The following is a 57,671-nucleotide window of genomic DNA, read 5'->3' as shown; positions in this document are numbered from 1 at the left end:
TAAAAGCTATTTTCATATGTTTTTATTAATTCTGGTAAGAAAATTGCTGTAACTGTAGCTATACCAATAACTATAGCTAGAAGAATAATTGTTTTTATTGAAATGCCTTTGTAAGTGGCATGTGATGTCTCATCTAAATAAGATTCACTTGTCTTTACATAAGAATAATAACCAGTATTATTCATACACAAACACCTCCTTAACCAATAACTATTATATTATTTTTATATATAAAAAAAAGACGTTTACTAATATTTACACAATATCACATAAACGTCTAAGTTTTTATAATAGGGCGAATAATCCCTCTTCTTTTTCAGGATCCTCTTCAGGTAAATCATCAAAATAATGCATTACATCAAATTCATCATATAATGTTTGAGATAAACGAGTTCTCTTTAATACATCCTTTTTCGATGTAAATGCTCTTTCTTCTCTTTTTTCTACGATATCAATTGCAATGGCCTCACCTAAAGAATCTACTGCACTAAATGGAATTCTTAAATTACCATCCTCAGGATCAAAGTTTGTAGCTGAAGATTTTAATACAGAAACAGGTAAGAAATTAATTTTTCTTGCAACACATTCTAGTGCTACCTGAAGTGCTGTATATTTATCATCATCTGTTGCAGTTCTACCACTCTTATTCATAATTTCTTCCATTGCTGCACGAATGGCAATCTTACCACCTAAATAAGCATGAACTACATGGTTTTTCGCACGCTTAGAAAACCAAGCACTATAGAATAGGGTTGGAGCATATACCTTAAACCATGCAATTCTTAATGACATCATACAGTATGCTGTCGCATGAGCCTTAGGGAACATGTATTCAATCTTATCACAGCTCCAAATATACCATTCTGGTACATTATGCTCACGCATATATTTTTGGAAATCTAACCATCCATTCATATCCTTAACCTTTTTATTCTTACGGACGAATTCCATAATCTTGAAGGATTTAAGTGGATCTAGACCCATTCTCATTAAATCAACCATGATATCGTCACGACAACCAATGATATCTTTAAATTTTATTTCTCCAAATTCTGTAGTGCCCTTTACAAGCTCTTGGGCATTATTATTCCATACATTTGTACCATGGGATAGACCTGAAATTTTTACAAGCTGGGCAAATGTTCTTGGTAATGTTTCAATTAGCATACCTCTTACGAAGTTTGTTCCAAGCTCAGGTACAGCATAGGATGCTACCTTAGAATCAATATCCTCAGGTGTTACACCAATTACACTTGGATCATAGAATAATCGATATAGGTTTTTATCATCAATTGGAATATCCTGTGGCTTTTCAAATGGGAATTCCTCTTGATGAAGATGAACATAATCCATAAAATACTTAATTAAGGTAGGATCATCGTGTCCTAGAATATCAAACTTAAGTAGGTTTTGTTCAAAGGAATGATAATCGAAATGTGTAGTTCTCCATGGGTTTTCAATATTATCTGCAGGATATTGTACTGGAGTTACATCATAAATATCTACATGATGTGGTACAACAACAATACCACCTGGGTGTTGTCCTGTAGAACGCTTAATACCAATTAAATAAGAAGCTATACGATCCATTTCACAAGATCTCATAGTAATATTTTGTCTTTCACAGAATCCTTTAACATAACCGAAGGCATTCTTATCTGCAATTGTAGCTACAGTACCTGCACGGAAGGCATTTTCAGGACCAAATACAGTTCTTACATATTCATGAGCTCTAGGCTGATATTCACCTGAGAAGTTTAAATCGATATCTGGTGTCTTATCACCATTAAAGCCTAAGAAGGTTTCAAATGGTATATCATGACCATCCTTAGCGAGTGGTGCACCACATACAGGGCATATTGCATCATCTAAGTCATAACCAGAATCCACATTTTGTAAAGCCTCCTGGAATGGCTTTTCTAAATCTGTTAAGCCATATTCTTCTATTTCATCCTTTCTCATTCTAAATGTATGGAAGTGACACTTCTTACATCTATAATGAGGAGCAAGTGGATTAATTTCAGAAATATTCATCATGGTTGCAACCAAGGATGATCCAACAGAACCTCTAGAGCCTACTAGATATCCATCCTCTAGTGATTTTTTAACCATTAAATGACAAATGTAATAAATCGATGCATATCCATTAGAAATGATACAATGAAGCTCATGGTCTAATCTTTTCTTTACAATTGGATGAGGATTATCACCGTATAATTCCTTACATGTTTGTCCAACAATTCTTCTTGTTTCTTCCTCAATGGATTCAATATGTAAGAAATTATTCTTAAATTCATCATCTCTTGGGGCATACATATCTGGATGGAATGCTGGCCATTTTTCAATGGAATCTGCAATTAAATTTGTATTTGTTACAACAATTTCATAAGCTAAATCCTTACCCAAGAATTCAAATTCTGAAAGCATTTCATTTGTTGTACGTAAGTGCATATCTGGAGTAGAATTAGCCATAAATGCTCTTTTTAAAGGATGTGTTCCACCACCAATTTGTGGAACCTCAATTAAAATATCTCTATATTTCTTTAATCTAGGTCTAGCATAATGACAGTCAGATGTTGCAACAACTATCTTCCCCATTTCCTTAGATATACGAATAATCTTTTTAATTACCTCTTGAATTCTTTCTTCTGCATTAGGGAATTCAACATAATATTGCTTATAAGCTAGAGGTGGCTGTACTTCTATATAATCATAATAAGAAATAGCATCCCTTAGTTCCTCATCACTTCTATTTAAAGCCATTTCAAATACTTTACCATTTGCACAAGCACTAGATAATAATATACCTTCTCTATGTTTTTCAATTACGCTCTTTAAGGCTCTAGCTTCAGATTCCCACATATGATAAGTCATCGCATCCGATAGAATCTTAAACATATTCTTATAGCCTACAGGGTTTTTAGCAATTAAAATAATATGATATGGGATAACATATCTAAAATGAACACTTGGATCAATTAAGGAATTGATATCCTTATAATTTTCTATCTTTTTATTATATAAATCCTGTAGCATCTGAATAAAGCATAGTGCTGTTACTCTTGTATCGTCTGTTGCACGGTGATGATGCTCCTGCTTAATCTTAAAGTATTTAGATAATACCTTTAGGTTGAAGGCCTTTACCTCTTTATAATAGCCTGCTCTAAATAAATTAAGTGTATCAATTACAGGGAATTCAACCATTGGTAAGCCAAGTAGCTTCATGTCTCTATAAATCATACCAACGTCGAATTTTGCATTATGAGCAACTAAAATACAATCCTTACAGAATTCTAAGAATTCCGGTAATACCTCTTTAATTGTTTTGGCATCCTTTACCATATCATCCGTAATGGATGTAATTCCTGTAATCTTTTCAGGAATATGCATCTTTGGGTTAACAAATACCTCAAATGCATCAACAATAGTTCCGCCTCTAACCTTATGGGCTGCAATTTCAATAATTCTATCATAGGTTTGAGATAAACCTGTTGTTTCAATATCGAATACAACATATGTAGCATCTCTTAAAGGAATATCCCTCTCATTAAAGGTAATAAAATATTCATCATCCTCAACTAAGGATAATTCTGTACCATAAATAGGTTTAAATTCAGGGAATTTAGCTAGCGCATGGTCAACATCTGGAATAGCATAGCATCCATTATGATCTGTAAATGCCATAGATTTCCATCCCCATTTAGATACAAGCTTAACATAATCTGCCGCATCCGTTAGGCCATCCATATTACTCATCTTCGTGTGGCAATGAAGCTCAACTCTCTTTACTGGGGCATCATCCATTACCTCTTCAATCTTATGAATACCAACCATTTGAATATTGGTTGAATTCAAAATAATTCTATCGGAATACTGGTCATAAGTGGCATTACCTGCTACATCAACGATCGTATCTACTTTAATACCACCATCACCTAAATATAATTCCTTTTCCTTATCTCCTCTTAGCCACTTTTGAACTACAATAGAATCTGTTTCATCGGTAACCTTCATTAACAATATAGAGGATTTCGCAAAGTCCTTTACCTCAAGACCAAAAACATATCCTTTAATTCTAAAAATAGCCTCACCCTTTGTATGCAAGTATTCACTTAATCCACTTTGGGTTGCAGGAATATTTTTAATAGAAGTATATGAATCAGGAATTAAAGATTTCCTATACTTCTTTTGTTCTTGAACCTCTTTATTAAATTTCTTTGCCTGCATAGCCTCTTGGCGCTGCTTCTGTAGAGTTTCTTCAATTTCAGAATCAAGTGCATCAATTTGTGCTTGAATAGATTTTTCTTGATCCCTTATCGCCTTAACATGAACAGATAAACCATATTTTTCAAATTCCTTTTCTACCTTAGGACATAATTCATCAATACCTAAAGCATCATAGGCAACTACAAATTCTATTTCATTTCCAACAAATGTTGCATCGCCTATTTGTAAGCTTTTAAAGTTAGAGGACTCTTTATATAATTCATCTAAAATAGCCTTTAAATACCCTTTCAATTCTTCTACAGTTAATGTTTCATCCTCATAACCAAAGGAATAATCTAGGGTTAAATTTAGAGGACCTAATAAATTAGATACATGGGCCTCTAATGCTTTATATGTCTCATAATCAATCGCGTAGGTAAGGACAAAGGAAATATTTAATTTTTTGGAATTTCTTTTAAATATGGCCTCATCAATTCGGATAGTATTATCTTCCTTTAATAGATTTGAAGCCATAATTGATTCAATTATTGTCATTTATTTTTTCCTCCTTCCTACTCTTACTAAGCGAATATGAGTAAATGTAAAAACTGTATAAACTAAAGAAAAGAATATACCAATATATAAAAGTGCATCCATACTAAAGGATAGCTTGCACCAAATAAACAAATAATAAATCAAAGATGAATAGCCAATAAGCTTTATTCTAAATCTTCTTTCTACCATTGGGTTTATTATCCATGCTAAAAAATAACAAACAACTAAGGTTAAAAGATAATACATAATAATTCCAAATAAATCATTGAAAAAACAAATAGCTCTATAATTAGCTTCCCCTGAGGATAAGCCCTTTTCTATAAAGCTTTCAAAAGCGATACGCATTTCAATATTACCACTCTTTATATCCTTAATATTAAAATCTTTAATCTTTAAATCACTATAATTTAATCTACCTAAATGGAATGTAGAAAAAAACACATTCGCATTTTCCTTCCCAAAAACTACAATTAATCCACTAGATACATGATTATTCATAAATGCATTATCATTAAATGAAATAATACAATATTCTGTTTCTATTACCTTATATGAACCAGTAAGTGTATTATTTTCATATTTGGCATCATCAATGACATGATTATATGCTAGGGCATCACTTATTCTTCTTGCTACATTGCTATCTAATCTAGGCTTAGTTAAATCTACAATAGATAAAAATACACAGGTAATACAAAAAAATAAAAACCACCAGCCAACTACCGTATACCAATGATCCATAAAATATAGCCCAAGTAAAGAAGGGTGTGATACAATATTCTTAAATTTTTTAAACATCATCATCCCTCCTTTTTGTGAACAAGCCCATTATACCAAAAAAAGTATTTTTTTTGTAGTGGTATAAAATATCTTTTACTTTTCACTTTCATTCATAAAAACTTTAAAATATAATTATCTAAAGAAGGTATACTATGAACTATTTTACAAAAGATAAGCCCTATAACACATTAACTGAATATTATAAAGCATTATATGGCAAAAAAATAGCCAAAATATCTTTAAATGCAAACTTCACCTGTCCAAATAAGGATGGTAAAAAGGGGTATGGTGGATGCATCTTCTGTTCTAAGCTGGGTAGTGGAGATTTTGCTGGAGACAAAAATAAGCCGCTTAAAGAACAATACCAAGACGTTAAAGAGGTTATGATTAAAAAGTGGCCTAACGCAGGCTTTATTGCATACTTACAAGCAAATTCAAATACTTACTCAAATTTAGATGAATTAAAAAGAATTTATGAAGAGGTATTATCTATCGATAAGGATATCATAGGCTTAGATATTGCAACTAGAGCGGATTGTATCACAAAAGAAATTGCAGCCTATTTAGGAAAATTAAATAAACGAAAAAAAATCACTGTAGAATTAGGATTACAATCCGCAAGCGATGAAACAAAAAGATTCATCAATCAGCTAGAATGCAATAGTGAATTCACTAAAGCAATAAGCTTACTTAGAAAAGAAAATATAGAAATTGTATTACATATCATTAATGGACTACCTAATGAAACTAAGGAAGATATGATAAATACAATTAAATTCATTAATACTCTAGATATTCAAGGAATTAAGTTTCATTCTCTATTAATTTTAGAGCATACAAAGCTTGGACAGCTATATAAAGAAAAACCATTTAAAATCTTATCCTTAGAAGAATATGTAGATATCGTTACAACACAAATTACATACCTAAGAGATGATATCATCATCCATAGGCTAGCTGCAGATGGAGTTTATTCTGATTTAATTGAACCAAAATGGACAAGAAAAAAGATGGTTGTTATGAATGAAATAGATAAAAAATTAAGAAAAGAGCATCTATACCAGGGGATGAAAAAAGAGCAATGACACCATTGCTCTTTTAATTTGGCCATCCTTCATTAATTAAAGAATACTTACCATTAAATAAACTACTATATACCTCTTCAGCTAAGGAAGGGAATATAGGATAAATAACTCTTATATAATCGAATGCTTGGCTTTTGGATATATTTTCTTTAAATAATACATTATCATTAAATGCTTTTAATATTTCAACATATTTTAAAATATTACCATTATCAAGTGCTTCTCTTGTACTATCAATAAGCTTATGAAAATAATAATCTAGGCTTAATACATCATCACTTTTGGCCCCGAGTAATGTTCTTTTAATATCTTGAATATAGCTTGTTAAATCCTCTAAATGATATGTATCATAAATCATTTCCATATCCGGATTACTCTCACCTACAAGTAATCTTATAGAATCACATCCAAATTTTTGAATATAGCGGTCCATATCCATTAAATTATTATTACTTCTTCTTATTCTATTATGATGAATATCTAAGGACTTATCTACAAATGTAACATCTAAAAACAAATCCGGTAGGGCATAGCTTACCTCTTTTTTTATGATGTTATAAAAAATAATAGGCATTAATAAAGAGGTTATCATTTTATCCTTCTCAATATAAGCCTTTTTAATTGGTAAGAAGGATTCATATAATTCCTTTGTGTCTATAGAAAATATGGATTCTATAGAACCAATTTCATCATATATTAAAGAAAGTGTAGGACATAAGCCTTCTGTTATAAAGGAACTCATCGTACCTGTTATAGGAGTACCTGATACTTCTACATCCTCACCTAATACAGGTCTAAACTGACTAGAAAATAAATAGGGTAGGTATTCACTTAAGGAATTTAGCTTATCTTTATCCTCTAAAAAAGGAAATAACGCTCCAAAGGGCTCTAGACTAGATAATAATATTTCATGATTTTTATATTCATGAGATACACTACCTATTAATGCCTCTGTGAAGGCTTCGATAATCTTTTCTCTTGCCTCTATAGGAGTATAGCCATCTAATAAATCCGAATTCATTAAAAGTCCATCTTCACTTAAAATATCTATAGAATCAAAGCCTTCATTTAATACGAATAAGGCATCCTCACTATCTACAGATGGGATTCCTAAATAAATACTTTTAGAATACATTTTGGAAATGAATATAGGAATATCCGTACCAGTTAGTGGATTTTTCGCAGATAATCCACTATATGCATAAAGCATATTATCACTATTTATATATTCTTCTACACTTTCCCTTTCATCCATAGATACATATCCAGCTATATCCATATAATTTGGATTTATGAATATATAGGATATTCCACCCATATATTCTGGATTTTCCATTTCAATTTCTAAGGCTTTACCATTACTCATAAAGAATTCAACCTTTAAAACCTTACATGGTTCAAATTTAGATATGAGATATTCTTTATCCTCATTACTTATATTTATTTTTTCTATATCCGCTACAATCTGAGGAATCATACCATCAATATCTAAAATAAAGCATTTTAAAGAGCCCTTAGGTAAATTAACGCCTAAAAAGGAATCATATATTTCATTGGTATCCTTATCGTAATAAGGATTCCACATTTTATATTTAATATAGCCCTTTTCATAAAGCTCAATAAAGGCATTTTGTAGAATAGATATATATTCTACTCCTCTCATAGAGATAGATTTTTCATTAGAAATACCTATTCCTAAATCACTCATTTGATTATAAAAGATTTCTTCTGTTTTAGAATCTAAAACCTTATAAAGCTTTTTACTTTCTAAGAAGGATTTTGAAGTAATAGAATTAAAGCCAGTAGGATATAATACATTTTCATTTTCCATTCTTAAAAATCTAGCTATGATATCAGAATAAATAATACTTCTAATCTCTCCATCTTGAAATCCATGCTTATCTATTTCTGGAAATGGTGCATAAACAAAAGACTTCTTTTTAAATCTATCATTATCTAGTGAATAGCACTTTTCTTTTATAAATCTAGAATTCCAGTTATTCATTTATGCAACACCTCCTTTTAAAGAAAAAAAGGACTACACCGTAGTCCCTTTACTATTACTTATTAGCCTCAATATATTTAACTACGTCATTAACTGTTACAAATGCGCCAGCATCATCTGCATCAATTTCGATGCCATATACTTCCTCTAAATCCATAATAATCTGTACTGCATCGATAGAATCTGCACCTAAATCCTTAATGCTAGCCTCAGGTGTAACGTCATCTGGATTACAGCTAATTGTATCTACAATTGTTTTCTTTACTGTCTCAAAAACGTCCATGTTAATTATCTCCTTTGTAAATCTAAAATAATTATAACAAAATAACCTTTTAATGTAAATAATTTATTCTACAGCTAAAAGTGTTGCGTCTAAAATATTCTTTAAGTTCTTTAGCTCTTGAATAAACTCCTGAATAGAAATCTCCATCTTCATAATATCTGCAGTAATATTAACGAATGCAATATTATGAATAGGTACTTCCTGGTTGATTGCTAAAACATTCGCATTTCTAGATGCAATCTCATTTAAAATATGAGATAGGGCACCAGGTTCATCCTCTAGCTTGAAGGATAATAATACTCTTTTTCCAACCTTAGTGGATGGACGGTTTACATAATCCTTATATTTATAGAAGGTACTTCTAGATAAGCCAACCTTTTTACAAGCATCACTAATATTTACACCTGAAGATATTATTTCCTTAATTTCAATAACCTTTTCAAAATAGTCTGGTAATACAGATCTATGAATTACGTAATATTCATCATCCTTCATATAATTCCTCCACCTTTACACCACTTCCTACTTCTAGTGTTAAAACAGGATAGTCAATTTGTTTTAACTCATCCATGAATGATAAATCCTTTGAAACGATTAACATCGTTGATCCAGACCCTGAAATAGCAAATGCAGCATTATATTTATTTATTATACTTTTTATATCACTATAAGCTGGAATAAGCTTAGAACGATATGGTTCATGTAATTTATCACTAAATAAATCCTTTAATAATTCTATATTACCTTCCATAAAGGCTTTAGGTAAATTTACAATTCTAGATAAATTCCAAACAATATCCTTATATGGTAATTCCTTAGGTAATACCCCTCTTGCATCATGGGTAGATACCTTAACATTAGGAATAACTACACTAAATTTTAAATCCTTATGAATAGGATAAATATTTGGATAATATTTACCATCCTTTTGATAGCTTGCGACTAAACCACCATAAATGGCTGGAGCGACATTATCTGGATGTCCCTCTATAGCAGTTGCAATATCAAATAATTCTCTTTTAGAATATTTATTCTTTAAATAATAATTTGCAGCAAATATTCCTGCAACAATTAGGCTTGAGGAAGACCCAAGTCCCCTAGATACAGGGATATCACCAATAAATCCAATCTCTACAGGAACTATTACTTCCTTAGCTAAATCAAATACATATTTATAGGCTTCATAAACCAAATTCGTTTCACAAGAGGAAAATTCTTCTTCAAAGCCAACAAACTTAAATTCACTACTTTTCTTGAATGTGAATTCATTATATAGATTTAATGCTATACCAAGCACATCAAAGCCAACACATACATTAGCGGATGTAGCTTCTACTTTGATTTTAAGCATTTTACCACTTCCTCAACATAAGAAACAGAATCTTTTAAGGATACAATCTTTCTTTTTACAGCTGGATAATTTAATACCTTAGGTATTTCTAGATTAAACTTCTTATTTAAGGTATTTACTGCTTTCATTGCATCCTCTTCTATAATTCCAAATGCTTCCAAGACAGACTGAGGGAATTTATATGGAGATGCTGTAGATATAACTACACAAATATTATTATCCTTAGTTTCTTCTTCATATTCCTTATATGCATTATATGCAACTGCAGTATGAGGATCTATTAAATAATTATATTTATCATATACTTCCTTAATAACCTTTAATGTCTTTTCCTCATCTGTAGAATATGCATAGAATTCCTTAAATGGATTCTTAAAATCATATGTTCCCTTAGTTACTAATTGCTCCATTAAGCCTTTAGTTTTTTCTGTTGATTCATTATTTCCATAATATAAAAATCTTTCTAAATTAGAAGAAATTAAAATATCCATAGATGGAGAATTTGTCTTAAAGAATGGTCTATTCTTATTATATGTACCATTTAAGAAAAAGTCTGTTAATACACAATTCTTATTTGAAGCACAAATTAAATTACCAACAGGTAAACCCATCTTCTTTGCATAAAAGCCTGCAAAAATATTACCAAAGTTACCTGTAGGTACATCAAAGTTTACCTTATCATTTTCTTTAATATAGCCATTTCTTAATAAATATACATAAGAATAGAAATAATAAACTACCTGTGGTGCTAATCTTGCAATATTAATAGAGTTCGCACTAGATAGGCTTAAATCCTTATGGTTCTTAAAGAATTCTTTAACGAAATTCTGGCAATCATCAAAATTACCCTCTAGGGCTAATACCTCTGCGTTCTTACTTCTAAAAGAGCACATTTGTGCTTCCTGTACAGGAGATACTCCTCCATTAGGATATAAAACAACAATAGATACACCATCTACATTTTGGAATCCATTTAATGCAGCTCCACCAGTATCACCACTTGTTGCAGTTAATATAGTAATATTCTTTTCATATCCAAGCTTTTCCTTAGAAAGCTTCATTAATCTTGGAAGTACAACTAATGCCTGATCTTTAAAAGCTAGAGTTGGACCATGATATAGCTCTAAGAAGAATGCATTATCTGCCTTCTTCATCCCTACTACCTCTTTAATATCAAAAGTAGAATAGGCAATATCTAATTCTTTTTTAATCTCATCATAAGTAAATTCAGGAAAGAATTTATTTAAAACTTTAGCCGCAATCGTTTGGTAATCATCATTTAATAAATCATGATAATCTAGGCTTGGTATTTTATCTATAACATATAAGCCACCATCATCTGCAAGGCCATTTAAAATGGCTTCTGGTGATGATACAAGCTTTTCTCCTCTAGTACTATGAAACATATAATAATCCTCCAAAAAAACTTTTGTTATTATTATAGTATGTTTTAAAATCAAAAACAAGTGTTTATCAAATGAAAACACTTGCTGAAATTATATATTTTATATATAAAAATAAAAAACCGCATTTGCGGTTTTCTTATGCTTCTACCTTATAATACTCAAATGTATATACAGCAAGTGCATTGTAGCTTATTGAACCACTAATCTTAAATCTATCATAATGGTCTGTATATGTAGATGATGTATCAAAGAATACATCACCAGAGTGATAGCATACTGCAACTAAATTAGATGAGTCAATTTCTACAACTCCAAGCTTTTGTGTTGCTTCCTTCTTTAAGGAAATAGAAGCTAGGATATCCTTTGTATTAACAAAATATACCTTGCCAGTATAATCTAGGTTATCGGCAGCTGCTTGAATTTCTGATACTGCAGAAACTGCACCACTCTTTAAGGATGAACCAGCAAAGATTACAAAGCTTTCCTTTGCTTCTCTTTTAGCTACAACCTCATCTACAGTTAACAAAGAGAATACATTCTCTTCTTCAATTTCTGCGCCAGCCTCTTTCCATTCAGAATAGAAAGATGAACTAGAACAGGATGCTAGTGCACCAAATGCTATTGAAACCGCTAAAGCGGAGATGATTTTCTTAAATTTATTCACGATAGTAACCTCCAAAATAAAGTCTTTTATATTATATTCTATTCATATTTAATTTTCAAGAAATATCTATAGTATGGTAAAAATATCACTAACAGAAGGTATAACCTTACAGCCTGATTTTTCTAATATATCTTCTGCTTGATGTCCACAAGAAACTAAAACACAATTAACTCCTATAGCATCAGCCACCTCTTTATCATGTAAGGTATCTCCAACAAACAATGTTTCTTTAGGATTAATTCCATTATCCTTCATAAAATTAATTGCTCTATCTACCTTACTTGCAGCATGAATATTATTAATTCCTAATACTGCATCAAAATATTGAGTAATACCATAGGTATTTGTTTGTTCTAATAAATTATTTTGCTCACTTGCAGATAATATATATACTCGTATTCCCATTTCTTTTAATTTCTTAACTGTATCTACTAAATGAGGGAATAATCCACAGTGCATACTTCTTGGCTGATATTCTTTAATAAATCTTATAGCTAAGGATTCATAGGATTCAATATTAAAATCAATTCCTGCATCTATATAATATTGCTTAATAGGGAATTTAAATACATGCTTATATTCGTCAACAGATAATTCTTTCTTCCCTTGCTCTTTTAAAAATACATTTAATAATTCAACACATAAATCTAGATCATCAATAATGGTTCCATTGAAATCTAGGAATATATCCTTATACATCTTATTCCTCCATATACTGATTTAAGGCATCCTCATAATTCTTCTTTACCTTATCCTTTAGCCATAAAGGAGATATGACCTTACAATTTTTACCAAATGACATTACGAATGATGCAATCATATCCTTATTTTGCATTTCAGCTTGGAATCTCGTATGTGTAGAATCAATCTCAGTTACCTGCTGATGGCGTCCATATACTCTTTCGGAAATAGCCATATTTAAGTTTGTAAATTCTAATACAACCTCATAATACTCACCATTTTTAGTCATACCAAAATCATCTAAATAATCCTTTTCATCAAAGCCTCTTAATATTGTAAAATGATTTCTTGTTTTAAATATATCTACTAATCGATTTAATTTAAAATAACCAAAATCATGGATAGATTCATTATATGCTAAAACAAACCAAGTTCCATTATAAACAAATAGCTTATATGGATGAATTGTATGAATTCTTTCTTTATTTTTAGCAGAACGATATGTAACCTCACATTTCATTTGAGATTCAATACATTCCTGTAAAACCTGATATCTATTTTCAAGCTCTTTTTTATCCATTGCAAGAGGGAATCTATCAATCATAGTAATTGGAGTTACCTCATTACTTCTTTCTACAGATGCCGTAATTCTTCCCATTACCTCTTGGAAGGAATTAAAATCAATAAAATCACTTTTATTTTCTAAATAAGATATTGCATTACCAATGATTTTTTTATCTTCCCCATTTAACTTCAAAGATGGAAGCATACAACTCTTATCTAATCTATAGCCACCATATAAACCCTTCATAGATTCAAGTGTATATCCACATACCTCTAATTCTTTAATATATTCACGTACATTTCTAGGATTTGTTTCTAATAAATCCGCAAGCTCTTCTGTGTTTATATAATCGTTTCTTACACTCAAAATTTGAATCAATTTAATACATGCAGCAGCCTTGTTCATTGCACAATCCTCCCAAATAAAACTTCTTTCCTATTTTAACATTATTTATGTCAAAATTCAATGTTGAATAGTGTTTTAAAAATGATTATAATATAATAAAATCTGGTACCTTTAAAGTGTATAAAAAAGATAAAGGAGATGGTATCATGAAGATTGAGTTTTCCAATCAAAAGCCAAAATATATTGAGATATTTGATAAAATAGCTAAAGACATTAATGATGGTATTTTAAAGGGTGGAGATAAGCTCCCATCGAAAAGAGTATTAGCTATGGATTTAAATGTTTCTGTTAATACCATCATGAATGCTTATGACTTATTACTTGAAGAAGGATATATATCTTCTTCTTTAAAAAAGGGGTATTATGTAGAAAAACAGCTACTAGTAAATAAAAAGGTAGAAATCAAAAAAGAGAATTTAATAAAAAAAGATAAGCCTTTATATGATTTTACTACTCAAAGCATTGAAGGATTTACCAATACAAGCTTTAGAAAAATATTAAGAGCAAAAATATCTGATGATGAATTCATCAATAAAACAGAGGGCTTCGGAGATATTGAATTAAGAAGAGTAATTGCAGCTCACCTAAAAGAAAATAGAGGTATTATTGCGGATGCATCTCATATAGTTATAGGTAATGGACTTGAGATGCTAGAGCGCATATTAAATGCAGCCAATATTAAAAGCTTAACACTAGAAAACCCAGGATATCATAAGCTTGCCTTAATCGCAAAGAATTTAGGATTTGAAGTTAATTATCAAGAATTAGATGATTTTGGTGTTAGTATTCCTAAATATAAAACCATTCTTTATACAACTCCATTTAATCAATTCCCAACAGGAGTTAAAATGTCTATTACTAGAAAAAAAGAATTATTATCCTATGCAGAGGAATATAATACTTATATTATAGAAGATGATTTTGATGCTGAATTTAGAATTAATTCAAGCCCAACAACATCTTTATATACGATTAATCCATCTTATGTAATCTTCTTTTCTACATTTACTGAAAACATATATCCAGGCTTAAGAATTGCCTATATTATTCTTCCAGATTCCTTATATGATACATATTTATCTTTATATAAGGGATATTCTCAAAGTGTATCTACTTTAGAGCAATTAGCATTAAAGGATTTTATATTAGAAGGATATTATGAATCCCATATCAATAAAACTAAAAGAAGATATATTGAAAAAAGAAATCTAATAATATCTTTATTTAAAAACGATAATAGATTTCTTCTAGAAGAAAAGAAAAACTATTTATCCATATTAGTTCATATAAAGACAAATAAAAAAGATAAAGAAATAAAGGATATACTTAAAGAAAAAGGTATTCATATACAATTATTATCTGATTTTGATATAAATCATAAGGATAGTAAAACATTAATCTTGGGATATACAGCAATATCAAAAGAAAATATTATAAAAGGAATACAAATAATAAAAGATGCAATATAAAAAAATCCCAATTCGCATTTGAATCGGGATAATTTATTATTCAGTTGCTTCTTCAGTTGCTTTTTCAGTTTCTACTGTTTCTTCTGTTTTAACTTCTTCAGTTTCTACTGTTTCTTCTGTTTGAACTTCTTCAGCTTCTACTGTTTCTTCAGCCTTAGCCTCTTCAGCTGGTTTAGCCTCTTCAACTACTTGAGCTTCCTCTACTTCTTCTGCCTTAGTTTCTACTGCAGCAGGAGTTGGAGCCACTTCCCTTTTTACCTGATCAGGACTAGGCTCTCTTTTTACCTTAGACTTAGAAATTACAACATTTGTCTGAGGGCGATTAGGAACAACTCTTTCTGGTTCTGCCTTCTTAGAGAATCTACGAACAAATTTCTTAATAGATTTGAAGTGGAATAACAAGATATATAATAATCCAACAGCAACTACGAATAATGCTGTAATACCAATACACTTCATTACCATAGGAGTTCCAGTATATACAGCCTCATGTGGATAACCCTGAATATACTTTGAATTGAAATCCGCTACCTTAGATGTTGGGTCTTGCATAAATGCTTCAATATATACAGATGCAGCTGTAACTGTTTCTTCATCATAATTACCTACACCATTCTTATTATCTGTATAGATATTATAATAACGAACGAAATCTGCCATATCATAATAGAATGTACCAGCAGTCTTTGGATAATCAAATGCAAATGGAACTTCAGTAGAATTCTTATATACATTATTTCCTTCATTATCAGCAATATTAAATCCTGTAATAGCGCCACCTAATTCTTCTTTAATATAACCAATAGTAGTTTCTGTCATAGGGAAGAAAATTAAATCATAATTTTCTCTATAAGTATCTAATAATGTACGGCTTCCATATAATACTGCTTCTTTTTCTGTTGTAGGCTTTTCTTTAAATATTGCAGGATTACAATCCGCATTTAAATTAAAGTAATAATCAAAAGTTTGTGTTCCATTATAGAATCTAAATGCAGATGGATTTGTTTTATCTGAGTTAGTTTTATAATAGAAGTTTGGACTTAAAATAACTACTAAATATACATTTTCAATATGATTAACATCAACAGTCTTACCATCTTGTGTATAAGATGCATTATGCTGATTTACTGATTCATAGATGAATGTAATATTTTTACCATTTTCTTCTGCATATAATACATCAGGTGCATCCTCAAGTGGAGTTGCAAAAATACTAAATGAACGTACTATGTCATTATAATCGGCATCCTGATAGTTTTCTACTGCCTCAGCCTTTGTAACAGCATTAGTTAATAAAGCGGAATAATTGTCAGATGCGAAGCTTGTATACATACCTAGTGCAATGATAACAGCAAGTATTAAGCTGAACGCTATATATATAATTTTAATTATTGTTTTCATTTATAAAAACCCTTTCTTTAAGCATATAAAATCATTGTATCATTTTTTCATATTTTTTCAATATTTTACTTTACAAATTAATTAAATTATGTATAATATTTATTGCGCGTACAAAAACGCGTTTTATCTTATACATGGCGCATATGGTGAAGTGGTTAACACGGCGGATTGTGGCTCCGTTATGCGCAGGTTCGATCCCTGTTATGCGCCCCATGTATTCTATAGGGGCATATTGTCAATGGTAGCAAGCCGGTCTCCAAAACCGTTAGTGAGGGTTCGAATCCTTCTGCCCCTGCCATTAATGACTTAGGTCATTTTTTTATTTTATAGACATATTAAAATGCGAAGCCAAATTCAAAAGCTTCGCATTTTCTTTTTATATATAAAACATTTAATTTTTTATTAAACTTATCGGCGCATCCTTTCGTTAATAAGTTTGATATGATTTTTTTAATATTTCTTTTATTCTAAGATTTTTGTCAAAAAAATCTTCATTTTTTCCTTTGATTTCAAGAATTCTACTTATTACCCATTCTTCACTTTGGGTATGGTATACATAATAATGTTCTACTAACTCTTTTGGACTAATTAAATTAAATGCTTTTTTTGTACTGATTTCTCTTGTATATGATATATATCTATAAATATATCCAAGCCAATACAAAGCATCAGCACTGTATTTCTGATTACCATATGCACTTTTACCATATTGCTTATCGATCTCAGAAAATGCGTATTCAACATCAATCAAAGTATTAAATCTTGATGAATCCAAATATGACGCGTAACTTGAATTCTTAAATCTTCTTAAAAACACAAGAGATGAGCATTCATATCTACTTATTGATTTTTCAAATATTTCTCCTTGAAATTGGGCTAATTCAAGTCCGAGTGAATCAAAGTTTCTCATTTAAATAATTCGTCAATGTATTGACCCTTTCCTCTAAACTCTCGTTTAGATAATTTTAATTTTGTGTCAATTTCTCTCCCTCTATCTTCCATCAAGGTAGATATTGCTTTTCTTTCACTAGAGGACAAAAATAATCGTTCCACCTGTGTCAAATGCGAAATTGCCTTTGTGGTTTTAAGAACAAATTGCTTACCCAACCCTGAAGTGGCAAGAGAATGAATAGCTTGAACAGTTGTAATATCACCATCTCCAAATTGACGCATTATATTAAACATTTTATTGTCTGCAATTGGTGCAATTATTACATCTACATCTTTAATTCTATTAAGCAATTCTACAACCATGGTATTATTAGCATACTCATTTATCATTTTTCTAAAGTAGCAAACTAGTAGCATCCATTCTATATCCGTTTCAAATTCAATGACTTTTAACCCATTTAAATCAATCGTAAAAGCGTAAACGGAACTAAATGGAACATCATAAACAAAGCTTGAGGCTTGAGAGTATGTTTCGCCTAAATAAAAACCATTTCCGAAATCGCAATTATCTCTAGAACCATCATGCCTTATTTCATTAATCATTTTACTTGCTCCATGAAATAATACTTTTTCATTATAGGTTTCTTTATAAATCTCCTCCTTGATCTTATTAAACCTATAACCATCATCGTATGCGCATGAATATATTTTATCAACTATATCATTATTAGGAGTAACATTACCAGATAAAATATTATCAATCGTCCTACTCGATACACCTGCTCTTTTGGCGATATCATCAATAGAATCTTCACTTTCTTCAATTAATACTTTCAAATCTTTTAAAATTAAATACTTATTATCCATATCCATATTATAACACACTAAACTTGTTGGCGCAACCTTTCGTTATAAAGTTTCCGTTCAACCCCTGCCATGAATGACTTAGGGTCATTTTTTTATTTTATAGACATATTAAAATGCGAAGCTAAATTTGAAAGCTTCGCATCTTCTTTTATGGATCTAACATTTTACTAATCTAATTCTATTATTCTCTTCAAAATACTCATATTCATCTGAAATACCATTAGAATAAACATAAACATTATGAAGTCCATCCTTATACCAAACAGAAAAATAAAAGTTATCTATTCCATATATCTTGTTTAATTCTTCTTCTATTCTTATATTTCTTTGATCATACATTTCTTCATCACTAGCCATATCAAAATCTACTAACTTATTATGATTAGTTAATCTTTTTAGTATTTTCCAACCTAATTCATCATCTTTATTTAATGGAATAAATCCTAAATCTAAATACAATTTAGCTGATAAAGGTGTTGTTGTTTGAGTGTGAAGAATTATTTTATCATGTCCTAGTTTATTTGCTAAACTAATAAACTTGCTTATAAATGGTTTAGATAATTTCTTTCCTTGATGCTCCTTTTTAATTGCAAACCAATCCACTGAAGCACCATACCCATATTCTTCATTGTCTAATAAAGATATTGTTACAGTACCTATTTTTTCTTTAGTACTATCATCAACTATAAAAATACATCTTTCATTTAGTTTATTTATAAATGAATTAAAAAATAAATAAAAATATTCATAAGCTTTTCTTTTTGATGTGATAAGTCCACTGGATAAATTAATATCCACCCAATCATCTTCATCCCCATCTTTATAAAACTCATAGTGATAGCCCTTTGGCAATTCATAAACATTATTTTTAGATGTATCATCATAATACATCAATAATTCATAATAATTAATTGTATTATCTATTGTTTTCATAATCAATTATTCTATTTTTATAGTTATTCATCTTCATAACACATCACCTAATTGAATAATACAGCAATCCGAGAGTTTTGACAATATCAATCCGCACGTTTTTAAACGTTTATTACTTATAACTATTTGAAACAATATTTGAATAAGCTACCAAATCAAGATATACTAATTCCTTTTTAAGTATATAGAAATAATAAAATGCGAAGCATCCCTCTAGGCTTCGCATTCAAATTAATTATTCTTTTATTATGATTATTAAATTTAAATTATTCAATATTAGGTAAGCTTACTACTGTTGTACCATAATTTGTTATTTCCATAACACAAGAATATACTTTTTCTGGATTAGTTGAATTCATATATGTATATGATATATATGAAACATTACCATTTATAAATTGAATCTTTACATCACTATATATTTCATGTTCATTAAATGCCTTACTTTCTGCGATTTGTTCATAACAATTAGTTTCTGAATTAAATTGAACCTCTTCATAGCTTACAATAAAACCAACAGCTGGTAAATAAATATCATCAGGCATTTCTTGATTCTCAAAAGAGATTTTTTCCATTACACCATCATCTTCAAAATAACCATCAAAGGACCATGTACGATTATCTGAATTATATGTTCCTTCTTTGAAATCACAATAAAAATCACCATAGCTAGCAATAGTCATTACCTTACCATAATCAACCTTAGTAATATACTGATAAGTATTATCATTAACTGTTTCAGTATTTGTAACTGTATAATTTAATGATGTTATTCTAGCTACGTTTGATCCATAATAACATACCTCATTATATTCCTCTTCTGTAACTTGGTAATTCGTTGTTTTGGTAGTTGTAGATGTGGTTTCTTTATTTGTCTTTGTTGTAGTCTCTATAGTAGTTGTTTCTGTTAAATTATCTTGATTATTACAAGCAGTTAGGAAAAACATAGATAAAGTCATTGCAAAAAATAATCTTTTTTTCATATAGTAAATCTCCTTAAATGTATATAGAAAAGTTTAAAGCAATTTCATTATAAATCACTACCATTCTAATTACTATAATTCCATTATTTATAATGACTTTTTTTTGAAAAAATGGTTCACAAAATAGTGAACCACTTAATCTTATATTTAGCTTTTCTCTTTCTTTATTTTATTAATAATACCAAACTCCTGTTCTACTCAAGCTATAATCATATAATCCAGTATCTTCCATGAATTGCCATGCGGTTGCTTGATATAACTCACGATTTTTAAATACATACTTAAGTTTTTCTTTAATTAATTTCATTATTCTTTTCATTTTCTTCACCCTTTATCTTTCTATAACCTGTATTCTTTTTTAATACAGCCATAGTATAGCAAGTATATGTTGCAAAATGTGAGTAAGAAAAGATTAGGACATTTTTTGTCCCATCATTTATATTTACAGTATAACTAAAATAGGTTATAATTTAGGTGTCCTTTTGGATAAATAGCATACAACATGATAAATACGATTATTTTTAAAAATGGTTAGATCAAAAAAAGTTTTTGTTCAATTAAGGAGGTATGCTAAATGAAAGGACAATTAGAACAAAAAGATATTGCACGTTTTCTTAAGGAATTACGTGTAACCAAGGGATTGACTCAGCAAGAGCTTGCAGATTTACTATTTTGTGACATAAGGCAAATTAGGCGTTATGAAACAAATGGTACTGAAAGATTAAGTGTTATCAATCTCTACGCTTCTGTTTTTAACATAAGCGCATTAGGCATCCTTACTGCATCTGCAAAGGGTGCCTTTTGATTTTTTATAAAGGCAATAGGACATTTTCATTCCTCACGACTTATTTTTAAAGATGGTATCCTATTTGTGTCTTAAGACAAAACATTTTAATATTTTTAAAGCCGATTTCAGCAAACATATTTTAAAAATTATTATTAAAACATGATGAATAATTCGGCTTGTTGCCGACTTTCTGCAATCCATGTTATGAAAAAAATGATCAAAAAATATGGTCGGCTAGTATCTATATTAAAGGAGGAATGTAAAATGTTTAAAGAGGCACTAGAAAATGAAAACCTATCTATCAATACAAAAGGTGGATTATATTATCCTACTACATATAATTCAAATTTAGACTTATTTGTTTTAGGAACTAGATTTAAAATTGAAAATGAACTAATCGCTCTATTTGATAAAGCATATCCAGAGGATAAAATACTTGCTACAGCTATATTGCTATATAACTTAGATATAAGAGATGGAAAAGGAGAAAGAAGGGTATTTAAAATATTATTCCATCATTTATGTAAGCTAGATATAGAGCTTGCTAAAAAGGTATTATATCTAATTCCAGAATTAGGTAGATACGATTATATCTTAGAAACAAAGAACACGAATCTTTGGAATGAAACAATCAAGCTAATTAGAGATACTCTAGATGAAGATTTAAAAGTAAATAATCCATCCTTACTTGCAAAGTGGTTACCTTCTATTAGAACTCATAATAAGAATAATCCTTTAGCAAAGGATATTGCTCATTCCTTAAATATGAGCGAAAAGGAATACCGTAAGATGCTTTCTACTTTAAGAGATAAAATCAAAGTGGTAGAAAAATACATCACAAATAAAGATTATTCTTCTATCGAATATGAATCTATCCCTTCTATAGCAATGTCTAAATATCACTACTTATTTAAAAGAAGCGATTCTGAAAGATTTAATTCTTATTTAGATAGCTTAAAGAAGGGTGAAAAGAAGGTAAATGCTTCTGTTTTAGAGCCATACCAAATTCTTAAGCAGGCATTAGGCAATACCAAAGATAATTCTTTATTAGATGAATTATGGAAAGCACAAAAGGATGTACTTGCTAATAACAATAAAAACGCACTTGTTATCGCAGATACTTCTGGTTCTATGTTTTCATATGATAGATTACCTATTTGTACTGCTCTTTCTTTAGCAATCTATATTGCTGAAAGAAATAAAGGTATTTTCCATAATACTTTTATAAATTTCTCTACAAATCCATCCTTCCAAGAATTAAAGGGGGATACTTTATCTGAAAAGATTAAAAGTATTAACTTTGATAATTGGGATGGAACCACAAATATTGATAAGGCATTAGAAATGATATTAAATGCTACTATAAAATCCAACAAGGATGAATGCCCTAGCCATTTAATTATCATTTCCGATATGGAATTTGATGCATCCATCAGTAAAAAAACAAACTACAACCACTGGAAGGAATTATATCAAATGAATAACATTACAATGCCTAAAATCGTATTTTGGTGTGTAAGTCCAAATCAGCTTGGTATCCCCATCAATAAGAATGATAATAATGTATGCGTAATATCTGGATTTTCCAAGGAATTATTTAAAGGCATTCTCGATTTAGAGAATTATTCACCTGTAAATGTTATGCTTGAAATGATAGACAAATATAAAGCATATTTAAAATAAGCTCGAAAGAGCTTTTTTTGTATATAAAAGAAAAGTCCTAACAATAGCTAGGGCATCTACTTTTTTAAATAATAACTTACAATCTTTTTATATATTCATCCATAAGTTTAGATACTTCATCTAATTCAATTTCTCCATTGATCCATCTCTCATAGATTAAATCTATTTCATCAGGTCTATTCGCTAACCAATGATCTATATAATCATCGTCATAGTCTGACATTGAAATATTACGATTCTTTTCATATTCTTGTTTTCTTCTTTTCTTTTCTTCTTCTGTAATAGCCATATTAATTAATCTTCCTTCCTTATTATTTTCCTTTCGGGTATCATCCATAATCTATTTCTCCACCTTTCTTCCACAAAATCGTGTTGTCTAATATTATAAAGTTCTGGCTCCATTATTTCTTGATTAGCAAGAATATGTCCACCTTTGCATCCTTGTTGCATTTGAGCATAAATATTCTCACTCATTGTAAGATCAATTGCAAATCTTTCAGCCCAATTTCTTTCGAACTCTGAATTGCACTTCATAACAGATAATCTTAATTCATCTTTAGGATGTAATTCATCAAAAATATCAAAAGCCCAAGCTTTTAAAAATAAATATCTTTGTAAATTCTTATTAACTCTTTTATCAAAAATGAAAGTATAATTCTTATCATCATTTACTTTTACATATACATCTGTATCAGGTGATAAATTATATTTTTCAACAACATCTTTCTTTTTAAAATTTTCGTATTTGAACTCAAATTTATAATTCCATTGTCTTTGAATTTTATATGCCAATTGTTCCATAGAATCAAAACGATATGGTTGTAATAATAAAATATCTGTGATAGTTCTAACTATAACCTCTTCAAGAACTGAATCTGATATAGTATCTTTTAAAAATTTATACTTATCCATTATACCTGCTCCTATTGATTATTATTTTCTCTTTCCTTCATAGAATCTCTTAATTCCTTTAATGCAAGTTCTCTTCCAAGTCTTGCATATTCCTTTGCATCTATTTCTTCATAAATATAACGATTCTGTAATGCAATTAATTCTTCACTATCTGGGATATTACAATCTGGATGTAATGCATGAGCCATAGCTTTAGCTTGTTCTACTTCCTTTTTTCTTCTCATATTAAATGCCATATTTTTTTCTCCTTTTGTATATAATTTATAACTGCCTTTATGTACTTAAATTATACCATTTTTTAGGTTTTTCTTCAATGTTTTATATATATTATATATAATATATATAAGGACATAAAATGTCCTAATAAAGGCGAGAAAAAAAGGCATATTTATGCCCTTTAATTCTATTTTGTTAATAAAGATATTAAATCATTTACTTCTTCTTGCTTCATTCCACCATTGATTAAATAAGTAGTAATATAAGAAGAAAAATCTAAATTCTCTAAATCTTTATTTGGATCATTTATTAAGAATCTTAACATAGTATCTACATTTCTTTCTTTAATGATATTATATCTTAAAGAATCCTTTTCTTTTGTAATACCATAATAATTCTTATATGTAAGCATATAATCATCTACAATTTCTTGATAGGTTGATTTACATAATGCTTCAAGTACTATGCATACAAAATTCCTTCATATTTAAAGTTCAAAAATCTAAGCACAGATACTTTTTTATATCCAAACATAATCTCTCTTGGATTGCCAAAGGAATCTATAGTCTCTGGCAAATGCTCATTTGCATAAGTTCTATTTAATTTTTTATACATTAAAAAAAGGAATCTATAAAGAAGATTCCTCTAGAGTATTATTGAGAAACAGTGAATAAAGAATAGAAATATCCTTTATTTTTAATTAATGAATCAAATGTACCAGCTTCTACAATGCTTCCATTTTTTAGGGTTAATATTTCATCATATTGCTTTAAAAGGGCTTCTTCTAAGGAGTGTGTTACAACTATACTTGTAACTCCATCTAAATTCAAAATAGAATTAGAAACCTGATATGCTGTTTCTTTATCTAATGCCGCTGTTGCCTCATCCACTAATAGTACCTGACTTTTTCTAAGTAGGCTTCTAGCAATAGAAACTCTTTGTTTTTCTCCACCAGATAGGCCACTACCATTTTCACCACAAATATAATCCAATCCCTTTTCTTCTACTAATGTTTTTAATCCAGACATTTCTATTGCGTTTGCAATAGCCTCATCACTAAAGCTTTGAAACATTGTGATATTATCCTTAATTGTTGTATTAAAGATAAATACATTTTGTTGAATGATACTTTCAATGGCATATAGATTATCACTATTAATGTCTTTTATTTCTGTATTATCATAATTAATACTTCCACTATAGGAATTATAAGATGCCATTAAAAGATTTAATAATGTAGATTTTCCACTACCAGATGTACCTACAATGGCATATTTTTTACCTAATTCAAAATTACAATTAATGCTATGTAAAATCTCTTTACCCTGTTCATATCCAAAGGATAAATTTTGAATAACAATTCCTTTATTTAAGGAAACATTGGATTCTTTTTCTTCTCTTATATTTTGTTCAAGCTCTGTTGCGATTTTAACTAAAAGCTTCTTTGCAGCCTTTCTTTCTGCTAGTGATTGTGGAAGTACTTTAATTGGAGATAAAACATAATTTAATAATTGTACAAACACTATAGTTACACCTGCAGTTACTCCCATATTGTTTAATACAAAATATGCTGCAATAATGAAAATACCGATTTGGACTACAATTGCCGATAAGGAAGATACTAATTCCATTAATATTTTCATTCTTAGCTTTTTATTTTGACAGTTCGCAAGACGTCTTACATTCTCTTTAAAATTCTTTAGCATTTGTGCTTCTACCTTGAACGATTTAATTACTGAAAATCCACTTAAGGTATCCTTTAGGGTGGCTGTATATACCTCATTTTGATCGGATACTAGCTTTTCTGCCTTAGCCATTTTACCACCAAAAATCATAGAAGCAATAACTGGTACTACTGCAAGTCCAATTGCAATTAATGTTAATAGCGGGCTATAGTATAGCATTAATGCTAATGCTCCAAGGAAAGTAATTATATTTAAAATAATCATAAAAGTATCATCTAAATACCCTGTTTGAATAATTTGTATATCATTAGTTAAAGCAGATATATATTTAGAGGATTCTTCTCCTGTAAATGCAGATATGTTTTTCTTTGTAATACTTTCAAATACATATTCCTTATATTGACTTATTCCTTTAGTTATAAATAAGGGCTTAAATTTATATGCAATTAAATACACAATTAAGAATGCTAATAATGCACCACCAGAAATTATAACTATTTGAAGTAATGTAAATGTATTATTAGATCCAGCAACTAAATCTGTAACCTGCTGTAAAATCCATGATATTCCAATCATTATAGCTGCAACAGCAATTACTTCTATTAATGCGAATGTAAAATTAAGCTTATTATTTTTATAGAATTGCTTAACATAGGGCTTTATTATTTTATTATCATTACTCATAAATCTATACCTCTATTAATTCCCATTCTTTAACCATTTCTTTATACTTTTCAATAATCTTTAAGCATGATAAAACTGCTGTGTTTCCTAAATTATCCTCACCAATTGAGGTTGTTTTACTTGGAACACAGAATATTAAATCCTTAATAATATTTGTTGGAGCTTTATCAAATATAATAGCTAATCTCTTGGCTTCCTGAAGCTTTTCATTATAAGTATTTTCACCAAGCTTATATTCAAATAAAGCAAGCCATGTATATAGATATGGAATAAACTTCTCAAAATAGTTATAGGATTCCTTATCCTCTTTCATTTCTGTTAAATAATTCATCACTAAATTACATACTTTAATTCCTTTTTTATACTGCTTATTCTTATCAAAATACATTAAATAAGAAAAAGTAGTTAATAGAGTTGAACTGATTGATTCATTAAAAGCACTAATCAAATAAGGCTCTAATTCACTATTTTCATAATCTAATTTCGTAACATAAGAATATGCAATCTTAGGAGAGAACGAATCATTAACATTACATTTTTTTAGCATTTCGATGCCTTTTCTAGCATCCCCTGTAGAAATATAGCATAATGCAATTCTACTTCTTATAGAAGTTTCATTAATTGCTGGATCATCATTTTGATTAAGCAGTATAATTGCATGTTCATATAAATCAATACATTTACAAATGAGCTCATCTTTTCCAAACTTTACTGCAGCTAAGTAATATACCTCTGCAGTATTATAAACAACATAAAAATTATTTGGATATCTTGCAAGCATACTATTACATATTTGTACAGCTTCTTGATATTTCATTTCTTTTATGCATTCATTCACTCTTTTTTCTGCTTCTTTTATAGAATTATCCTTCATTTCATATCCAATTAATGTATCTACAGATACCTGAAATATTGTTGCCATAGAAATAATTAAATCTAAGTCTGGGGTTGCAACTCCTCTTTCCCATTTGCTGACCGCAGCAAATGTAACGCCTAAAGAATCCGCAAGCATTTCCTGCGTCATTCTTTTTTCCTTTCTAAATTTAGTTATATTTTCTCCTAGTGTCATACTATCACCTCTAATTTCATCTTTATTATATTTCATATTTTTCATTAATAAAAGGCATTATTGGTATAGTTGTTCAAGCAATAATTGAACTATCGGTTTAATCAAGGCATAAAAAATAGGGGATTTGCATCCCCTACACTCTTATTTCAATACTTCTTTTACATAATCTATATCCAAACTTAAGAATTTTGCAATATCCTCTTTAGATAATCCATTTTTGAACATAGTTTTTATATTCTCATTTCAAGTTCTTGTTTATTTCTTGCATCTCTTTCCATTTGTGCTTTTTCGCTCTTATCATAATCACATAACATGTCGGCAGCCCTCCTGATTACACTAGAATTATCATCTAGATATGGAGTCATATCTAGCGAAGATAAAAGCTTTAATGCCCTATCCAACTCCACTGTACTATTTTCAGGAATTTTTTCAAGTGATACAGCATACACTAACATATCATCATAATCTGCTTTGGATGAGAAATTTTTCAGTCCTACTTTTTGAATAGCATCATCACCATCCAAAGCATAGAAAGATATGAATATGATTATAGTTCTTCTTTTCAAATACCATTTTTCTAAATCACTCTCATAATCTTTAGCATAGAATTTACATAAATCACAAAATAAGCTAGATATATCAAAGACACATTTGCTATTTTCTTTTTTCGTATCCAACTTAAATACGACGTTAATATCATAATTAATGATTTTTAATGATAGTAAGTCTTTTTCTTCCATAATAACGGATTCAATATCTGATTCTTTTAAATTTAGATTACAAATACCATTTAATAAAAATACTAAATAATCCTTCCGCCTTTGACATAGCTCCTTAAAGTAAAAATCAGTAAGTCCAATCGATTTGTAATTTGTTACACATTTTAATTTCCTCCTGAATTTTTTTTGAACTATTCCTGTTCATATAAATAAATAGGAAGAAATATTAAAAAAATTGAAACAAAACTAAAATTTATATAATAAAATGTCCTCAAATATAAATTTAAAGACAATCTATTAAGAATAGTCTTAATTTCAATATATTCCTTTTATTTTTTTAATATTGTGATAAAATACTCTCCTGGATTAATAATCCAAATAATCATTTTTAGGTGATATATATGAAATACGCAATAATAATTATTATATTATTGGCTTTATCTATATTTGTTCCACTTCTAGTCTTTTTCTTAATAGAAAAACAAAAGAACAAGAAATTTAAAATATGGATTAAGACAATAGTTACTATATCTTCATCACTATTCCTTTTAGTATTCATTGTTTGTGCATATCTAGGTATATTCTATGGGGCAGAGGATGAAGCCTATAAAGCGTTAAATAGTGATTATAATGTAGAAGTTTATGATGAAAAAAAATATTATTTCTTTGATAACAAAGAAAACAACAAAGACGCTATTATATTTTATTCTGGTGCTAAGGTTGAAGAAGCAGCCTATGCTCCATTAATGCATAGTATTGCATCGGAAGGAATTGATGTATATTTATTAAAAATGCCATTCCATTTTGCATTATTAGGAATAAATAAAGCAAATCTAGTTATGGAAAATTCTAATTATGAGAATGTATATTTAATGGGACATTCCTTAGGTGGTACTACTGCAAGTGTTTATTTAAGTACTACTTCTTATAATTTTAAAGGTATTATTTTTTTAGCATCCTATCCATCAAAACAGATTAAAGAGAGCTTATCTTCTTTATCCATTTATGGTACAAAGGATAATGTATTAAATATGGAAGTTTTTAATAAAAAGAAAAGCTTACTTCCAACCAATCAAACTATTGTTGAAATAGATGGTGGAAATCATAGCTATTATGGTAATTATGGAGACCAAAAGAATGATGGTATTGCAACTATTTCTAGATTAGAACAACAAAAAATAACAAAAGATGCAATTATTAAATATATTTTAGGGTAAAAGAAAAGGAATCCGAGGATTCCTTTATTCTTATTCAACAATAATTGTCTTAGCGTATTCCATCATCTGGTCTTTATAAGTATCAAAATCACTAGCTGCAGTCCAGAAGTTCATGCAATAAGCATATTCCTCACCAAGCATACATACTAAGAAATAATGAGCAGAAACACCATTAACATTATTTGTATAATCTGTATATGCAAAATATTGTTCATTGTTTGTCTTCTCATTGATTAACTCATGAGAAGGTGTAACTCTATTAACAGAAATAACTAAATCAGCATAAGCCTTAGGATTATCCTTATTAGAAAAATCATAGTCATAGAAATCATCTAGCTTCTCCTTATTTGCCATAAATCCAACCTTAACAGAGTTGTAAGCACAAGCCATTCCTACAACACCCTCAGTCTCATAGAAATCACTAGATAATGTAATTGTGACACCATTCTTTGTGAATGTCTTTTCCCTAGCTCCACAAGAAGCTAAACCAAAGGTTAAAACAATTAATAATAAACATAATATTTTTTTCATTTAAATAACATCTCCTTCTTTTTGTTATAACCATTACAATTATAAAACAAAACAATGATTTGTAAATAGATATTTCTGCTTGTGTTTGTATGAATTTCAAACGAATGTGCAAAAACCAGTTCTAGATTTTTCTAGAACTGTATTTGCTTACATTGAAGCCTTTAGGATACGAACTAAGGCATCCTTATCTAAATTTACATACATATGAGATCCTACTGTAGAATCATATTTTAAAATATGATCTGCCATAGCATCAATAGACTCTTCCTTTACACCTAAATCAGCTAAATGCATAGAAATTCCTAAGGAATTAAAGAATTTATAGAAGGAATCAATGACTACCTCGGCGTCTTTAATATTATTAACCTCTATATCAAATAAATTCTTACCTAGTATTTTAAATCTATTTAAAGTATTATCACTTAATATTTCTCTCATCCACTGTGGAGTGATAATTGCTAAGCCTGCACCATGAGTAATATCAAAGAATGCGCTTAAAGCATGCTCAATAGAGTGCATTGGCCAACCAGACCTACCTGTACCATTGGCCAATATACCATTACAAGCTAAGCTTGATGCATACATAAGCTCGCTTCTTGCAGAATAATTATCTGGTTCTTCTAATGCAATCTTTACATTTACCATCAAAGATTTAATTACGGATGTCATCATATTATCATTTATTATAGAAGAATCTGAATTAAAGAATTGTTCTAAAACATGATTAATTGCATCACTAGATCCACAAGCAGTTTGCCACTTAGATACACTAAAGGTATATCTTGGGTCTAAGAAGGATACCTTAGGGAATATATATGGTGTGCCAAATCCTCTTTTATCATTTATTTTTGTATAAGAAATTACAGCACTAGCATCATATTCACTACCTGTTGCAGCTAAGGTTAATATATCTACTAATGGAATATTATCTTTTGGGAAAGCCTTACCAGAGATTAAATCCCAGCCCTCACCATCATATAGTGCACAAATAGATATTGCCTTTGCACAGTCAAGTACAGATCCTCCACCTACAGCAAGAATTACATCTATTTTGTTTTCTCTACATAGCTTAACTCCATCTAATACAGATGGGTCATACTTTGGATTAGGCTCAATACCACTTAATTCAATAATATTAAAATCCTTTAATAGCTTATATATCTCATCATATAATCCTATTTTTTTAATAGAACCTCCACCATAAGCAAGTAACACATTCTTGCCATATTCCTTTAATACATTTGGTAAATCTTTAATTACTCCTGAGCCAAAAATAAGCTTAGTTGGAGTATTATAAGTAAAATTATTAATCATATATCCTCCTAAAATCGTTTAGATCTAATTAGATTTTATCATATTTCAAACACTAATTATATAATTGTTTTGTTACACTTTACTTGATCTTGTGCTTTTTACTGTAAAGCTAGTCCATTCATTATGACAATAGCACATACAATATTTCTTTTTCCATAATTACAACTAAAAAAGACAACCCTAGCTGGATTGTCATTTTCTTATCATAAAATCTTCTTTATGATTTAAGAATACATCTACAAGCTTTGGATCAAAGTGTGTACCGGATTCTTCTTTTATAATTCTAATTGCTTCTTCTACACTAAATGCCTTCTTATAGCATCTTTCTGATATTAGGGCATCATATACATCCGCAATCGCCATAATTCTTGCAGATAGTGGGATTTCTCTTCCCTTTAAGCCTCTAGGATAACCCGTACCATCCCATCTTTCATGATGGTATGTTGCAATATCTGATGCGAATGCGATATATTCATCATCAGTTACACCCATTAATAAATCTCTTACTACTGATCCACCATAGGTTGCATGCTGTTTCATTAAATCAAATTCTTCACTTGTAAGCTTTCCTGGTTTTTTTAATATCGTATCCGATACTTTAATCTTACCAATATCATGAAGTGGAGATAATATATATAATAAAGAAATATAATGATCATCAATATTATCTTGATATACTCCATCCCCTCTTGCATGCTCAGCTAAAAGCTTAACATATTTTTTCGTTCTAGTTATATGCTCACCAGTTTCAAAATCTCTATTTTCGATTAGGTTTGCTAAACCAGAAATAATATGCTCCTGCATAGAAGATATTTCCTTTTGCTTTTCCTTAAATTCAATTTGAATATCCTGTTGTACTAAATCATTATAATATATATAACAAATACTTGAAGCAATTGCGATTGCTAAATAAGTAATATTTGTATTAAAGAATGCCATTGGAACAATACCTGCAATTAATATTACAAATACCATTACAATAGTTATAATATCTCTATTTTTAAAGCTTGTTCCTACTATAATCATACCTATTACTAAATATAATAAGCTTATAAAATAGAATACACCATATATGATAAAGAATTGACCTCTATGATAGCTTTCTTGGTCAAAATAGAATACCCAACCAAATGGAGCGGCAAGTATTTCAACAAAGAAGCTAAGAGCTAAATAGATAATCGCAATCTTCTTTTGGTGCTTTAAGCCTAATGCACCAATAAATAATACACCGAGCACCGGAGCTATAGAAAATTGAATTACAGTTACTATAGTTAATAATATCTTAAAATTTGGATCATAATAGCCACAGTGTACAGCAAATTCTGCCACCTGGCATACCGCAATAGCAAAGAAGGTTATAATATACCAAATCTTTTGCTTTTTTGTAAAGCCTGTATAACGAAGGACATGAACAATCATAGTAATCATTAATAAAGCCGTCATGATTGTTATGCAAATGTAAAAACTTTTATCCATAAAACTCCTCCTCTCGCAATTTAACCCATACTCTCATTTATAACATTATATCATTGGATACTAAAAATTTGTAGTAAATTTATGAAAATTTTAGCAATATGCCTAAAATTATAACAAAAAAGGAACAAGTTATTACACCTGTTCTTTTTTTGTAAATAGATTATATGGGAAAAATTAATCTATGTAATAGTATAAATGTGAAAAGTGTAGATGACTACACTTTTCAAGGAGACCAAATTATATATACTACTTCTTCTTTAGGTATTTAACAGAATCTAAGGCACATGCTGCCATAATAATGATTCCCTTAAATACGAATTGAAGATTCGTATCAATGTTTAAGAAGGATAGACAGTAAGTTAGACCTGTAAAAATAATTACACCTAATACTGCTCCTCTAATTTTACCAATACCACCATTGAAGGAAATGCCACCAACGACGCAAGCTGCAATCGCATCAAGCTCCCAGCCCTGGCCAGTACCAGCTGATGAATTTGAACGGAAGGATTCAAAGAAGGAACCAAATCCATATAGAATACCTGCCATAATAAATACGCCTAATGTAGTCCAGAATACAGAAATACCAGATACTGCTGCAGCTTCCTTGTTACCACCAACAGCGTACATATTCTTACCAAATTTTGTTTTATTCCAAATAAACCATACAACAATGATTGCGATAATTGCATAAACAATTAATTTAGGAAAATAGAATGCTCCTAAATCCCATCGTCCACCAATCATATCCTTAATTCCACTTTCAACTCCACCTGTTGGTGTTCCTGTTGTAGAAAAGTATAGGAAACCATAGATTAAAAGCTGTGTAGATAATGTAGTAATGAATGGGTGCATCTTGAATTTCGCAGTAAAGAAACCAGCAAGTGCACTAAATATTGTACATAATATAATGGATAATCCTAAAGCCATTAGAACTCTCAATGCCATAGGAACTGAAGTAAAATCCATTGGCGCAAGTCCAAAGAATGTAATTACGTTAGGTCCATCATGTAATATAACCGCCGTTGTAACAGATCCTAGGGCAATCATTCTACCAATAGAAAGGTCTGTACCTGCAAGTAAGATTAAGCCTGCAACACCTAATGCATAAAACATTCTTGTAGAAGATTGTTCTAGTATCTGTAATACCGATGGAATAGATAATAGATTACCCTTTCCTGTTACTGGGGCTGCAATAATACAGATAATATAAATCAACAAAATTGTGATATATAAAGCATTATTTAATAAAAACTTCTTTATATCAAAGCTATATATTTTATTCTTCCACCAGCCTTCTACGGATTCTAAAATACTCTCATGACCATTTCTAATATCTTTTATTGCATTTCTTCTAGTTAAATAGACATCATTAGCTTCATCCTTACAGTTTTGCATTTTTGTTAAATAGGCTGCTCTTTCATCATGAAGTGCTGCCTTTTTGCCATTTTTAACTTCAGATAATTCAATTACTAAATCTTCTTTAGATGAATCCTTAGATGAATATTTTTCTTTAATCTCATCAAAACGATTTTGATATGTTGTTTGAATCGATGCAACCCTCGCTATATATTCATCTCTTATTTTGATTTTTTCATCACGAGCCTTTTGATTCACTAGCTTCTCGTTATATACACCAACCTTTTTTGTATATTTAGTTGCATCCTTAACTAAGCTATTAATTTCTTCTTTCGTTTCTTTTATGCTTTCCTTTGCCTCTATAATCTTATTTTCCTTATCAATTATAAAAGCGGATTTTTCTTCAACTGAAATAACTTTATTTTTCTTAATATCATTTATTGCTTCTTTGGATTCTTCAAGTAAGAAGATGCCCGGTCTTCTTAGTTCACGAAGCTTCGCTCTAAATTCAGCAATTTTCGGATCATTACTCACCGTTGTATTTATTGTATTTTCCATAAACATTTATCTCCTATAGATACTTAGCACTTAGCTGAAGTAATTCTTCTTGATTTGTATCTTTTGTATTTACAATACCTGATAATCTATGATTGCTCATTACCGCAATTCTATTTGTTATACCTAGAATTTCTGGCATTTCTGAAGAAACAACTATAATTGTTTTTCCTTCTTTTGCCATATTAATAATTAATTGATATATTTCATATTTTGCACCAACATCAATACCTCTTGTTGGTTCATCTAATAGTAAGACATTTGGATTTCTTTCTAGCCATTTACCAATAATAACCTTCTGCTGGTTACCACCGGATAAGGATAGAATAGAATCATCACTACTCATATATTTCGTGTGCATATTTGCTAATTCTCTTTCTGCCGAATCTCTCATAATAGAATCGGATAACACACCCTTAGATTTATATTTGCCTAAATTAGAAATACATGTATTAAATACTAAAGATGCAGTAGGGAATATTCCATCTTTTTTTCTTTCTTCTGTTACTAAGGCAAAATTATAATCCATAGCTTCCTTAGAAGAATTAAATCTTACCTTTTTCCCTAGATAAGTAATCGTACCACTAGATAGCACTCGGAGTCCGAATAAGGATTCAAGTAATTCACTTCTTCCAGCACCTACAAGTCCATAAAATCCTAGGATTTCACCTTTTCTTACATCAAAAGAAATATCTTTTAAAAATGGTGCATATAGGGTAGATAATTTTTCCACCTTAAGCACAACCTCTCCAGGTGTATTATCTACATCTGGGAATCTTTTATCTAATGAACGGCCAACCATTGCTGAAATTATTTCATTCATTGTGGTTTCCTTTATTGGCTTAGTCATAATCATTTTTCCATCTCTCATTACAGAAATGTCATCACATATTTCAAATAATTCATCCATTTTATGAGAAATATATACGAAGGATATTCCCTTATCCTTTAAATCTCTAATAATAGAGAATAATTTCTTTATTTCACGTTCTGTTAATGAAGATGTTGGTTCATCTAATACAATTATTTTTGCATCATAAGAAACTGCCTTTGCAATTTCTACCATTTGACGCTGAGAAACTGACATAGTTCTCATGATTTGTTTTGGATTAACATCCATATTTAATGAGGAAAACAATCTTGTTAATACCTCATACATTTTCTTTTCATTCACCACACCGTATTTCGTTGGATATCTACCTAAAAACATATTATCCATTACGGTACGATCTAAACACTGATTTAATTCCTGATGAACCATCGCAATTCCCTTTTCCAAAGATTCCTTTGGACCTGAATAATTGATAAGTTCACCATTAAAATAAATACTACCCTCATCCTTGCTATAAATACCAAATAAGCATTTCATCATTGTAGACTTACCAGCACCATTTTCACCCATAAGTCCCATAACTGATGATTTTTTTACAGAAAAATCAATTTTATCTAGAACCTTATTTTTACCAAATGATTTAGAGAGATGTTTAATTTCTAATATGTTATTTGCTTCCATTTTATCTACTCCTATTCATATTGAATAAAATTATCCCGCCTAAGCTTTTTAGGCGAGATAATTCTATTATTCAAAGTATAGCTTCTATCTTACTTTAGCTTACTTGTGTAATCAGCGCCTGAATTTGTTTTTACCATATTAATTGCGAATGCATCATAGTTTTCAAGATTAATAAACTTATCAATACATGAAGATTCAGACTGACCATCGCCCTTAGCATAAGTTACATCTAAATTTAATAATGGTGCATAATACTCAAGCGCAGGCACATAAGATGAAGATAAGAAATTATCACCAGCGTTATAAACTGTTAATAATACCTTCTTCTTATCGCCATTAATCTGCTTGATACCCTTGTCTCTAGCACCCTCTTGGAATTGTGTCCAGTTATCAATTGTAACTGCAACATTTTGTGCTAATAAAGCCTTAGTCTTTGTTTCATATGTCATTTCAGCTGAAATCTTATTTCCATATTTATCAGATTCGCTAATACCCTTCTTAATTACATCCTCACCAGTTAAACCATCAAGCAAGTTACGGATAACCTGTAATGTACCTGCAGCCTGTGCATCTACATTCTGCGATACTGTACCAGTTAATTCGCCTCTACTTACAGCCTCAACTGCATCAGAGTTTGCATCATAACCGAAAATTGGAGTTCCCTTAGGGTATGCGGAATTGCTTAAGCATCCCATTGCCATACCATCATTATTGGAAACTACTAAATCTAGCTGATTACCAAACTGAGTTGCCCAGTTACCCATTTGGTTTGTAGCCTCATTTGCATTCCATGTAGATCCATCCGTACCCTTCATTTCTCTAGAATCAAGCTCAACAACCTTAAGCTCTCCATCCTTACAAGCAACTGTACCTTCTTTTGTATTTGATCTACCTGCATCATATTTATCATTCCATGTCTTTAAAGCTTGACGAATACCCTTTGTTCTAGCCTTTGAATCGTTATGACCAGCATCACCAATACATAATACATATCCGATAATACCATCGCCATTCTTATCTACTTCAGCCACAGTCTTTTTAGCAAAATAATCTGTAATAAGCTTTCCCTGTACTGCTCCACCACCTGCAGCATCGAATCCTACATAATAAGTAGAATTATTCCAATTCATAGTCTTCATATCGATGTCTCCAGTTTGTGGATTTGATGGCTGTCTATTGTAGAAAACAACAGGCTTATCTGCATTTTTTACAGAAGAACCACAGCTTGTCAATGTAGCGCCTAATAAAAGAGCGCCTAAACCAATTAATGCAACTTTTTTCATTTTTTATATACCCTCCTATTTATGAAATGTTGTACTTGATTAAGACAGCTAAATTATAAAAGAAAGCGTTATCTATAGAAATGTAATATTTTATTATTTTCTCATAAAATTTTACACTTTTTAGTTTTAAAGCCGAAAATAATACACATTTCCAAAGAAATATCACCATTACCAAGCATAATGTGCACAAATTAACATCTTTTTTGTATAAAATTTATATTTTTGCAGAAAAGTACTTTAGTACTTTTGGCATTTTTAAATAAAAAAAGAAGGGAACTAATTGTTCCCATCCTCTACATAAATTGCTGAATCAATATATATGAATTTTTGATTTTCTATAGTAAAATTCAAATCCTCCATTGGCATATTATTCATATAAACATCGGTTAATTGGCATATTGCTTCTACCTGCATAGAATCATCATTAATGATTGTAGACGATAATAATTTATCCTTTACAGCCTTTTTTCCAGCTATAGTTGCATCAACACCAATAACAGGAATAATATCCTCCTCTTCATTGGTAACACTTCTTATATAAGATGCGGCTCCTATAGCCATTTCATCATTATTTGCTAAAACAAGCTCTGCATTTTTAAGTAAAGAATTATACTGACTCCAAAATAAATTATAGGCTTCTGTTTGATTCCAATTACAAACACCAATGGATATTAATTCTATATCATAGCCCTTTTGTCTTATTGTAGAAAGACAAGCCTGAGTTCTTCTTTCCGCATCCTGATGCCCTTGTTCTCCTTTTAGTATTACTAATTGTATTTTATTATCCCCATTTAAATCATATTTTGGATTTAAGCTAGAAGGATTTCCAAATAATTCTTCTGCACATTCGACCTGAAGCATTCCTTGCTTATCTGGGTTTGGACCCACATAATAACAATCCTTATAAGACTCCATATCCTCTAGTAATGGTTCTCTATTAAAGAAAACTACTGGAATATTTTTCTTTCTACATTTTTCAACAATAGCGCCAGAGGCTAATCTATCCACCATATTCATTAAGATTAAAGATGATTCATCTAATGCTTCATCTACCTGCAAGTTTTGTTTTAGCTGGCTTTTGGAAGCATAATAATTTGTTATACTATATTTCTTAGATAAATTATCTGTAAGCTTTTTACTCAATTGATTTAAAAATATATCATCCTTATCATAATAAAAAACAGATATATGATTTGATTTTTGACTACAAGAAGTCATAAATAGCATTATCATCCCAAAAAAGAATATACTAAGAATTCTTTTCATTTTGTTCCTCCTTAATCATTGGAGTTTTAATAATAAATTTCGTATATTCATCCAATACACTTTCAATTTTAATATCCGCAGTAGGACCATAATAAAGCTTCAATCTTTGGTATACATTTTTAATACCAACAGAATTTGTTACTTCATTATTATGCATTCTTTCATATAATTCATCAATCTTAGATTGTCTCATACCATATCCATTATCTTTAACAACAAAATATAAGAATCCATCCTCTTGATATACCTTAATATGAATTAATCCCTTTTCCTCTAAATTCTTTAATCCATGATATATAGAATTTTCAACAAAAGGCTGAAGCATTAATTTCATTGCAAGGAAATTTTTACATTCCTCTTCACAATCAATTTGGAAGGTAAATGTATCCTTATAACGAATACTTTCAATGATCATATAATTCTTTACATGCTCTAATTCTTCTTGAACTGTAATAATAGGCTTTCCCTTAGAAATACTAATTCTAAAGAATTTTGCTAAGGCAACAACCATTCTTTTAACTTCATCTACTTGATTTGATTCTGCCATAAATACAATAGAATCTAAGGTGTTATATAAGAAATGCGGATTGATTTGATTTTGTAATGCCTTAAGCTCACTTTTCCTTTGAGCTGTTTGTTCTTCTACAACCTTATCCATTAGCTTTCTTATTTGAGTAATCATATTATTAAAATTCTTATTTAATCTTACAATTTCAACTTGACTATGCTTTTCATCAATTTCAGATACAATATCAAAATTACCCTCTTCCAGCTTCTTCATGGATTTTTCTAGTACCGCAATTGGGTTTGTAACTCTTTTAGAAATCCAGCTTGCAATAATAAATGAGAATAACAAAATCAATATTGCAATACCTATAATTGTAATATCATAAACAGTTTGAGATTTAAATGATGCAGAAACATTCGCACATATCGCAATCTTCCACCTTGTGTTTGTTAATGTTTGAACATAAATAGAATAGCTATTCCCACTGTGCTTTAATATAGAATTACCAATAATTAAATCCTCTATGCAATATAGCTGCGCATCTCTTAAATATGGAGATGTACCATTTTGCATAGAATAAATCATTGTATAATCTGAATCTAGGATATATAGTGCTCCACCATCTCCAAGATTAGTACTTTTAGAAATATTTACTAGTGTTTGGAAATTATATTCTACAAGTAAAATACCATTTTCAAATTCTCCACCAACACTATGCATAATCATTTTTCCAACTAAAATCTTATATTCTCCATCAATCATATAAGGAGATGAAAAGGAGTATTTCGAAGATGAACCATAAATTTGTTTTATATTGTCTGGAGAGGAATGCAAGGATAATCCTGTTGATGCCATAGTCTCTCCATCAATATTACACAAAATAATATTTACAATATCTGTTCTTGATTTTTGAATAATATCAAAACGATTTTGAATGACATTTAAATCGTTATGATTCATTAATTCAACCTCAAGATAGGTAATTGTATTAAACATAGAATTTAAGTAATTCTCATAATTCATTACAACCTGATTACCAATTTCAGATGAAGAATTCTTAGCTTGCTCTTCTGTTCTATTCGTATTTATTGCAATATCCCCTGCAATAACAACAATAGATAGTAAAGAAACACTTAATACAATCGCTCTTAATATTGCAAATTTTAAGCTTTTAAAATTAATTATTCTTCTTTTTGACATAGGCTTCTATACTCCTTTGGAGAATATCCTGTAGCCTTTTTAAAGGTATGAGAGAAATAATATGGTTCAAAGAAGCCAACCTTTTCCGCAATATCTATAATCTTATTATTAGGGTCTTGTAATAATTCCTTTGCCTTATTCATTCTTGTATCTGTTAAGATCTTAACAAATGTTTCATTTCTTTCCTTCTTTAAAATTGCACAAATATAAGAAACACTTAAATCCATTTCTTCAGCTAATGTATTTAAATTAATTTCTGGATTCGAATAATTATTTTCAATATAAGATATAATTTCATTTACTGTTCTAGAAAACCCACATCTTAAGGATTCATCATTAATCTTTCCTATTTCTACAATAATCTTATCAATTTCATCAAAAAGCTCATCGCTTACCTTAAATGATTGTAAATATTCATAAATATCTCCATATTTTTCAATAAGTTCATCTGGGTTACTTACACATTTCATTAAAGAAATACTAAAATCTAAAAGTAAATAATTTCTTTGACTAATACTTGTTATTTTTAAAAATTCATCATGGATTCTTTTTAATTCCTCTCTAATCTTATCCATTGTTTTATAACGGATAAAGAATCTAAGATTATTTAAAAAATCTTCTTCTAATTTTGGCTCTAGCTTATTTTTCGATATTGTAGAATAGTAATATACTGAATTCATTTCAAGAATATTTTTATGCATTAATGCATGATTACTTTGATGATATAAAATAGAAATACTTTCTACTCCTTCACCCTCTAGGGATACACCAACATATAGGCTACAAGAATAATACTTATTCATCTTAAGTAATATCTCATTAATTAAAACATCGATTCTTCTTATATTAAAATGACTATTGCATTTTAATATGACAACAAATTTATTCTTATGCATAAATTTTTCTGTTTTATACTCTTCATCTATTGTTTCTGTAATTACCTTTTTTAATGCTGTTTCATAGTATTCTAATTCTTCTAATGTCTTTTTATCTCTTAATAAGAATGTAAAAACCTGATAATATTTATAATTAAAATCCAAATCTAAAAAATGAATAGATTCCATTACATAATCATTAATTGGTTCTTTAATTAAAATATCTAATGTAGATGATGTAAAATACTCCTTGCTTTGAATCTTATAGGACTCAAGCTCAGAAATATTATTATATAATGTTTTTTCATCATCTAATATATTTTTGGATTTTTCTAATATTTGACTAAAATCCTCTGAGGTTACTGGTTTCATAACATAACCTATAACACCACATTCTAAGGCTTTTTTGGCATAATCAAATTCATCAAAGCCAGTAATGATGACAACCTTGATTAAAGGATATTTTTCATGTAAAAGATAAGATAATTGTAAGCCATCCATAAATGGCATTTTTATATCCGTTACTACTAAATCAATATCCTTGTATAGCTCTATATAATCTAATGCATCTAATGCATTTTCATATAGCCCACATACCTCAAAGCCTAGTTTTTCAAAATCAATTATATTTTGAATCCTATTTCTAGCTTCAATTTCATCATCAATCATTATCATTTTATACATAACTATATTCCCCCGAATCGACGCCTGTATTACTATTATACATTCAAAATAACCATAATCAATAATGTTTTTTTGCACAAAATAATGTAATTTTTTATTATCTATTAAAAACCCTCAATAATTTTGTTATAATATATTTTAGTGAATTGGAGATGATTATTTATGAAAAAGAAGTTATCCTTTCTAGCTATAGTATTCTTATTTTCTTTAGCTAGCTGTGGAACAGAAAATAAAGAATCTAGCAGCATAGAGACTACTTCTACTTTAGAAGAAACCACAACTTTTGAAACTACAACTATTGAAACTACAACTACAAAAGAAATTCCTACAACAACAGCGACAGGTGAAAAAGGAACTATTACAAATCCTTATACCGTAGCTGAAGCATTAGAAATTATAGGAACTAATTCTACAATTTCTACTGAAAAAATATATGTTACAGGAATTGTCGAGTCTAAGCCTTATTATAATGATAAATATAGTTCTTATAGTAGCTATTTAATAGATAAAGACGGAGGAAAAACTATCCAAGTATATTCTGGTACTATTGATAGAAACGCAGGAAAAAGAGAAATCAAAGAAGGCGATACAGTCGTAGCCTATGGTTATTATATGTATTTCGCCAAAAATAACCAACCAGAGCTTGCGGGAGATTCAAGTCATGAATATCCAGTATATGTAAAGGTTGAAAGAAATACATCTACGACTCCCCAAACAAATACATATGAAACTAAAGAGGATAATGGAAAAGAAACCATTACAACTACAATAGAGTTTAATGAAGCCAATATGGCTTTAGAATATGATAATGATTCTATGACATGGAAAAAGGATAATATCACCCTTCAATTTGATGAAGGAACACAATATTCATGGAAAATGAATGTACCATATCGATTCTATGTAGGAACATATATGCATATTCGTTCTACTTCTTCAATTAAATATATTCTATTTGAAACAGAAAACAATTATCCATTCTATGTTGAAATGCCTGTAACAAATGGACAAATGGAAGTATTAGGTAATTCAACATATATTTATGCAAAAACAGGTACAAATTATATTAAGATTCATAACTCCAATAAGGGTGAGGTTAAAAATGTAGCTGTTAAGCAAGCAAGAATTACAAAAATGACTGTTGTATCCTATAAATAACTAAAGGTCGGGAATCCCGACCTTTTTCTTATGGTAGCATCTTACCTGCAGCTAAATATAATCCATACCAATCAACCTTTTCCATGTTAAAGCTTTCTGCCATTAGGCATTCCTTGATATGGTCTTTATTTAATGAACCACTAACAACCTTTAAATTCTTATCTAGCATAAGTAAAAACTTAGTCGCAATAGTAGCTTTAGATACATGATATTTATTTGCAAGCTCCCATAGCTTAGCGTTTAGATTTGGAAATCTTGCATCATCAAAAATAGAACCTTCAAAGAAACCTGCTAAGAATGGAGACCAAACCTCAATTTCAATACCCTTTCTTTTTAAATAAAAGAATGTACCATTCGTATGGCTTACACCTTCATCTGTATTCATATTAAAGCTTAATTCTTCTTCTAATAATCTCATTTGACCTAAGCTTAGCTGAATTTGATTTACTTCAATAAAGCCATCGACCTCACTATTTAAATACTCAATAGCCTCCTTAGAAAAATTACTAACTCCAAAATGACGTACTAAGCCCTTTTCCTTTAATTCAAGGAAGGCTTTTTTAATATCTACTGGATCAAGTAATATATCTGGTCTATGAAGTAATAAGGAATCTAAATAGCTAATATTTAATCTTTTTAAAGATGCATAAACTGATTCCATAATATGCTCATAGCTTAAATCATAATATTTATTGACACCTCTTACGATAGAGCATTTAGTTTGAATATACATTCTATCTCTTAATTCTTTATGATTCTTTAATACTCTTCCAAGCTTTGCCTCTGCTTCCCCATCCATATAACAATCGGCCAAATCAAATACATTTATGCCATTATCTAAATCAAATAAAACTAAGTCATATAGCTCATCTTCACTTAATCTATCGATTCTCATTAATCCTTGAATAATCCTTTTTCCCATAATATCCTCCATAATCGCTATAATCTAGCTTCATTATAGCATTGGACCATTTAAAAAACACGAAGTATTCCTTAAGGCAGAATATAAAATAACAAATTTAAAAAAAATGTATCAAAAAAGGGATTGAAACTTCAATCCCTTCATTGGATTATTCTACTTGAGCTTCTGTATTATGATTTAATGCAATAAGACCAAAGATTGCGCCCACAACATTAACTACAACCATGGAAAGAACACCAAATACAATATTTAAAATATAAAGTGGCTTAGCTTCTTTCTTTCTTGCAGTAAAGGATAAGAATACATTAATAAATTGGAAAACACAAACAACTAGCATTGTAATTCCTAAAATAGAATATACGGTTTGAATAAACTGTGCTTGTTCTTGTGGTGTACCTGCATAAGATGTTGTAAAAGTTCCACGCTCTAGCATTTCGATAATCTGCTCTTTACAAGCATCACTAGAGGCTACCACAAATACTATACCTAAAATTAAGAATGTAGCTGCACAAACTATAGAATAAATTCCTGCAATTAATAATAAAATGTTGCTTACCTTTTTCATTTAAATACCTTCCTTTATTTATTTCTTTTACCGCCAAAACGGTTAAAGCCATCTTTATTATAGCCATCAATATCATAGCCTTCGCTATCAAATCCTTGACGGTTATAGCCTAAACGGTTATATCCTTCTTTGTTATAACCATCCTTGTCATAGCCAAATACAGAATATCCTTCAAAATCATAGCCTTCGTTATCTCTTCTTGTACCATTTTTATGATATCCTAGGCGATTGAAGCCTCTTTCATCATATTCATCTTTTGGAGCTTCTACCTTGATTTCTTCTTTTGGCTCTTCTTTAATTTCAGTAATAATAGGTTCTTCTACAATTACTTTTTCAAAGCTTGGAGTTGCAATTTCCTCTTCAATTTTAACATCTTCAACTATAGGAGTTACAATAGGTTCTTCCTTGACTTCAATTTTCTCTTCAATTATTTTTGGTTCAATAATTTTATTTTCCTCTATAATAGGCTTTTCTTTCTTTATTTCTTTTATAATTTCCTTTCGGATATCTAAATCGCCCTTAGGGTCAAATGAAGTATCCTTTTTTACACCAGAGGCACTGATAGATATCTTTTGAGGGTTATTATAATTTACTTTATAGCTTGATGTTTTTTGAGATTCATTCTTTTTTACACCAGAGGCACTGATGGATATGCTTCTACCATTTGTAGAAATGTTTGGGTTTTGTGCCTTTGGAGTACTTTTTACGCCAGAAGCACTAATTGTTATTTCATGATTTTCCCTAAATTCATACTTGCTTCTTTTGCTCATGCCATCTCTTGGAAGATTCATAGTAGGATTATGGGATTCATCCTTTATTCTATTATTCTCATATTCACGATATGTTTCATATTTTGATTCCTTAACATTTTCTTTAACGAAACCAAGCTCTTCCTCTTCTAACATATCATCTACGATATCTCTTAATCTTTTCATAATTACCTCCTTCTAAATAATTATATTATTCTTTTAAATTAAAATCCATATGAATTCTCTTTAAAAAAAATAATACCCCTTTTAAAAGAGGTATTATATCATAAATTTTATAATTGATATGCAATTAAATCACAGCTATTTAGTGTAATTTGAGAACCATTTACATTTGCACCTAGGTTATATAATAGCTCACTTGTAATATCTAAAGTAATATCTTCACTCACATTACTTGAAACATATAATACTCGAATCGTTTTGCCATTATATGTAACATCAAAGCCGGATAGGTTTTCCTCTAAGGCTTCAATAGTAGATAAAGTACCCTTTTGTAAGACTTCACTGGAATTCTTTAAAGCTAATGCTTCCTTTAGCTTATTATAAATAGAATTTGGATCACTTAGGATTTCAGAAATAGATTCATCAGTAATTGTGTTTGATGTAGTAACACCTTGACCATGGAAGCCCTCAAAATAAGCTACAGAATCAGTTCTTTCATTTTCAAATGGCATAGGAGTTCTATAATTCATATCATAATAATAGTTAGGTCTTGTATCTGTTGCAGTACCAAGTAAGCCAAGCTCATCTCCATAATAAATAAAGGTATTACCAGGTGTTAATGCGTTTAATGCATTCGCAAGCTTAATTTCTTCTACTGTTTCTACATAATATGCAATATCATTGCTATCTGGATGAGACTGGTTAAATCTTCCAATATCATGATTAGATAATGCTCTACCTAAAATATAGTTAGGATTATTTGCTAGAGCCTTATTTACATTTGCCATAGTATTTGATGCATAATCGTATGTTGAATCTTTTACTGCACTAATTACAGTACCAAGTGCATTAAAATCAAATGTTGAATCAAAGCCAGCCTGTGCATAATCATATGCTAAATCATGGTTTTCATCTAATACCTCACCAATGATATAGCAATCAGGCTTTACTTCCTTCATCTTCTTGCACCATTCATTCCAAAATTCATAATTCTTTTCATGTCTATCAGAACCATCATTATAAATCCACATAGCAGCATCAAGTCTAAATCCATCAACACCACGGTCAAGCCAGTATTCTCCAATATCTTTGGTTGCAGTTCTTACAATTTCCTTATCAAAATTAAATTCAGGGAATCCAAAGCGGTTATCTTTAGAATACCAAGAGCCAAACAGATAATTGAATTCATTGTAATAGGATGAATGATTAATAACCAAATCCATTAATACCTTAATATTTTTCTTATGACATTCCTTTAGTAAATAATTAAAATCATATTTAACTCCATCTACAGTTACTTCATATTCATATCTGATATGATAATAATCTTCAATATCATAGGAATGATAAGATGTTGCAGCTAAAACTGGAGATAGCCATAAGCCTTCAACGCCTAAATCTACTAGATAATCTAAGTTATCAACAATACCCTTGAAGTCACCAATTCCATCTCCATCTCCATCCGCAAATGAGTAAACTAATAGCTGATAATATGTTCTATTATTATCCATATCAACTAGCTTATCCTCATCAGCTAATGGATTATTATCAACATTAAAATTCTTATATTTTGCATATTCCATTAATTCGAAATCATAAAGAGATACATCAGGATAGGTCTTTGTAAATTCTGTATCATACGAAAACTTTATTGCTTCAATATGCTTTTTTCCTTCATATCCTATAGTCATACGATAGCCTTCAAATAAGCCATCCTTAAATGAAAACTCTAAAGTAAAAGGCTCCTCTGGAGAATACTTATATTTTCCTTTGATTGTACAATCGAAGGTTCCCTCACCCTTTTTATTTAAATCCACCTGTTCAATAAATGGGCTATATACACTATTCTTGTCTGCCAAAATAAAATCTTTGATTTGGAAAAGCGAATTGGAGTAGCTATCATTTCCATATTCAAGTTCGTAATTATCCCTACTCAAACGGGTTATTTCACCATCAACAATTTCTAGATGTAAAAAAGCCTTATCTTCACTATATGTAAAGGTTTCTACTGTTTCAAATAATGTATCCTCAGCATATTGTGTAGATACAGAATGGACGTAGTTTCCCTTAATGTCAAAATCCATTTTGCAATATCTCTTACTATCTGAGTGCTCATCAATAGTTTCTAGCTCCAAACTATATTTTTTAGAAGGAATTTTTGGAAGTACATTATCATAGTCAACGAATGACAATAAATATTCTCTTACATCATCTTCTACATAGTAATAATTTGAAGCATTTGTTGTAGTAATAGTGGATGTAGCAGTACCACTTTCTGTTTTAGCATCCCCTTTACCACAGGATGCAAGGCCTAATGCACATAAGCCTAAAAATGCAATAATACTTTTCTTTTTCATTTTTCTCTCCCTTTATTTATTTATTAAAATATTTTTATTGCTTTTGGAGCTATCTTTAAATCAATAAAATCCTCTTGACCATAATATTCACCATCGACATTAATTGGTTGCTTTTCATTAAATGTTATATGAAGCTCCTCTTCCTCATATAGCTTAATAATCTTGGATTTCTTTTTAAATACCATTAAAAATGCAAACGCAAATAATGGTCTTAATGCATGCCTATATTCACATACATATAGATGAATCTTACCATCATTTAGCTTTTGTCCTCTAAGCCAAAATCCTCCCATATGTATAGAATTTAGTGCTATAAATAAATAAGCATTGCTTTGCTTATCCCCTATTTTATAAGTAAAGCAGGATTTCTTAAATATTTTAGCCATTGCTCTTAGGTAATAAAACATTTTGCCTAGGATTTTCTTTGTGGGATCATTTTCGTATGTTACAGAAGCTACAGAGCCTGTTGCGAATGTATAAATATAATAGCATTCATTCATTTTTGTTAAATCAACAGAGATTTCTTTATCTTCTCTTATTCTTTTAATAACTGTTTTTATATTTTTATAGCCATATGTATGACATACATCATTACATGTACCCATAGGAATAAAAGCAAGCTTAGGCTTTTTTTCTAAATACATTACACCATTAATTGCTTCATGTATTGTGCCATCTCCACCCATAGTGATGATAGCATCATAGGATTCCCCTTCATTTTTTATTTTATCTGTTACAGACTTTGGATACTCAGATATATATGTATCTATATTATATATATCACTTAGGCCATTCTTTATTTTATTTATTTTTTTTAAACCTTTTTGATGACCACTTTTCGCATTACATACGATTAAGGCCCTTTTCTTAGTTTCCATAAACATACTTCCCAAATAATTTTAGCTCCGATTCATTATATCATAAAAGTGTTATTTTGAAGTATAAAATTATAAATAAAGAAAAGGACTACTATGTAGTCCTAATCAAACTTCTTCAAATAATTTAATGCGGAAATTGCAGCAATTGTACCATCACTTGTCGCTGTAGTTAATTGACGTATACGCTTAGATTTGCAATCTCCTGCAACATAGATACCCTCTTCTGATGTTTCATTACAATCATTTCCAATGATATATTTGTAATCATCCATAGCTAGATTTTCAAATGGTTTTGTATTAGCAATAGTTCCAATAGATACAAATATTCCATCACATGGGATATTCTTTTCAATACCATGTTCTAATATTTTAATACCCTTGAATTCATCATTTTCAATGATATATCCTAATACCTTTGAACCATAATGAACGTTAACCTTTGGATTTTTTAAGATTTTTTCTACATTAATAGGCTCACCAGTAAGCTTCTCTAAATCCTGAATGATTGTAACACTTTTGGTATTATTTACTAAATCTAGAGCTATGGTTAAGGCACTGTTTCCACCACCAATAACACATACATCTCTATCATTATAGAATGCTCCATCACAGGCAACACAGAATGAAATTCCATTACCGATAAATTCTTCTTCTCTATCAAGGTTTAATCGTCTGTATTTTGCGCCGGTCGCTATAATTACTGTTCTTCCTTGATAAGTATTATAATCGGTAACTACTACCTTATAATCTCCTTCTGTTTTAATGGATAATACCTCCTCAAATTCATAACTACAACCAAGCTCTTCAATTTGGTCATATAAATTTGAGGTTAATTCTGTACCAGAAATGCTTTTATATCCAGGGTAGTTTTCTACCCTTGGAGATGAAGCAATCTGGCCACCAATAGACTCTTGCTCGATGACTAAAACCTTTTTATTCGCTCTTAGCAAATATAAGGCCGCAGTCATTCCCGCCATTCCAGAGCCAATGATTATCGTGTCGTACATGTTTCACCAATATATTTCTTAATATTTGAAACATTAACGATCATTTCACCGTTAACGGATAGAGTAGGTGCCTGCTTAATACCTAGCTCCTTTACCATTTCTACATTTTCTTCAGCAATAATCTTAGTGTATTTGATTCCAGCCTTTTGAAGCATAGCCTCAGCTACCTTACAGTTTGGACATGTTTTCGATGCGAATAGAATGATTTCGCTTGTTCCTTCAACCTTCTTTTCAATCATCTTAACATCACTAAACTTCTTGCCTTTGAAAATAGAATTTACAACATCATATGTCTTTCTTTCCTTATATTCCTGAAGCTTACCATCATTCCAGTTCTTAACAGGACGGTAGTAACCAGTAATTCTAGAATAGATTTCTGTTTCCTTCTTGCAGTAAGGACACTGCTTAACCTCACCAACTAAATAGCCATGCTCTTTACATACAGAATATGTAGGAGACAAAGTATAGTATGGTAATCTATAGTTTTCAGCAATCTTACGAACTAGGTTTGCAGCACTCTTCCAAGAATCTAATCTTTCACCTAAGAAGGCATGGAATACTGTACCAGATGTATATAATGTTTGTAATTCATCTTGAACATCTAATGCTGTAAAGATATCAGATGTATATCCTACAGGTAGATGAGATGAATTTGTATAATATGGAACATCATCCATAGAATTTGCTGTAATAATTGCTGGATATCTCTTCTTATCATGAGATGCAAGTCTATAAGATGTAGATTCAGCTGGTGTAGCTTCTAGGTTATATAAGTCACCATACTTCTCCTGATAATCAGAAAGCTTATTTCTCATGAAGTTTAATACTTCCTTAGTGAATTCCTGAGCTTCCTTATGAGTTAAATCCATATCAACGAATTTAGCATTTAAGCATGCTTCATTCATACCAACTAAACCGATTGTTGAGAAGTGATTATTAAATGTTCCTAAGTATCTCTTAGTATAAGGATATAAGCCCTCATCTAATAGCTTAGTAACTGTAGTTCTCTTAATCTTTAAGCTTCTTGCAGCAATATCCATCATTCTTTCAAGTCTAGAGAAGAATTCTTCTTTTGTCTTAGATAGATATGCAATTCTTGGCATATTAATAGTTACAACACCAATAGAACCTGTAGATTCACCAGAACCGAAGAAACCACCAGACTTCTTTCTTAATTCTCTTAAGTCAAGTCTTAAACGGCAGCACATACTTCTTACATCAGATGGCTCCATATCACTATTTACATAGTTAGAGAAATATGGAGTACCATACTTAGCTGTCATTTCGAATAATAATTTATTATTTTCAGTTTCAGACCAGTCAAAGTCTCTTGTAATAGAATATGTAGGAATTGGGTACTGGAATCCTCTACCATTTGCATCACCTTCACACATAGTTTCGATGAATGCCTTATTGATCATATCCATTTCCTTCTTGCAGTCTTTATATTTGAAATCCTGCTCTTCATCACCAATTAAAGCATTTAGCTCAGCTAAATCGTTAGGTACAGTCCAGTCTAATGTAATATTAGTAAATGGAGCCTGAGTACCCCAACGAGAAGGTGTATTTACACCATAAATAAAGGATTGAATGCACTGCTTAACCTCTTTATAATCTAGGTTATCCTTCTTTACATATGGAGCTAGGTAAGTATCAAAGCTTGAGAATGCCTGAGCACCAGCCCATTCATTTTGCATAATACCTAAGAAATTAACCATTTGGTTACATAAAGTAGAAAGATGTCTTGCTGGAGATGATGTAATCTTACCAGTAATACCACCTAAGCCTTCCTTAATTAATTGCTTTAAGCTCCAACCTGCACAATATCCAGATAGCATAGATAAGTCATGAATATGAATATCTGCGTTTCTATGAGCATTTGCGATTTCCTCATCATAGATTTCACTTAACCAATAATTTGCAGTAATCGCACCAGAATTGGATAAGATTAATCCACCTAAGGAATATGTAACTGTAGAGTTTTCCTTAACTCTCCAGTCATTTACCTGTACATAATTATCTACTAATGCTTTATAGTCTAAAACAGTAGACTTCATGCTTCTTTGCTTCTCATGAAGCTTTCTATATAAAATATATGATTTAGCAACATCGCTATAACCAGACTTAGATAATACTCGCTCAACGCTATCTTGAATATCTTCTACGCTAATCTTGTCATCTTCAATCTTATCCTGGAAATCAGCAGTAACCTTTAATGATAAGAAATCAATTACATCCTGATCGGAATGAACATCAACAGAATCAAAAGCCTGTGAAATTGCGTTTGAAATCTTATGTAAATTAAAATCTACTATACTTCCATCTCTTTTAACAACTTTGTACATTTCTTTTACCTCAACCCTCTAATTTTTATAAAGTCATATTTTTCTTTCAAATTTGAATAAATCTCTTTTAATTCTTCATCACTATATGCTTCTAAATGATAAACAATATTGCTTTGTCTATCTTCAAATTTCTGAAGATAGTATTTCTTACAGTTTAGATAATCTAAAATAAAAATTAAATCCTCGTATGAAACGAATTCTTTTACCACTGTAGTTCTAAACTCGTAATCAATATTACTATTTTTGATCAAATCAATCGAGCTTCTTAATGCATCCGTATCTACATTACGGTTTGCAATCTGGTTATATTTACTAAATACTGTTTTTATATCCATCGCTATATAATCAATTAAATTATTATCTAATAATTCCTTGATTACTTCTGGATGAGACCCATTTGTATCTAGCTTAACCTTAAGCCCTAAACTCTTAACCTTTTCAATAAACTCTTTTAAATCCTTTTGTATTGTAGGTTCACCACCAGTAATACAAACCCCATCTAAAAGCTTCCGTCTTTCTTTAAGATAATCTAATACCTCTTCTTCAGGGATAAGTTCATTATCCTTTGCATCTAAGACTAATGCACTATTTTGACAATAAGGACATAAAAAATTACATCCATTTGTAAATATTGTTGCGGAAACCATATCTGGATAATTTAGTAAGGATAACTTATCGAATCCTGCAATTTTCATATACACCTTAAATATAATTTATATATTCCTTGTACCTCCTTTTTGCCAAAATTAGCCTTGTTTACCATCGTGTAAGCGTATTATATACCTAAAATGGCAAAAAATGTGTTGCAAGTGCAACACTTTTAATATTTTTTAACATTTCTTTAAAATGTAATAAAACTATAAATTTTTTTTATAACGAGAATTTTATACTTGACATTCAGATATATTACGAATACGTTACAGTTTTTTTCGAAAGAAAAAGAAGTAGGCCTCCTACTTCTTTAATGCTAAAGCTATTATAGATAAAATAAATGCTACTAAGGATACTATAGCTACTCCTATAAATATATAAAAGAGAATTTTATATTTTTTATTATTCATTTCTCTTTTAACTTTTACATTTTCACTCTTTAAAAAATGTATCTCATCCTCTAAATCCTCTATTTTGATTTCTAGAGACTTTATATAAGAATCCTTCTCTTCTTTATTTCCTTCAAATTCTTTTATCTTATCATCTAAACTTTTTAGCTTCTCATTTAGATTTGATTGCTTTTGCATGATATCTTCTTGCAATTTAAGTTCTCTTACTAAATTTTTTATTTCTTCTCTTGCAAGCTCATCAATTTCTTCTTCTTTAGCGTTAGATAATCTCATTTCAAGCTCTCTAACGACACAACGGTTTGCTGCAATATTGGAAACGCCAAGTCCAAATAAATATTTTGTAATCTCTGCAAGCTTCTTTTGATATTCAAAGGATTTTTCTTGTGCTTCTGCAGCAATTAATTGTGCATCAGCTAAGGATAAAGTGGTTTCTTGTAAAGATTCAATAGCTGTTTTATTTTTAAATACACCAGTTTTCTTTTCACTAGAGCCTAAAGCATGAGTTTGAGCTTCAATTGCTTTTTTCTTTGCAATGTCTAAATTCTCTTTATACTCTTGCATTACTGTAAACTGGCTACCAATGATTTCAGGCACATCGTTTTCACTTACAGCTAGGCTAGTATTTTCTTTTATATCTTTTTCTTCCATATCCTACTCCCAATGAATAATATCCTTAATATCATCCGATAGACCAGGATTCATTTCCTCAATTCGATTAATTCCTTCACCTATTTTTCTTAAATCCTCTTTAGTTTCATAATAAGAATCTTGAGCAAATCTTGTAACCTCAGAAATCATAGAATAGGATTGGTTAATAACCTCTTCTGTATTTTTAGCCTTTACCCATACATTCTTTTGCTTATAAGAAACCTTGACATTTTCAAGCTTGATCATTTCGTCAATCATTTCTGATCTTGCTTGACGCTCTTTTGCAAGTCTAGCACCCATGCATAAATCAGCGCCTAATGCTAAAATTACTCTTCCAGCTCCAATAAAGTTAATATGTAGTACAAAATTATTTAAAAATTTATAAATACTTCCATCACAAGCAATTGCACTACCAATTGTTGCAGTTGCTATATCTAATGCACTAAATACACTTGTTGAAATTGTAAGCATTCTTACAACAGTTCTATTTTTAAAAGGAATCGTAGACTTCCAATCAATTAATTCTAAGTCTCTAATAGATGTAATATTATTATCACTAACCTCTTGGAAGAATCTATGAATAAAATAGAATGCTCGAACTAAACACTCATTTAATAATACAGGTAGTGTTTGCTTTGCAAAATTTACAAATGTTAATCCTTGGGTTAAATTCAAACTTCCATTGGAAGCTTCTTTTTTAAAAGCTTCGTTAAGATTATTTTTTGACATAAGCTTTACAGAAGCTTTAGATTCATTAATTCCTTTTAATAAAGAGCCCATAGGTCCAGGTAGCTTTGTATCTGTTCCTACTAAGGATGTAAACCAGTTGATTGTACCATAAATAATCTTTTCAGCTAAATCATTACCTAAAGGGAATAATTCACCTTCGTTTGTACCACTCATTTGATTGGAAACACTTTTTAATAATCCCTTTGTATTTGTATCTCTTACAATCTTAGTATTTGCATATTGATTTACAAAATCATTTGCTTCGGCCTCATTCCATCTACCAGTATGTATATCCATTTTATCAACTAAGAATAAATCTAATACTGCAGCTAATACTCCCACACTAGCCGCAACAGCTCGGTCGATGGAATCTCCATGATCTGTTAGATTATAAATCAATGCATCTTCTTGGTCTATTTGCTTTCTTTTTTGGGCAATTTGACGATCTAAGGCTTCAATTTTTAATCGAGTTTCTTCATCCATATTTGGATCTTGTCTTTTAAATTCAGGAATAACCTCAATTACTGTATCTTGAACTTCGCTTTCTGTTTTTAAGCTTACTAATGAAGTAAATTCATCTTTATCGTTCATATTTTAGCCCTCCTAATTCTTTTATCTACTTGAATTATAACACATTTTTTCATGAACAAAGGCAAATAAATTTTTTTATAGGTTTTGACTTATTCATTTTCATAGTTCAAATTGAATTTTCTTTAATTTATGATATGATATAGGAAAGTAGTATATTGGAGATGTTGTTATGAAAAAAATATTCATTGGTGGTATTGTAATTTTAGCTGCCCTAGCAATTACATTTTGTACAATTGGATCACAGCTAGGTAATAATAACTTAGTTGCTATAGGTATTATTTTAGGATGCGTTGCCGTAGTCATTCTAGTTCTCTTACTCTTCTATGCAAGTAAAAATATGAAAAGCACATCCAGAAGTTTTGAAGAATTTTACCGCCTAGGAGATTATGAAGGCGGCATTGAATATTATCAAAAAAAGATGGAAGAATCCCAAGGGGCATCCAAATGTCAGTGTGCCTACTATCTTATGACTTTTTATTTTTTAACAAATGATTTAGAAAAAGCTAGAGATTTATTTGGAGATGCTGACTTCGGTCAACTATATGATTATGTATTGTATTATGATATCTTACTCGATTTATATGATGGCATAGTTGGAGAAGCTAGGGAAAAGTACAAAATTTTCATAGATTCTGACCACAAGGAATTAAAAGAGAGAAAAGATAATCTAACACAAATCTTTGATTTCATTGACGACAAGATTGATACTATTAGTATCAAATCCGATTATCCTATTATGAAAGAAATCATCGAAAAGTATGCAGATGAAGAACCCCTATATTCTGACAATAATATTGAAAATACTTCATTAGAATAACAAAAGCACCTCAAACCGAGGTGTTTTCTTATTATTCTTGTTCTTTTGGTTTACGATATAAATGTTTAGGATCCTTAATTAATACAATTACAACCCAAATGATTAATGCTAAAGCAATAACTGCTAAGCCTAAATAAATATCATTCATTTGATTATAGAAGAAATTCTGCTGATTTATAACTGTCTCTTCTATAGTTGCACCCTCTTGAGGAGCAAAGAAGGCTGCACCTTCCTTAGCAAAGGATACGATTGCATCAATCAACCACATTAAGGATGCACCCCAAAACATATATAATAATGCACTCAAGGCATATTCCTTACGATTTTCCTTTTTATACCATACTATAGTAGAAATAACTGCAGCGAAGACAGTAAGTAATAAAGTCATTATTCGGCAACCACCTTTTTCACATTCTTCTTTGCGAATATGTATCTTAATACTTCGATTACACCCCAAACTAGAGTACATAATACTGCCATTAAAACTCCGGATGTGCCGATTTCTTGCCACATTTCAATAACTGCCTCATCACCTTCAGTTGCCGCTGTGAAGAATGGGAAGTAAGGTACAACCTCACCATGCCAAATATGTTCAAATATTAATAATACTGCTCCACCAAATAATAGCTTAGATAGACGGAATAGACGAGAAGATATTCCTTCCTTCTTTTCATTTGCTAAATTTTGGCTTTGATCCCTATGCTTTTTTTCTTTTTGTCTTACAATCACTGCTGCAGCAGTTACAACAACTGCCTCAGTAAGTGGTGCCACAAAACATCCCATACTTTTTTACCTCTTTCATAGTTTATGAACATTTTTATCGTTTTGTTCATATTTATTATATCAAATGTGATATACTTAATACAAGTTGATAGAAGAAATTGAACATTATGTTCAGAAAGTTGGCATCATGGATTTAAGAAAACAAAAAACAATTACAAGAATTAAAAATGGATTTAAAGAGTTAATAAAAGAAATGAATTATTCTTCCATTACAGTTCAAGATATTATCGATAAATCAGAAATTGGAAGAACTACTTTTTACCTACATTTTAATTCAAAGGACGAAGTATTAAAATCCATTATCAATGATATTTTTTATCATGTAAAAAATCCCCAAGTAGAACTTAATCATGATTATACAGGAGATGAAAACTTATTATCCTTTATTCATCACATATTAAATCATTTTAAAGAGGATAAGGATTTATTAAAAGCCATTTTAAGATCCGAATCTCATGATATATTTATACAAACACTGAATTATCATTTAACTTTACTAATTAAAGAAAGAATGATTCCCTATTATACTATAGATAATATTCCTGAAGAGATTTTAATAAATCATCTATCTACTTCATTATCAGAAATCATTCTATGGTGGATTTCAAAAGATGATTGTTCAAGTGATGAATCTATAGTATCCTATTATTATTTTTCACTTGTTATGCCATCTCTTACAACAAAAGGATTCACATTTTCCTTTTCCAATAAGATAGAGAAAATAGGGTAGAGGAAAGAAAATAATTCTTTGCCCCTCCCGTTGCACCGTACATACGGGTCTCGTATACGGCGCTACATTTATATTATTCACAAAC

53 protein-coding genes and 2 tRNA genes (1 of these 55 running past the window's edge) are annotated in these 57,671 nt (G+C 30.1%); 10 read left to right on the top strand and 45 right to left on the bottom strand.

Going from position 1 to position 57,671, the window contains the following annotated elements; translation table 11 throughout:
* The 3 genes from EI71_RS01185 to EI71_RS01175 form a co-directional block, all read right to left on the bottom strand.
* On the bottom strand, nt 1-185 hold the 5' end (the start) of the coding sequence (locus EI71_RS01185) for a Bax inhibitor-1/YccA family membrane protein (RefSeq protein ID WP_119015418.1). 544 nt of this gene lie to the left of the window's left edge; only the first 185 of its 729 coding nucleotides appear in the window; the start codon lies at nt 183-185; its stop codon lies beyond the left edge, outside the window.
* Nucleotides 186-285: 100 nt separating this feature from the next.
* The gene (locus EI71_RS01180) at nt 286-4,761 is read right to left on the bottom strand and encodes a PolC-type DNA polymerase III (RefSeq protein ID WP_119015417.1); all 4,476 of its coding nucleotides are present in this window, start codon (nt 4,759-4,761) and stop codon (nt 286-288) included.
* A complete protein-coding gene (locus EI71_RS01175; RefSeq protein WP_119015416.1) occupies nt 4,762-5,559 on the bottom strand; it encodes a hypothetical protein in 798 nt (265 codons plus the stop codon).
* 134 nt (nt 5,560-5,693) lie between these two features.
* On the opposite strand from EI71_RS01175, the gene mnmL reads away from it, so the two are divergent.
* Entirely contained in the window at nt 5,694-6,626 is a 933-nt protein-coding gene (mnmL, locus tag EI71_RS01170) for a tRNA modification radical SAM protein MnmL/YtqA (protein ID WP_162849649.1), read from the top strand.
* A gap of 13 nt (nt 6,627-6,639) precedes the next feature.
* Here mnmL and EI71_RS01165 read toward each other — a convergent pair whose 3' ends face one another.
* The 8 genes from EI71_RS01165 to EI71_RS01130 all read right to left on the bottom strand — a co-directional run bounded on the left by EI71_RS01165 (nt 6,640) and on the right by EI71_RS01130 (nt 13,986).
* Nucleotides 6,640-8,631, bottom strand: coding sequence for a class I tRNA ligase family protein (locus EI71_RS01165; RefSeq protein WP_119015414.1), 1,992 nt, complete (start codon nt 8,629-8,631; stop codon nt 6,640-6,642).
* Nucleotides 8,632-8,686: 55 nt separating this feature from the next.
* The gene (gene acpP, locus EI71_RS01160) at nt 8,687-8,914 is read right to left on the bottom strand and encodes an acyl carrier protein (protein WP_119015413.1); all 228 of its coding nucleotides are present in this window, start codon (nt 8,912-8,914) and stop codon (nt 8,687-8,689) included.
* A gap of 63 nt (nt 8,915-8,977) precedes the next feature.
* The gene (locus tag EI71_RS01155; protein ID WP_119015412.1) at nt 8,978-9,409 is read right to left on the bottom strand and encodes an ACT domain-containing protein; all 432 of its coding nucleotides are present in this window, start codon (nt 9,407-9,409) and stop codon (nt 8,978-8,980) included.
* Nucleotides 9,399-10,265: a homoserine kinase gene (thrB, locus tag EI71_RS01150; protein ID WP_162849648.1), complete on the bottom strand. Its 867-nt coding sequence runs from the start codon at nt 10,263-10,265 to the stop codon at nt 9,399-9,401. Before thrB ends, EI71_RS01155 begins: the two co-directional genes overlap by 11 nt.
* On the bottom strand, nt 10,247-11,671 hold the full coding sequence (gene thrC / locus EI71_RS01145) for a threonine synthase (protein ID WP_119015410.1): 1,425 nt from the start codon (nt 11,669-11,671) through the stop codon (nt 10,247-10,249). The genes thrB and thrC overlap by 19 nt, the downstream gene beginning before the upstream one ends.
* A 136-nt stretch (nt 11,672-11,807) precedes the next feature.
* On the bottom strand, nt 11,808-12,335 hold the full coding sequence (locus EI71_RS01140; protein ID WP_119015409.1) for a hypothetical protein: 528 nt from the start codon (nt 12,333-12,335) through the stop codon (nt 11,808-11,810).
* Between the two features lie 66 nt (nt 12,336-12,401).
* Complete coding sequence (locus EI71_RS01135) at nt 12,402-13,034, bottom strand: HAD family hydrolase (protein WP_119015408.1); 633 nt, start codon at nt 13,032-13,034, stop codon at nt 12,402-12,404.
* Nucleotide 13,035: 1 nt separating this feature from the next.
* Nucleotides 13,036-13,986, bottom strand: a complete 951-nt coding sequence (locus EI71_RS01130) for a helix-turn-helix transcriptional regulator (RefSeq protein ID WP_119015407.1) — start codon at nt 13,984-13,986, stop codon at nt 13,036-13,038.
* Between the two features lie 146 nt (nt 13,987-14,132).
* Between EI71_RS01130 and pdxR the strand changes: the two genes are divergently transcribed.
* Nucleotides 14,133-15,455 (top strand): MocR-like pyridoxine biosynthesis transcription factor PdxR, encoded by a 1,323-nt coding sequence (gene pdxR / locus EI71_RS01125; RefSeq protein WP_119015406.1) that lies wholly within the window; start codon nt 14,133-14,135, stop codon nt 15,453-15,455.
* Between the two features lie 36 nt (nt 15,456-15,491).
* Here pdxR and EI71_RS01120 read toward each other — a convergent pair whose 3' ends face one another.
* On the bottom strand, nt 15,492-16,856 hold the full coding sequence (locus EI71_RS01120) for a hypothetical protein (protein WP_119015405.1): 1,365 nt from the start codon (nt 16,854-16,856) through the stop codon (nt 15,492-15,494).
* A gap of 137 nt (nt 16,857-16,993) precedes the next feature.
* Between EI71_RS01120 and EI71_RS01115 the strand changes: the two genes are divergently transcribed.
* Together EI71_RS01115 and EI71_RS01110 are read left to right on the top strand one after the other, a co-directional pair.
* Nucleotides 16,994-17,069: transfer RNA gene (locus tag EI71_RS01115), tRNA-His, on the top strand.
* A gap of 10 nt (nt 17,070-17,079) precedes the next feature.
* Nucleotides 17,080-17,154: transfer RNA gene (locus EI71_RS01110), tRNA-Trp, on the top strand.
* A 129-nt stretch (nt 17,155-17,283) separates the two neighbouring features.
* Here the strand turns inward: EI71_RS01110 and EI71_RS01105 are convergent.
* The 5 genes from EI71_RS01105 to EI71_RS10075 all read right to left on the bottom strand — a co-directional run bounded on the left by EI71_RS01105 (nt 17,284) and on the right by EI71_RS10075 (nt 20,849).
* Nucleotides 17,284-17,766 carry an antitoxin gene (locus tag EI71_RS01105; RefSeq protein WP_119015404.1) on the bottom strand — a complete coding sequence of 161 codons (483 nt, stop codon included), beginning with the start codon at nt 17,764-17,766 and terminating at the stop codon, nt 17,284-17,286.
* Nucleotides 17,763-18,620 carry a DUF3990 domain-containing protein gene (locus tag EI71_RS01100; protein WP_162849647.1) on the bottom strand — a complete coding sequence of 286 codons (858 nt, stop codon included), beginning with the start codon at nt 18,618-18,620 and terminating at the stop codon, nt 17,763-17,765. Before EI71_RS01100 ends, EI71_RS01105 begins: the two co-directional genes overlap by 4 nt.
* A 150-nt stretch (nt 18,621-18,770) precedes the next feature.
* Nucleotides 18,771-19,547, bottom strand: a complete 777-nt coding sequence (locus EI71_RS01095) for a GNAT family N-acetyltransferase (RefSeq protein WP_119015402.1) — start codon at nt 19,545-19,547, stop codon at nt 18,771-18,773.
* Between the two features lie 266 nt (nt 19,548-19,813).
* Complete coding sequence (locus tag EI71_RS01090; protein ID WP_119015401.1) at nt 19,814-20,530, bottom strand: hypothetical protein; 717 nt, start codon at nt 20,528-20,530, stop codon at nt 19,814-19,816.
* Nucleotides 20,531-20,702: 172 nt separating this feature from the next.
* A complete protein-coding gene (locus EI71_RS10075; protein ID WP_162849646.1) occupies nt 20,703-20,849 on the bottom strand; it encodes a hypothetical protein in 147 nt (48 codons plus the stop codon).
* 255 nt (nt 20,850-21,104) lie between these two features.
* On the opposite strand from EI71_RS10075, the gene EI71_RS01085 reads away from it, so the two are divergent.
* Nucleotides 21,105-21,335 carry a helix-turn-helix domain-containing protein gene (locus EI71_RS01085; protein WP_162849645.1) on the top strand — a complete coding sequence of 77 codons (231 nt, stop codon included), beginning with the start codon at nt 21,105-21,107 and terminating at the stop codon, nt 21,333-21,335.
* A 186-nt stretch (nt 21,336-21,521) separates the two neighbouring features.
* Nucleotides 21,522-23,000, top strand: coding sequence for a DUF2828 family protein (locus tag EI71_RS01080; RefSeq protein ID WP_211320991.1), 1,479 nt, complete (start codon nt 21,522-21,524; stop codon nt 22,998-23,000).
* Between the two features lie 76 nt (nt 23,001-23,076).
* Here the strand turns inward: EI71_RS01080 and EI71_RS01075 are convergent, their stop codons facing one another.
* The 7 genes from EI71_RS01075 to EI71_RS01045 all read right to left on the bottom strand — a co-directional run bounded on the left by EI71_RS01075 (nt 23,077) and on the right by EI71_RS01045 (nt 28,306).
* Nucleotides 23,077-23,337 (bottom strand): hypothetical protein, encoded by a 261-nt coding sequence (locus EI71_RS01075; RefSeq protein WP_119015398.1) that lies wholly within the window; start codon nt 23,335-23,337, stop codon nt 23,077-23,079.
* Nucleotides 23,295-23,912, bottom strand: a complete 618-nt coding sequence (locus EI71_RS01070; RefSeq protein ID WP_119015397.1) for a hypothetical protein — start codon at nt 23,910-23,912, stop codon at nt 23,295-23,297. The genes EI71_RS01075 and EI71_RS01070 overlap by 43 nt, the downstream gene beginning before the upstream one ends.
* Nucleotides 23,913-23,923: 11 nt before the next feature.
* Nucleotides 23,924-24,148 carry a hypothetical protein gene (locus EI71_RS01065; protein WP_119015396.1) on the bottom strand — a complete coding sequence of 75 codons (225 nt, stop codon included), beginning with the start codon at nt 24,146-24,148 and terminating at the stop codon, nt 23,924-23,926.
* A 167-nt stretch (nt 24,149-24,315) separates the two neighbouring features.
* Nucleotides 24,316-24,540, bottom strand: a complete 225-nt coding sequence (locus tag EI71_RS01060; protein ID WP_119015395.1) for a hypothetical protein — start codon at nt 24,538-24,540, stop codon at nt 24,316-24,318.
* Nucleotides 24,541-24,781: 241 nt separating this feature from the next.
* The gene (locus tag EI71_RS01055) at nt 24,782-26,497 is read right to left on the bottom strand and encodes an ABC transporter ATP-binding protein (RefSeq protein ID WP_119015394.1); all 1,716 of its coding nucleotides are present in this window, start codon (nt 26,495-26,497) and stop codon (nt 24,782-24,784) included.
* A 4-nt stretch (nt 26,498-26,501) separates the two neighbouring features.
* The gene (locus EI71_RS01050) at nt 26,502-27,566 is read right to left on the bottom strand and encodes a helix-turn-helix domain-containing protein (protein WP_162849643.1); all 1,065 of its coding nucleotides are present in this window, start codon (nt 27,564-27,566) and stop codon (nt 26,502-26,504) included.
* Between the two features lie 230 nt (nt 27,567-27,796).
* Complete coding sequence (locus EI71_RS01045; RefSeq protein ID WP_119015392.1) at nt 27,797-28,306, bottom strand: hypothetical protein; 510 nt, start codon at nt 28,304-28,306, stop codon at nt 27,797-27,799.
* A gap of 380 nt (nt 28,307-28,686) precedes the next feature.
* Here EI71_RS01045 and EI71_RS01040 point away from each other — a divergent pair, with 380 nt between their 5' ends.
* A complete protein-coding gene (locus EI71_RS01040; protein WP_119015391.1) occupies nt 28,687-29,502 on the top strand; it encodes an alpha/beta hydrolase in 816 nt (271 codons plus the stop codon).
* Nucleotides 29,503-29,532: 30 nt separating this feature from the next.
* Here the strand turns inward: EI71_RS01040 and EI71_RS01035 are convergent, their stop codons facing one another.
* The 9 genes from EI71_RS01035 to EI71_RS00995 all read right to left on the bottom strand — a co-directional run bounded on the left by EI71_RS01035 (nt 29,533) and on the right by EI71_RS00995 (nt 42,063).
* On the bottom strand, nt 29,533-30,033 hold the full coding sequence (locus tag EI71_RS01035; protein WP_119015390.1) for a hypothetical protein: 501 nt from the start codon (nt 30,031-30,033) through the stop codon (nt 29,533-29,535).
* Between the two features lie 147 nt (nt 30,034-30,180).
* Entirely contained in the window at nt 30,181-31,347 is a 1,167-nt protein-coding gene (locus EI71_RS01030; RefSeq protein ID WP_211320990.1) for an iron-containing alcohol dehydrogenase, read from the bottom strand.
* 192 nt (nt 31,348-31,539) lie between these two features.
* Nucleotides 31,540-32,823 carry an HD-GYP domain-containing protein gene (locus tag EI71_RS01025; protein WP_162849642.1) on the bottom strand — a complete coding sequence of 428 codons (1,284 nt, stop codon included), beginning with the start codon at nt 32,821-32,823 and terminating at the stop codon, nt 31,540-31,542.
* 246 nt (nt 32,824-33,069) lie between these two features.
* Nucleotides 33,070-34,737, bottom strand: a complete 1,668-nt coding sequence (locus EI71_RS01020; protein ID WP_119015388.1) for an ABC transporter permease subunit — start codon at nt 34,735-34,737, stop codon at nt 33,070-33,072.
* 13 nt (nt 34,738-34,750) lie between these two features.
* On the bottom strand, nt 34,751-36,247 hold the full coding sequence (locus tag EI71_RS01015) for a sugar ABC transporter ATP-binding protein (RefSeq protein WP_119015387.1): 1,497 nt from the start codon (nt 36,245-36,247) through the stop codon (nt 34,751-34,753).
* Between the two features lie 89 nt (nt 36,248-36,336).
* On the bottom strand, nt 36,337-37,530 hold the full coding sequence (locus EI71_RS01010) for a substrate-binding domain-containing protein (protein WP_119015386.1): 1,194 nt from the start codon (nt 37,528-37,530) through the stop codon (nt 36,337-36,339).
* Between the two features lie 276 nt (nt 37,531-37,806).
* Entirely contained in the window at nt 37,807-38,796 is a 990-nt protein-coding gene (locus EI71_RS01005) for a substrate-binding domain-containing protein (RefSeq protein ID WP_162849641.1), read from the bottom strand.
* The gene (locus EI71_RS01000; RefSeq protein WP_119015384.1) at nt 38,780-40,504 is read right to left on the bottom strand and encodes a cache domain-containing sensor histidine kinase; all 1,725 of its coding nucleotides are present in this window, start codon (nt 40,502-40,504) and stop codon (nt 38,780-38,782) included. Before EI71_RS01000 ends, EI71_RS01005 begins: the two co-directional genes overlap by 17 nt.
* Nucleotides 40,486-42,063 (bottom strand): response regulator transcription factor, encoded by a 1,578-nt coding sequence (locus tag EI71_RS00995; RefSeq protein WP_119015383.1) that lies wholly within the window; start codon nt 42,061-42,063, stop codon nt 40,486-40,488. Before EI71_RS00995 ends, EI71_RS01000 begins: the two co-directional genes overlap by 19 nt.
* 162 nt (nt 42,064-42,225) lie before the next feature.
* Here EI71_RS00995 and EI71_RS00990 point away from each other — a divergent pair, with 162 nt between their 5' ends.
* On the top strand, nt 42,226-43,221 hold the full coding sequence (locus EI71_RS00990; protein WP_119015382.1) for a hypothetical protein: 996 nt from the start codon (nt 42,226-42,228) through the stop codon (nt 43,219-43,221).
* A gap of 28 nt (nt 43,222-43,249) precedes the next feature.
* Here EI71_RS00990 and EI71_RS00985 read toward each other — a convergent pair whose 3' ends face one another.
* The 10 genes from EI71_RS00985 to EI71_RS00940 all read right to left on the bottom strand — a co-directional run bounded on the left by EI71_RS00985 (nt 43,250) and on the right by EI71_RS00940 (nt 55,256).
* On the bottom strand, nt 43,250-44,143 hold the full coding sequence (locus EI71_RS00985; protein WP_162849640.1) for an aldo/keto reductase: 894 nt from the start codon (nt 44,141-44,143) through the stop codon (nt 43,250-43,252).
* Nucleotides 44,144-44,291: 148 nt separating this feature from the next.
* Nucleotides 44,292-44,708: a hypothetical protein gene (locus tag EI71_RS00980; protein ID WP_119015380.1), complete on the bottom strand. Its 417-nt coding sequence runs from the start codon at nt 44,706-44,708 to the stop codon at nt 44,292-44,294.
* Between the two features lie 14 nt (nt 44,709-44,722).
* A complete protein-coding gene (locus EI71_RS10310; RefSeq protein ID WP_211320989.1) occupies nt 44,723-45,643 on the bottom strand; it encodes a hypothetical protein in 921 nt (306 codons plus the stop codon).
* Between the two features lie 107 nt (nt 45,644-45,750).
* Nucleotides 45,751-47,997, bottom strand: a complete 2,247-nt coding sequence (locus EI71_RS00970) for an alpha-amylase family glycosyl hydrolase (protein WP_119015379.1) — start codon at nt 47,995-47,997, stop codon at nt 45,751-45,753.
* A gap of 23 nt (nt 47,998-48,020) precedes the next feature.
* A complete protein-coding gene (locus tag EI71_RS00965; RefSeq protein ID WP_162849639.1) occupies nt 48,021-48,875 on the bottom strand; it encodes a diacylglycerol/lipid kinase family protein in 855 nt (284 codons plus the stop codon).
* A 101-nt stretch (nt 48,876-48,976) separates the two neighbouring features.
* Complete coding sequence (locus tag EI71_RS00960) at nt 48,977-49,882, bottom strand: NAD(P)/FAD-dependent oxidoreductase (RefSeq protein ID WP_119015377.1); 906 nt, start codon at nt 49,880-49,882, stop codon at nt 48,977-48,979.
* Entirely contained in the window at nt 49,867-52,227 is a 2,361-nt protein-coding gene (locus tag EI71_RS00955) for a ribonucleoside triphosphate reductase (protein ID WP_119015376.1), read from the bottom strand. The genes EI71_RS00960 and EI71_RS00955 overlap by 16 nt, the downstream gene beginning before the upstream one ends.
* Nucleotides 52,228-52,232: 5 nt before the next feature.
* Complete coding sequence (locus tag EI71_RS00950; protein ID WP_119015375.1) at nt 52,233-52,922, bottom strand: anaerobic ribonucleoside-triphosphate reductase activating protein; 690 nt, start codon at nt 52,920-52,922, stop codon at nt 52,233-52,235.
* Between the two features lie 258 nt (nt 52,923-53,180).
* Nucleotides 53,181-53,936: a hypothetical protein gene (locus tag EI71_RS00945; RefSeq protein WP_119015374.1), complete on the bottom strand. Its 756-nt coding sequence runs from the start codon at nt 53,934-53,936 to the stop codon at nt 53,181-53,183.
* Nucleotides 53,937-53,939: 3 nt separating this feature from the next.
* The gene (locus EI71_RS00940) at nt 53,940-55,256 is read right to left on the bottom strand and encodes a hypothetical protein (RefSeq protein WP_119015373.1); all 1,317 of its coding nucleotides are present in this window, start codon (nt 55,254-55,256) and stop codon (nt 53,940-53,942) included.
* 169 nt (nt 55,257-55,425) lie between these two features.
* Here EI71_RS00940 and EI71_RS00935 point away from each other — a divergent pair, with 169 nt between their 5' ends.
* Nucleotides 55,426-56,073: a hypothetical protein gene (locus EI71_RS00935; protein WP_119015372.1), complete on the top strand. Its 648-nt coding sequence runs from the start codon at nt 55,426-55,428 to the stop codon at nt 56,071-56,073.
* A gap of 31 nt (nt 56,074-56,104) precedes the next feature.
* Here EI71_RS00935 and EI71_RS00930 read toward each other — a convergent pair whose 3' ends face one another.
* The gene (locus EI71_RS00930; RefSeq protein WP_119015371.1) at nt 56,105-56,461 is read right to left on the bottom strand and encodes a hypothetical protein; all 357 of its coding nucleotides are present in this window, start codon (nt 56,459-56,461) and stop codon (nt 56,105-56,107) included.
* Entirely contained in the window at nt 56,461-56,856 is a 396-nt protein-coding gene (locus EI71_RS00925) for a hypothetical protein (protein WP_119015370.1), read from the bottom strand. The genes EI71_RS00930 and EI71_RS00925 overlap by 1 nt, the downstream gene beginning before the upstream one ends.
* 127 nt (nt 56,857-56,983) lie before the next feature.
* On the opposite strand from EI71_RS00925, the gene EI71_RS00920 reads away from it, so the two are divergent.
* On the top strand, nt 56,984-57,586 hold the full coding sequence (locus EI71_RS00920; protein ID WP_119015369.1) for a TetR/AcrR family transcriptional regulator: 603 nt from the start codon (nt 56,984-56,986) through the stop codon (nt 57,584-57,586).
* Nucleotides 57,587-57,671: the final 85 nt, after the last annotated feature.

It is taken from the genome of Anaeroplasma bactoclasticum, assembly GCF_003550015.1.
In the GTDB taxonomy this organism is placed as follows: Bacteria; Bacillota_I; Bacilli_A; order Acholeplasmatales; family Anaeroplasmataceae; genus Anaeroplasma; species Anaeroplasma bactoclasticum.
This window is presented reverse-complemented; position numbering and strand designations above follow the sequence as displayed.

Bases quoted from the DNA above. Each gene is read 5' to 3' on its own strand.
- EI71_RS01055 (WP_119015394.1), bottom strand. From the start codon at position 26,497: ATGAGTAATGATAATAAAATAATAAAGCCCTATGTTAAGCAATTCTAT.
- EI71_RS01010 (WP_119015386.1), bottom strand. From the start codon at position 37,530: ATGAAAAAAGTTGCATTAATTGGTTTAGGCGCTCTTTTATTAGGCGCT.
- EI71_RS00960 (WP_119015377.1), bottom strand. From the start codon at position 49,882: ATGTACGACACGATAATCATTGGCTCTGGAATGGCGGGAATGACTGCG.
- EI71_RS00945 (WP_119015374.1), bottom strand. From the start codon at position 53,936: ATGGAAGAAAAAGATATAAAAGAAAATACTAGCCTAGCTGTAAGTGAA.
- EI71_RS00995 (WP_119015383.1), bottom strand. From the start codon at position 42,063: ATGTATAAAATGATAATGATTGATGATGAAATTGAAGCTAGAAATAGG.
- EI71_RS01100 (WP_162849647.1), bottom strand. From the start codon at position 18,620: ATGGATATGGATAATAAGTATTTAATTTTAAAAGATTTGAAAGTATTA.
- EI71_RS01175 (WP_119015416.1), bottom strand. From the start codon at position 5,559: ATGTTTAAAAAATTTAAGAATATTGTATCACACCCTTCTTTACTTGGG.
- EI71_RS01050 (WP_162849643.1), bottom strand. From the start codon at position 27,566: ATGACACTAGGAGAAAATATAACTAAATTTAGAAAGGAAAAAAGAATG.
- EI71_RS01130 (WP_119015407.1), bottom strand. From the start codon at position 13,986: ATGAACAAGGCTGCTGCATGTATTAAATTGATTCAAATTTTGAGTGTA.
- EI71_RS01045 (WP_119015392.1), bottom strand. From the start codon at position 28,306: ATGGAAGAAAAAGACTTACTATCATTAAAAATCATTAATTATGATATT.
- acpP (WP_119015413.1), bottom strand. From the start codon at position 8,914: ATGGACGTTTTTGAGACAGTAAAGAAAACAATTGTAGATACAATTAGC.
- EI71_RS00990 (WP_119015382.1), top strand. From the start codon at position 42,226: ATGAAAAAGAAGTTATCCTTTCTAGCTATAGTATTCTTATTTTCTTTA.
- EI71_RS00970 (WP_119015379.1), bottom strand. From the start codon at position 47,997: ATGAAAAAGAAAAGTATTATTGCATTTTTAGGCTTATGTGCATTAGGC.
- EI71_RS01080 (WP_211320991.1), top strand. From the start codon at position 21,522: ATGAAAAAAATGATCAAAAAATATGGTCGGCTAGTATCTATATTAAAG.
- EI71_RS01135 (WP_119015408.1), bottom strand. From the start codon at position 13,034: ATGTATAAGGATATATTCCTAGATTTCAATGGAACCATTATTGATGAT.
- thrC (WP_119015410.1), bottom strand. From the start codon at position 11,671: ATGTTTCATAGTACTAGAGGAGAAAAGCTTGTATCATCACCAGAAGCC.
- EI71_RS01155 (WP_119015412.1), bottom strand. From the start codon at position 9,409: ATGAAGGATGATGAATATTACGTAATTCATAGATCTGTATTACCAGAC.
- EI71_RS00980 (WP_119015380.1), bottom strand. From the start codon at position 44,708: ATGAAAAAGGTAAGCAACATTTTATTATTAATTGCAGGAATTTATTCT.
- EI71_RS01090 (WP_119015401.1), bottom strand. From the start codon at position 20,530: ATGAAAAAAAGATTATTTTTTGCAATGACTTTATCTATGTTTTTCCTA.
- EI71_RS01040 (WP_119015391.1), top strand. From the start codon at position 28,687: ATGAAATACGCAATAATAATTATTATATTATTGGCTTTATCTATATTT.
- thrB (WP_162849648.1), bottom strand. From the start codon at position 10,265: ATGCTTAAAATCAAAGTAGAAGCTACATCCGCTAATGTATGTGTTGGC.
- EI71_RS00965 (WP_162849639.1), bottom strand. From the start codon at position 48,875: ATGGAAACTAAGAAAAGGGCCTTAATCGTATGTAATGCGAAAAGTGGT.
- EI71_RS01035 (WP_119015390.1), bottom strand. From the start codon at position 30,033: ATGAAAAAAATATTATGTTTATTATTAATTGTTTTAACCTTTGGTTTA.
- EI71_RS01030 (WP_211320990.1), bottom strand. From the start codon at position 31,347: ATGATTAATAATTTTACTTATAATACTCCAACTAAGCTTATTTTTGGC.
- EI71_RS01015 (WP_119015387.1), bottom strand. From the start codon at position 36,247: ATGGAAGCAAATAACATATTAGAAATTAAACATCTCTCTAAATCATTT.
- EI71_RS01095 (WP_119015402.1), bottom strand. From the start codon at position 19,547: ATGAAAACAATAGATAATACAATTAATTATTATGAATTATTGATGTAT.
- EI71_RS00940 (WP_119015373.1), bottom strand. From the start codon at position 55,256: ATGAACGATAAAGATGAATTTACTTCATTAGTAAGCTTAAAAACAGAA.
- pdxR (WP_119015406.1), top strand. From the start codon at position 14,133: ATGAAGATTGAGTTTTCCAATCAAAAGCCAAAATATATTGAGATATTT.
- EI71_RS01000 (WP_119015384.1), bottom strand. From the start codon at position 40,504: ATGTCAAAAAGAAGAATAATTAATTTTAAAAGCTTAAAATTTGCAATA.
- EI71_RS01060 (WP_119015395.1), bottom strand. From the start codon at position 24,540: ATGCTTACATATAAGAATTATTATGGTATTACAAAAGAAAAGGATTCT.
- EI71_RS01120 (WP_119015405.1), bottom strand. From the start codon at position 16,856: ATGAAAACAATAATTAAAATTATATATATAGCGTTCAGCTTAATACTT.
- EI71_RS00925 (WP_119015370.1), bottom strand. From the start codon at position 56,856: ATGGGATGTTTTGTGGCACCACTTACTGAGGCAGTTGTTGTAACTGCT.
- EI71_RS01085 (WP_162849645.1), top strand. From the start codon at position 21,105: ATGAAAGGACAATTAGAACAAAAAGATATTGCACGTTTTCTTAAGGAA.
- EI71_RS00935 (WP_119015372.1), top strand. From the start codon at position 55,426: ATGAAAAAAATATTCATTGGTGGTATTGTAATTTTAGCTGCCCTAGCA.
- EI71_RS00920 (WP_119015369.1), top strand. From the start codon at position 56,984: ATGGATTTAAGAAAACAAAAAACAATTACAAGAATTAAAAATGGATTT.
- EI71_RS01165 (WP_119015414.1), bottom strand. From the start codon at position 8,631: ATGAATAACTGGAATTCTAGATTTATAAAAGAAAAGTGCTATTCACTA.
- EI71_RS00955 (WP_119015376.1), bottom strand. From the start codon at position 52,227: ATGTACAAAGTTGTTAAAAGAGATGGAAGTATAGTAGATTTTAATTTA.
- EI71_RS00950 (WP_119015375.1), bottom strand. From the start codon at position 52,922: ATGAAAATTGCAGGATTCGATAAGTTATCCTTACTAAATTATCCAGAT.
- mnmL (WP_162849649.1), top strand. From the start codon at position 5,694: ATGAACTATTTTACAAAAGATAAGCCCTATAACACATTAACTGAATAT.
- EI71_RS00985 (WP_162849640.1), bottom strand. From the start codon at position 44,143: ATGGGAAAAAGGATTATTCAAGGATTAATGAGAATCGATAGATTAAGT.
- EI71_RS01025 (WP_162849642.1), bottom strand. From the start codon at position 32,823: ATGGATAAAAGTTTTTACATTTGCATAACAATCATGACGGCTTTATTA.
- EI71_RS01005 (WP_162849641.1), bottom strand. From the start codon at position 38,796: ATGAAAAGAATTCTTAGTATATTCTTTTTTGGGATGATAATGCTATTT.
- EI71_RS00930 (WP_119015371.1), bottom strand. From the start codon at position 56,461: ATGACTTTATTACTTACTGTCTTCGCTGCAGTTATTTCTACTATAGTA.
- EI71_RS10310 (WP_211320989.1), bottom strand. From the start codon at position 45,643: ATGAAAAGATTAAGAGATATCGTAGATGATATGTTAGAAGAGGAAGAG.
- EI71_RS01020 (WP_119015388.1), bottom strand. From the start codon at position 34,737: ATGGAAAATACAATAAATACAACGGTGAGTAATGATCCGAAAATTGCT.
- EI71_RS01105 (WP_119015404.1), bottom strand. From the start codon at position 17,766: ATGAGAAACTTTGATTCACTCGGACTTGAATTAGCCCAATTTCAAGGA.
- EI71_RS01065 (WP_119015396.1), bottom strand. From the start codon at position 24,148: ATGGCATTTAATATGAGAAGAAAAAAGGAAGTAGAACAAGCTAAAGCT.
- EI71_RS01070 (WP_119015397.1), bottom strand. From the start codon at position 23,912: ATGGATAAGTATAAATTTTTAAAAGATACTATATCAGATTCAGTTCTT.
- EI71_RS01075 (WP_119015398.1), bottom strand. From the start codon at position 23,337: ATGGATGATACCCGAAAGGAAAATAATAAGGAAGGAAGATTAATTAAT.
- EI71_RS10075 (WP_162849646.1), bottom strand. From the start codon at position 20,849: ATGAAAAGAATAATGAAATTAATTAAAGAAAAACTTAAGTATGTATTT.
- EI71_RS01180 (WP_119015417.1), bottom strand. From the start codon at position 4,761: ATGACAATAATTGAATCAATTATGGCTTCAAATCTATTAAAGGAAGAT.